The following is a 57,671-nucleotide window of genomic DNA, read 5'->3' as shown; positions in this document are numbered from 1 at the left end:
CTCGCTGTCACGCACATCGCCGCGCAGCTGGCCCACCGCCACCGACAGCTCGGCCAGGCGCTGGTGGTTATGGGCGGTGCCGCTGTTGATCTGCTCGACCTGCTCGGCCACCTCTTCCGCCAGGCCGGCGATGCCCTGCAGCTGCTCGCCGGTATGCGCCACCTGCTCGGCAGCCTGATCCAGCTGGCTGGCCTGCTGCTGGATATGGGCGACCACGGCCAGGCTCTGCTGGCGGATATCGGCGACCATCTGGCCGACCTCTTCGGTGGCGCTGCTGGTGCGCGCGGCCAGGTTGCGCACCTCGTCGGCGACCACCGCAAAACCGCGCCCCAGATCGCCGGCTCGGGCGGCTTCGATGGCGGCGTTCAGGGCCAGCAGGTTGGTCTGGCTGGCGATGGACTGGATCACCTGGGTCACCGATTCGATCTGTTCGGTGCGGCTGCCGAGGCCGTCGATCAGCTCGCGGCTGGCGGCGGTCTGGGCGCTGAGCTGCTGCATGGCGGCAATCGCCTGCTGCAGCTCCTGCTGGCCGCTGGCGCTGCTCTGGCGCACGTTCCGGGCTGCGCTCAGGGTCTGTTCGGCGCGGGCGGCGTTGTCCTGCTCGGTGTGGGTAATGGCTTCGGCGGCCTGGTTGATCTGCTCCACCGCATCCAGTTGCGACTGCAGGCGCAGTCCCAGTTGCTGCACGGTATGGGCCACCTGGGCGGCGGACAGGGCGTTGTGGCAGGTGTGGCGCGACAGCTCGCGCGTCAGTTCGCTGAAGGCATCCGCCGGCTGCTCGGCACCCTGTACCGGGTGGCCATCATGCTGGCGCTGCCAGGGGCCCAGCCAGGGCCACAGAGCCAGCAGCAGAAAGGACGGGATGCTGACAAACCAGGGCATCTCGCTCTGCTGGTACGCCAGCATCAGGCCGGCCAGGCCCAGGGCATGCAGCAGGCAGGCCTTGGGGTAATTGATAAACGCGGAGCGCATAAGCAACCTCGTTATTTTTATACTCAGTGCGCTGTTGCCGGGGGCAGCGGCTAGCCCGTGGGGCTGGCCCAAGGCATGGCGGGATAACCGCTGTGCGTGTGTAGGCAATCGGCCGGTGGCGTCGATTCTATAGACCATAGCGCTTGGTACTCCTGGCGACCAGCTTGAGTCAGCCCCGATTCGAGCACTCAAGCAGCCATCAGGCCATGACACTTTGGTCGCAAGCCACTGCGCGCAAGGGCGCTGGTCAATAGTTGGGAAAGGCCATGGGGGTTCAGCCTACAGGCTGTGGCGGCGGATAAAGCCCTTGTCCAGCCAATCCTTCCAGCGTCCATAGAGCTGGCCGCCGGCGCTATGGCCATACCAGTCCAGCAGTGCGCCGCCATCACCGGTGGCCAGCAGGGCCAGGCTGTGGCGCTGTGGCCGGTAGCGTTTGAGGGGCAGGCCGCGCAGGGCCGCGCCCAGGTTGGCGGCCAGCACCGGGCCCTGGCGCACCGCATACACCCCGCTCTTGCGCGCGCCGGCCAGGCTGGCGCAGTCGCCTGCGGCGAAAATCGTCGGATGGGTGTAGCTCTGCAACGTCGGCGCAACCAGCACGAAACCCTGCTCGTCGCAGCCCAGGCCACTGTGCGCCGGCCAGGCAAAGGCCTTGGCGCCGCTGGCCAGCAACAGGCGCCGGCCGCGCCAGACCGGTTCGTCGCCGCTGAGCAGGCAGTCGTTTTCGATGCGGCTGATCGGGCAGTCCTCACGCACCCAGACCCCGCGCTGGCGCAGGTGCCCGAGTGCGCGCAGGCGCAGGCCGGAGGACAAGCCATCGAGCAGGTGGCCGGCGCAGAACAGCGCCAGCTGCGGCACCTGGCCGGCCAGGGCGAGGGCCAGTTCGACCCCCGCCGCGCCGCCGCCGAGAATGGCCAGGGGCTGGGGGACGGCCTGCCACTGTTGCCAGCCTGCAAGGAAGTCGGCAAAGGGTTTGACCGCCAGCAGCTGCATGGCGTCGCCCTGTTGCGGTGGTGTGGCGATCTGCGCGCCGACATTCAGCGACAGCCAGCGCGCCTTGAGGCTGCGGCCATCGGCCAGTTGCACCTGCTGCTGGGCGGCAGACAGGCTCTGCACCGGGCTGATGATCAGCTCGACCTTGGCCGCGCGGCACAGCGCCAGTAGCTCGACCTGGCAGTCCGCTGCTGCGTGGCGCCCGGCCAGCAGCCCGGGCAGCATGCCGGAATACCAGGCCTGCGGCCCGGGGCTGAGCAGGGCGATGCGCCCCGGCGGGCGCTCGACCAGGGCCCAGCGGCGCAGTACCCCCAGGTGGGCGTGGCCGGCGCCGAGCAACAGCAGGTCGTAGTCGGAAATCACTTGGGCAGGTCCTGGGTTATCGATTAGGCGAGTGATCCGCGGGTGCATAACCCAGGCGGTACGGCGCAGGAGCCTGTCGCGCCGGCCGCCCTGCAAAGATCGCAAAAATAGCCCGGCTTGACCATGCCCGAGCGCGCCAGGATCGGCATTGCATGATGCAGTCCTGGCCGATTGCGGCGATGATCAGTGGCCCACACCCTGACGGAGTGCCGTAATGAACTGGCTGCACAATCGGATTCCCCCACCGCTGGTTGCCGCCCTGTGCGGTCTGTTGATGTGGCTCGGCGCCTGGCAATGGCCCAGCGGCCTGCAACTGCCCCTGGCCTGGCGTCTGGCGCTGGCCCTGCCGGTACTGCTGCTGGGCCTTGTCGTGTGTCTGGCCGGGGTGCTGTCGTTTCGCCGGGCCCGCACCACGGTCAATCCGTTAAAACCCGAAAGCGCGTCGGCCCTGGTCAATTCCGGGATCTACCGGTACACACGCAACCCCATGTACCTGGGTTTCGCCATGATGCTGCTGGCCTGGGCGCTGTTTCTCGCCTTGCCTGCGGCAGGGCTCGGGGTGGTGGCGTTTGTGCTGTATCTCAACCGCTTCCAGATCGGCCCGGAGGAACGAGCCCTGGACCGGCTGTTCGGTGAGGACTTTGCCCGCTACTGCGCCCAGGTGCGGCGCTGGATTTAGGGTGCCGCGCGCTGCAATTGCGGCGCGGCGAAATAGCTTTCTACGGACTCCCCGGTATTGTCGCTGTCTGCGGCGAATACCACGCCAAGGATTCGGCGTGGGGCGCTGCCAAAGGCGGCGATGGCGTCCGCGCGCAGATCGCGGCGCTCGCTTAGCCATTGCCCCAGTGGCGCCTCCGGGCCGCGCAGCACGCGCATCTCCACCGTCTCGGTATAGGCGCTGCGCGCATGGGTGCCGGGGGCGGCGCGGTTGTCCCAGACGTAGCTCAGGGTCGCCGCCGGCAGATCGGGGTCGAAGAAGGTGCGCGCCAGGCGCAGCTTCTGCCGGGTGACAAACGAGAGTGAATCCAGCGGGTAATCCAGCAGCACATAGACCCTTGCCGCGTAGTCATCGCCCTCGCGGGTGGCAAAGCGCGCCTTGTCCAGTTTCTGCTCGGTGCGCCACTGCCAGCTTAGTTGCCAAGCTTCTGCACCATCCAGATCCAGGGGATGCAGCAGACCGCCAGCGGCGGCATCGGCCTGGATACGCAGTACCGGCCGACCGTCCTGCTCGACCAGCGTGCGGACGGATGGCTTGAGCTTGGGGATATCCGCCAGCTTCCAGGGTGCCGACCATTCGCCAGTGGGCGGGCCGGCTGTCCAGGGCGTTAACGGGTTATCGGCCTGAGCCAGTGGCGCCAGTACCAGCAGCGCGAGCAATAACCTGCGCATCAGCTGCGGCGCCAGGTGTGAAAGCGCTCAACCAGGCGCAGCAGGCCTTGGGGGGCATGGGCCCGCTTCCACTCACCGGCCGCATACTTGTTGGCCTCGGCCATGGTCGGGTAGCTGTGGATGGTGCCGAGAATCTTGTTCAGGCCGAGGTTATGTTTCATCGCCAGCACATATTCGGCGAGCAACTCGCCGGCGTGTTCGCCGACGATGCTCACGCCGAGAATCTGGTCCTTGCCCGGCACAGTGAGCACTTTGACAAAGCCATGGGCGGCTTCGTCGGCAATCGCCCGGTCCAGATCGTCGATGCCGTAGCGGGTCACTTCATAGGCGATGCCCTGGGCCTGCGCCTCGCTTTCATTCAGCCCCACGCGGGCCACCTCCGGGTCGGTAAAGGTGCAGGCGGGAATCACCCGGTAATCCACCTTGAAGCGCTTGAAGCCGCTGAACAGGGCATTGACCGCCGCATACCAGGCCTGGTGCGCGGCCACATGGGTGAACTGGTAGGGCCCGGTGACATCGCCCACCGCGTAGATATTGGGGAAGCGCGTGGCCAGGTATTCGTCGACTTCCAGGGTGCCGTTGGGCCGCAGCGCCAGGCCCAGTTCCTCGGCGCCATAGCCGCTGACATTGGCTACCCGGCCCAGGGCCAGCAGCAGGCCGTCGAAGGCGATGCACACCTCTTCGCCGGTATCCAGACGGCGGGCGATCATGCGTTGTTCGCCGTCCACCACTTCGAAGCGTTCGGCGCGGTGTTGCAGGCGCACATCGACGCCGTCGGCGCGCAGGCTGCTGAGCACCAGTTCGCTGGCATCGGCGTCTTCGCGGGGCAGCAGGCGCTCGGCCAGTTCCACCTGGATCACCTGGCTGCCGAGGCGCTGGAAGGCCTGGGCCAGCTCGCAGCCAATCGGCCCGCCACCGAGCACCAGCAGCCAGCGCGGCTGCTGGCGTAGGCTCCAGATGCTGTCCGAGGTGTACGCCTGCACCTGCTCCAGGCCGGGAATCTTCGGCACCAGCGGCCGCGCCCCGGCGGCGATGATCAGGTTGCGGCTGGTCAGGGTCTGGCCATTCACTTCCACGCTCCAGGGCGAGAGGATCTTGGCTTCGCCCTGGATCACCTCGACGCCCAGGCCGGTGTAGCGCTCCACCGAATCATGGGGTTCGATGTCGGCGATCACCCGCTGGATGCGCTGCATCACCGCAGGAAAATCCACCGTACCCTGCACGCCACTAAAGCCCAGGGCCGGTGCCTTTTTCAGCTCATGGGCCAGCTTGGCCGAACGCAGCAGCGCCTTGGATGGTACGCAGCCGGTATTCAGGCAGTCGCCGCCCATCTGGTGCTTTTCGATCAGGCTGACCTTGGCCTTTACCGCCGCCGCGATATAGGCGCTGACCAGGCCGCCGGCACCGGCGCCGATCACCAGCAGGTTACGGTCGAATGTCCTGGGTTTGTGCCAGCCGGCATACACCCGCCGCGCCTGGATCAAGCCCAGCAGCTTGCGCGCGATCAGCGGAAACACCCCCAGCAGCACGAAGGCACCGAGCAGCCCCGGCGAGAGGATACCGGCCAGGGACTCCAGCTGGCCCAGCTCACGCCCGGCGTTCACATACACCAGGGTGCCCGGCAGCATGCCCAGCTGGCTGACCCACCAGTAGGTGCGTGCCGGCAGGCGGGTCAGGCCCATGGCCAGGTTGATCAGAAAGAACGGGAACACCGGCACCAGGCGCAGGGCGAACAGGTAGAAGGCCCCTTCGCGCTCCACGCCCTTGTCGATGCCAGCCAGGCGCTGACCAAAGCGCGCTTGCACCCAGTCGCGCAGCAGAAAGCGGCTGCTGAGCATGGCCAGGGTCGCGCCCAGGGTGGAGGCGAAGGACACCAGGATGAAACCCTGCAACAGGCCAAATAGCGCGCCGGCCAGCAGGGTCATCAGGGCCGCGCCGGGCAGCGACAGGGCGGTAACCGCCACATAGGCGAGAAAGAACAGCCCCGCCGATTGCCAGGGCTGCGCGGCCACCTGGGCATTCAGCGCCGTTTGCTGCGCCTTGAGTGTTTCCAGATTGAGGTACTGGCCGAGGTCGAAGACAAAGAAGCTGCCGAGCAGGGCGAGAATCAGGCCCATCAGGGCCAGTTTGCGGCTATTCATCAGTCAGCGCCTCCAGGGCGCACAGGCTTTGGCACAGGCTGAAACCAGCCAGCAGGGCGTGTTCGGGGCGATCGCTCAGTTGGCCGAGCACCCGTGCACGGTAGGACAACGCCGCCGGGCTATGGGCGGGCCACTGGCGGTCGAAGTCGGCGAGAAAGGCATCGTGGTGGTAGTTGAGCGGCAGGGCTTCGATAAACAGGCCATTACGCTCACAGCGGTACAACGCCGCTGGATGTGGCGTGGTGGCGATGCGGCTAAGCAGGCCGTAGCGGCCTCCGGCAAAGTTGGGCAGCCCGGCCGCGCCGTTATTGATCAGCGCGCCGTGCTCAAGGTTCAAGGCCACCGCCGAGCAGGTATGGCTGGTGGCCAAAACCTGGACGTTGTGTGCGGCAAACCAGTTATCCAGGTGCTGCTGGCGTGTCGGCTCGCTGAGGGATTCCCGCGAACAGCTCCAGCCAGCCAGGGACTGCTCGTCGCCATGGCTGATCGCCACGCGCTGCCCGGCCACGCTGACCTGCGCGGTACTCGGTCGCGCCGCCAGGCGTTCGGCCGTACCGGGCAAACCCTGCACGGTTTTATTCAATTCCTGCTGGATGGCATTGGAGCGCTCGACCACCGCCTCATCCACGCTCATCGGGTAGGCGCAGCCGCAGCCGGCGCCGCTGTCGTCGGCACGGCCCAGCTCGGTTTCGACATTGCCGCGCAGGGCCAGATGGGCACTGAGGCCCTGTTCGATCTGCTGGAAAATCTCGGGGTTGCGGTCAAACCAGTGCGCGTCGCCGTTAAATACCAGCCGCGCATTGGGCTCGGCGGCCAGGCGTCGTTGCAGCGCGGCCAGGGCCTGGCGATTGCCATAGAGGCCGCCGACCACATACAGGGTTTCACACTCAAACGCGGGCTTACCGCTAAAGGCATCCTTGGCCAGGCGGTAATCCAGCGGGCAATCGCGGCCGGCGCGCATCAGGCTCCAGCCCCCAGCCAAACAGAGGTAGGGTGCGCCGTGCGCACCAATTCCGCAGGCAGATGCCTGGTGCGCACAGCGCACCCTACGAGGCCAAGTCGCATCAGGCAGTCCTCCGCAACCAGCCGGGCAGCAGATAGCCGAGCACGCAGAGCCCCAGGCCATACAGGTTGGTGCCGAGCAGCAGGGCATACTTGCCATCGCCAATGGCCCAGCTTTGCGGAATCCAGCCCAGGGTCAGGGCCACGCCCAGGCCCAGGCCAGTCCAGAAACTCAGGTGAAAGCCCAGCCGGGTTGGCGTGGTCAGGCCGTGCAGGACAAACACCGGGGCCAGGCCGATCACCATGGTGCCGCTGATGGTGGTGGCCTTGAGGATATCGGTGCCGGCGATCATCGGCAGGTTGCCGAGCAGGGCGAACAGCACCATCACCGCCATGCCCACGCCAATGGCCTTCTGCCCGAGGTCGCGGCCGGCCAGTTTCGGCAATTCGCGCCCGGCCAGCTTGGCCAGGCTGGAGAAGGTCGAGTCCAGGGTCGAGCCGGCAGCGGAAACCATCACCACGGTCATCACCAGCAGTGCGCCGATGCCCAGGCTCTTGGCCAGGGCCGCCGGCACGTTGTCCGAGGCGGCGACGCCCACCAGCTGGGCATGCACGCCGATCAGGCTAAAGGCCAGGATGGCGATAAAGCCCAGCACCCCGGCGATCAGAAAGGAGCGGCGCATGGCCTTCTCCTCGCTGATAAAGCCGCGGTCGGTCAGCACCGGGTCATGGAAGCCATAGCTGAAGGCCTGCAGGCCGGCGACCAGGAGCAGATCGACGCCGGCATTCAGCGCCCAATTGCTGGTGCTGGCCAGCTCACGGGGTGAGTGCTGCGGCAGCACCAGGCCGAGCACCCAGACCAGGGCAATCACGAAGATCGCCGCCTGCGCCGCGTCGGTGAGGATCGAGCTGCGCAGGCCGCCGCGCAGGCTGTAGGCCAGGGTCACGGCGGTAAACAGCAGGGCGGCGGCGATAAACTCGACGCTGCCCGAGTCGCCGTAATAGCCGCCGACCACCGCGGTGTTGCTCCATACCTCGTTGAACAGGCGAATCAGAATTGCGGCGGAAAACGCCAGCGCCGCGCCCCGGCCGTAATGGCTGCTGAGAAAGCTCACCAGGCCGGTGGCCGCAAAGCGCCGGCGCAGGCGGTAGATGACGAAGCCGGTGAGCGGAATCGACAGCCAGTACATGGCATAGGCCAGGCCACCGACCAGGCCGTAGGTCGCCCCCAGATTGGCGGCGTTGGTCACCGATTTGGCGAAGATCCAGCTGATAAAGATGCTGGAGGTGATCAGCCAGGGGCTGGCGCTGCGGCCGCGGCTGTCCTCGCCATTGAAGAAACCGCCGAGGGTCACGGCGCGCGGTGCCAGGGCCAGCATCAGGGCGCCGTAGACCACGAGAAAGCCCCAGAAGAACAGCCCGGTGAGACTGGTGGGTTGCATGGATCGATCCTTAGTTAATGTTCAGGGCACTTGGGTGTGATTCAGCCGTAGGGTGCGCTGTGCGCACCAGCGCAAACTGCGGTGTATTGGTGCGCATGGCGCACCCTACTCATTCAGCGCGCCGCCACAGCTGGAGCCCTGGCCGGCGGTGCAGGCATAGCAATGGTCACGGGTGACAATGGGGTTGCCGGCAAGGCTGGCGTTCAGCAGGTCGCGCAGGTGCGGTCGGTCGCGGCCGATCACCTCGGGCAGTTGCAGTGGCAAGTCGAGCATCTGGTTGAAGTCGCAGTCGTACAGATAGCCCTGCCAGTCGACGCTGACCAGGCTGCGGCACATCAGCGGTTCGAGGTTTTCCGGCCGGTAGCTGTCGCGTAGCAGCTGCATATAGCCGTTGAACTGGCCCTTGCTGACCAGGGTGCTGCCAAAGCGCGCGATCGGCTGGTTGGTGATGCACAGCAGGTGGTTGAAGACGATACCGAAGTCCTCGGCCAGGTGGCGTTTGTAGTCGGCCTCCAGCGCCGCTTGCGGCGGCGGCAGGCTAGGCCCTTGCGGGTTGTACACCAGGTTGAGGATCAGGCCGCTGCCCGGTTGGCCGTAACCCAGGGCATTGAGCTGTTGCAGGCCCTTGATGCTGGCATCGAATACGCCGTCGCCACGCTGCTTGTCGACGTTGTCGCGCGAGTAGCAGGGCAGGGAGGCGGTGATTTCCACGCCCTGCTCGGCAAGAAACTGCGCCAGGTCCTCATAACCCGGCTCGCTGAGGATGGTCAGGTTGCAGCGATCGATCACCCGCAGGCCCTCGCGCCGTGCGTGGCTGACGATCTCGCGAAAGCGCGGGTGCATCTCCGGCGCGCCGCCGGTGAGGTCGAGGGTATGCACCGGGTGGGCGTCGATCACCTGGTGCAGCAGCGCCAGGCTCTCGTCGGTCATCGCCTCGGTGCGGGTCGGCCCGGCATTGACATGGCAATGCAGACAGCGCTGGTTGCAGCGGTAGGTCAGGTTGATCTGCAGCGCTTCCAGTTGGCCGCGGCGGATCGCCGGGAAGGCCAGTTGGTCGAGCAAGGGCAGCATGGCGTGCACGGTGGACTCCTGGACAAGGGCGGCCGGTGGCAACGTCCGGCTCTGGGTAGTGACTATAGAGACTGGTCGGGGATTTTTGTTACGCAGTCATTGAAAGGAATCATGAATACAATGCTGTACAGATCCTATACATTTAATGGATCTTGTAACAATCAAAGGTGCTTCCATGCTCGTACGCCTGACCTATGCCAGCCGCGCCAGTCACTCGGTCTCCGCCGAACTGATTCGTTCGATCCTCGAGAGTTCCCAGCGTAACAACCCGCCTCAGGGCCTGACCGGGATTCTCTGCTGCAACGCCGACTGCTTTCTGCAGGCCCTGGAAGGCCCCCGCGTCGCCGTCAATGCCCTGTACAACCGCCTGGCCGAAGACACCCGACACAAGGATCTGACCATCCTTGATTACGCCGAGATCGACCAGCGCCTCTACAGTAACTGGAGCATGGGCTGGGCCAGCGCCAAGCAGGCCAATCGCGAGCTGTTCCTCAAGTACTCGGGCAGCGATCGCTTCGACCCCTTTGCCATGAGTGCGGCGCAGATCGCCGGCCTGCTCGGCGAATTGCGCGACACGTTAGGCACCATCAAGGCACCTGTTCTCGACTAGAATTGCTGGGCGTCAATTCGCCAGCCCGCACCAGCAAGACGGGAAGCCTTGGCGCCTCGTGGTGGATTGAGGCTTCAGGATGATCCCGCTGTTCAGGTATGTACTGCTGATTCTGTTTACCGGCCTGTTTAGCGGCCAGGCGCTGGCTGCCTGGCCGCTGATGACCCTGAGCGCCGAGCAGTTGGCCTCGCCTGTCGAGGTGCCCGCCAGCCTGCTGCTGGAAGATCCCGGCGCCCAGCTCACCGCCAGTGAAGTGCTGGAGCGGATCGGCGAGCAGGGCCTGCGGGTCGAGGGCACCCCGCGCCTGGGCTACTCGGCCAGCGCCTGGTGGCTGGCCTTTGAGCTGCAGGCGCCGGCTGCCAGCAAGCTCAACCTGATTATTGCCCACCCCTTTCTCGATGATCTGGAAGTCTGGCTGTATGAGCGCGACCAGTTGGTGGCGCCTTTCTTCAGTGGCGATCACCGCCCTTTTCTGCAGCGTGGCGAACCCTATCCGCACTTTATGCTGAGCCTGCCGCGCCTGGGCGGCGGGCCCCATACCCTGCTGTTGCGGGTGCAGAGCGGCTCGGCCATCAGCCTGCCGCTGCAGCTGGTGAGTGCCGAGAGTAGCAGCCTGCTGTTGGCCCATGACTGGCTGCAGAGCGGGTTGCTGGTGGGCGCGCTGTTCAGCCTGGTGCTGCTCTATCTGATTCGTTTCAGCACCCTGCGCGAGCGGCAGCTGGTGTGGTTCTGCCTGACCCTGTTTGGCGTGGCCCTGTACAACGCCGCGGTGCACGGTCTGGTGACCTTGCTGGCGCCGCAGTGGCCCTGGCTGCCGATGCAGCTGGCCAATCTGGCCAACCCGCTGATGCTGCTGGGCAGCACCCTGTATATCGGTCATGCCCTCAAGCTGCAGCTGGGCTGGCTGGCGCCTGTGCGCAACCTGCTGTTTGTCCTGGTGCTGCTGGTCAGCGCCTGGACCATGCTCAGCCAGGGCCACTACCGTTCCTACCAGAGCCTCAATCTGCTGATCCTGCTGACCGGTGCCCTGCAGCTGGCCATGCTGTTGTTGGCGGTCAAGCAGCGCCGGCCCTATGCCCCGGGCTATCTGCTGGCCTGGAGCGCGGCGCTGCTGCTGTTGCTCTGGGTGCCCCTGGGGCGGATTGGGCTGATCCCGCCCTTGCCGGCCATCAACTATGTGCATGTCTACCTGCCGGTGATCACCCTGCTGCTGTTCAGCGGCATGCTCGACAAACAGCTGGAGCGCATTCGCCAGGCCCTGCTGGATAGCCAGGCCGAGGCGATCGGCAACCTGCAGCAGTATCAGGCGCTGTTCAATAGCAGCAGCGAGGGGATTTTCCGCTGCGACCCGAGCGGCCGGCTCTTGGAAGCCAACCCCAGTTTCTGCCGCCTGCTGGGCGTTTCGGCGCTGCCCGAGGGGCTGTTTATCGAGCATTTGCTGGGTGACGCGCAGTGGACGCGGCAGCGCAGCGCATTACAGCGTGAGCAGTCGGCCATCAGCCAGGAATGCCAGTTGCGCGGCTGTGATGGGCGCTTGCGCTGGGTGTATCTGTCATTGCATCCCCAGGGTGATTGCATCGAGGGGATTGTGGTGGACCTCAGCGAGCGCCATGCCCTGGAGGAACGTCTGCACTACCTGGCCGCCCACGATTCGCTGACCGGCCTGCTGAGCCGTCGCGAGCTGGAGCGCTTGCTGCAGGCCAGCTTGGAGCCGTCCGCCGAGGCGCGCTTCAGCCATCTGCTGTGCCTGGATCTGGATCAGTTCAAGCAGGTCAACGACCTCTGCGGGCATGCCGCCGGCGACCAGTTGCTGCGCCAGCTGTCCAGCCACCTGCAGCATCAGCTGCCGGCCGATGCCGCGCTGGCGCGGCTGGGCGGTGACGAGTTCGCCGTACTGTTGCGTGACGCCGATGATATGGCGGCGCAGGCCCAGGCCGAGCAGTTGCGCCAGTGCGTCGAGCAGTTTGTCTTTACCTGGGCCGGGCGGCCCTTCCGCCTGCAGGTGAGCATCGGCCTGCTGCAGCTGAATGCGGACATCAGCGACTGGCAGACCGCCCTGAGCTGGGCCGATAGCGCCAGCCAGCAGGCCAAGCACCAGGGGCGCAACCGAGTGCAGCAGTTCAATCCGGCCGATGGCGCACTGCTGGAGCATCAGCGCCAGCTGCAGTGGCTGACCCGTCTGCGCGAGGCGATCGACCAGGGCCATTTCGAGCTGTTCTACCAGCCGGTGGTGGCCCTGCAGGAAGCCGCTGCTGGATTGCGCTATGAGGTGCTGCTGCGCTATCGCGATCCGCGCAGCGGCGAGTGGATCAGCCCCGCGCAGTTCCTCGGTGCCGCCGAGCGCTATGGCCTGCTAGGGGCCATCGACCGCTGGGTGTTGCTGCACCTGCTGCAGTGGCTGGCGGACAACCCGCGGCACCTGTCACAACTGGCCCAGGTCAATATCAACCTGACCGCCAGTGCCCTGCTCAGTGGCGACTTCCATCAGTTGCTGAGCAGCGAGCTGCAGCGCCTGGGCATCCCGGCGCACAAGCTGTGCATCGAGGTCACCGAGATGGTGGCGCTGGGCGAGCTGGGGGTGTCGGCACAGTGGATCGAGCAGCTGCGCAGCCAGGGTTTGAAGGTGGCCCTGGACGACTTTGGCAGCGGTTTCGCCTCCTACGCCTACCTGCGCCATCTGCCCCTGGATATCCTCAAGATCGACGGCAGCTTTATCCAGGGTATTGAGCATGACCCGATCAATCAGGCCATGGTCGGCTCCATGCAGCAGATTGCCCGGCAGTTGGGCCTGCGCACCGTGGCCGAGTTTGTCGAGAGTGAGGCGGATCTGGCCTGTGTGCGTCGCCTGGGCATCGACTATGCCCAGGGCTATTGCATCGAGCGGCCGCAACCGCTCAGCCAGCTGGCGGATCCGGTACTGACGGCGGAGCAATTAAGCCTGGCTCTGGACCCCACGGCGGGGCGCTGAACCTGAAGGCGCTCAGGCCGCTGCCAGGGGCAGGCGCGCCAGCAGCTTCGGATCCAGCCTGAGCAGGCGCGCGCAGCGGGCTTCCAGCAATTCGCCGGGCAGCTGATGGCTGCCCAAGGTCAGGGCCTGGCTGACCAGGTTAAGCACCAGGGCTTCACGGCTGAATACCCCGCTGCCCAGGTTGTAGAACGCCGCGATCAGTTCACGCAGGCCGATGGGCAGGCGCCAGCGGATGCGCAGGGCCGAGCCGAAGCCGGCGGCGCGGCGCTGCAGCTGCTGCTCGATCTCGTCCTCGCCCAATGGCTCACCCGCATCCAGCCAGTCCTGCAGGCTGCGCAGCAGGGCCAGCTCGCCGATGTTGTGCAGCAGGCCGGCGGTAAAGCACAGCTCGGCATCCAGTTGCAGCTCGCTGGCCAGCCAGTGGGCCAGGTCGGCACACTGCTGAGCCCGGGCATAGGTGCTGGCGGCGCGCTCGGCCAGGTGCGGGTCGCGCAGCTGGGCGTTGCGCTGAATGGCCATGCCCAGTACCAGATTCAGGGTATGGGCCACACCCAGGCGCGGCAGGGCCTGGCGCAGGGTCTGGCAGGGCGCGCCCTGCTGCAGGGCGGCACTGTTGGCGGCGGCGATCAGGCGGGCGGTGATCTGTGGCTCGCGGCTGAACATCTGCTCCAGCTGGCGCAGGTCATAGTCCTCGCCGTTCAAACAGCGGCTGACCGCCTCGCGCACCTCGCCCAGCAGCGGCGCGCCCTGACCCTCTTCGCGCACGGCATCGAGATACTGCTCCAGGTTGGCGGCCAGAGGCGCCTGGGTCACGGGCTGGGCCGCAGGGTCGTGCGAGCCGAGCAGGGCATGCAGGCGCTGGCGCAGCTTTTCCGCATTGAAGGGTTTGGCCAGATAGGCGCTGGGCGCCAGCGGCCGCGCGGCGCGTACGCTGGCAGCATCCAGGCGCCCGCTGATCAGAATAAACGGCAGCTGCGTCGTCCCATCCAGCTGGCGCAACTGGCGCAGTAGCTGCAGGCCGTCCAGCCCGGGTAGCTCGCCATCGGCGATCACCAGCTGGGGCCGGCGCTTGCGGTAATGGCTCAGGGCCGCCTGGCCATCCTCGACTCGGGTGATCTGGGCGTCGGGGCGTATATCGCGCACCAGTTGAATCAGGAGATCGACCGTCCAGGCCTCTGCTTCTGCAATCAGCACATCCGGTGCCTTGACCAGGGAAACCATGTAAACCTCGGGGTAGGTGATGGCGAAATAATGGCGACGCCATGTTGACGCTGCGCAGTCTACCCATCGATATGGGTTAAACCAGCGCTGCCCGACGAAATGCTGAACACTTTGTCAGCTTTCTCGCCACGCAGTTTGAACTGTCCGACAATCCCCGTCCTTGACGTGGAGCAAGGGCACAAGAGCACTGCAATTGTCGGACAGAAAAGCGCAGTAAATGGGTTTCGCCAGGCAAAAAAAGACCCGCCAACGCGGGTCTCAAGCAAAACGCCCCGCCTGGTGAGCCGCGGGCATTTCGTTCGGCGCATAGGCGCCAATCATATGCAGAGTGGATGGCGCTTTATCCATCCACCGTTACAGCCATCTGGTGGATGAAAAGAGCGTCATCCACCCTACGGGTCGGGGCTTAGGCCAGTTCGTCGAAACACTCGGCAATGATGGCCAGGCCCTGGTCCAACTGGGCGTCCGGCGCGGTCAGCGGCACCAGGATGCGCAGCACGTTGCCGTAGGTACCGCAGGACAGCAGGATCAGGCCCTTGTCGCGGGCCTTGGCGACGATCTGGCCGGTCAGGGCGGCGTTGGGCTTGTGCAGGTCGCCGTTCTCGAACAGCTCCACCGCGATCATGGCGCCCAGGGCGCGCACATCACCGATGGCCTTGTGCTTGGCCTGGATGGCTTTCAGGCCAGTGACCAAGCGCTCGCCGACCGCCTTGCAGCGGTCCAGCAGTTTCTCTTCCTCGAACACTTCCATCACCGCCAGAGCCGCGGCGCAGGCGATCGGGCTGCCGGCATAGGTGCCGCCCAGGCCACCCGGGGCGATGGCGTCCATATACTCGGCCTTGCCGCATACGCCAGCCACCGGGAAGCCGCCGGCGATGGACTTGGCGAAGGTGGTCAGGTCGGCGGCCACACCCATCTGCTCCATGGCGAAGAAGGTGCCGGTACGGCCGGCGCCGGTCTGTACTTCGTCGGCGATCAGCAGGATGCCGTGCTGGTCGCACAGGGCGCGCAGGCGCTGCATGAAGGCTTTAGGCGCGACATAGAAGCCACCCTCGCCCTGTACCGGCTCGATGATGATCGCGGCGATATCGCGGGGCTCGGCGTCGTTCTTGAACACGCGCTCGATGCTGGCCATGGCGTCATCGACGCTGACGCCGTGCAGTTCACAGGGGTACTGGGCGCGGTACACGCCGCCGGGCATCAGGCCCATACCGGCGGAATAGGGATTGACCTTGCCGGTCAGGCTCAGGGTCATCATGGTGCGGCCGTGGTAGCCGCCGGTGAAGGCGATCACCCCGGCGCGGCCGGTGGCGGCGCGGGCGATCTTCACCGCGTTTTCCACCGCTTCCGAGCCGGTGGTAACCAGCAGGGTCTTCTTGGCAAAGTCACCCGGTACGCGTGCCGCCACCTTCTCGGCCAGTTCCACATAGGGCTCGTAGGCCAGCACCTGGAAGCAGGTGTGGGTCAGCTTGCCCAGCTGCTCCTGCACGGCAGCGATGATCTTCGGGTGCAGGTGGCCTGTGTTGAGCACGGCGATGCCGCCGGCAAAGTCGATAAATTCGCGGCCTTCGACGTCGGTGACGGTGGCATTCTCAGCCTTGTCGGCAAAGATCGGGTGGATCTGGCCGACGCCGCGGGGTACGGCGGCGTTGCGGCGTTGCATCAGGGATTCGTTGGTCTTGCTCATGCTGTCCTCGTCGGGAGTGCAGGTTGTTCAGGTGGTGGAAGACGCTGCGCGTTCTTCCACCCTACGGATTTAGGCCAGGCTTAGATTCCGAGGCACAGGTACTTAATTTCCAGGTAATCCTCGATGCCGTACTTGGAGCCTTCGCGGCCCAGGCCCGAGGCCTTCACACCGCCAAACGGCGCGACTTCATTGGAGATCAGCCCGGTGTTGACCCCGACCATGCCGTATTCCAGGGCCTCGGCCACGCGGAATACACGGCCCAGGTCGCGGGCGTAGAAGTAGGAGGCCAGGCCGAACTCGGTGTCGTTGGACATGGCGATCACGTCGGCCTCGTCCTTGAAGCGGAACAGCGGCGCCAGCGGGCCGAAGGTTTCTTCCTTGGCCACGGCGGCGCTGTTCGGCACGTCCACCAGAATGGTCGGCTCGAAGAAGCTGCCGCCCAGGGCGTGCGGCTTGCCGCCGGCCATGACGCGGGCGCCCTTGCTCACGGCGTCCTCGATATGCTCCTGGACCTTGGCCATGGCCTTCTCGTCGATCAGCGGGCCGGTGGTGGTGCCTTCGTCCAGACCGTTGCCGATCTTCAGCTTGGCCACGGCAGCAGCGAGCTTCTCGGCGAAGGCGTCATAGATGCCGTCCTGCACATACAGGCGGTTGGCGCAGACGCAGGTCTGGCCGTTGTTGCGGTACTTGGAGATCAGCGCGCCTTCCACTGCCTTGTCCAGGTCGGCGTCGTCGAAGACGATAAAGGGCGCGTTGCCGCCCAGCTCCAGGGACACCTTCTTGATGTCCTTGGCGCACTCGGCCATCAGCTGGCGACCGATTTCGGTGGAGCCGGTGAAGGAGAGCTTGCGCACGATGGGGTTGCTGGTCAGCTCGCCGCCGACTTCGCCGGCGCTACCGGTGACCACGCTGAGCACGCCATTGGGGATGCCGGCACGCTCGGCCAGGACCATCAGGGCCAGGGCGGAGAAGGGGGTCTGCGAGGCGGGCTTGATCACCATGGTGCAACCGGCGGCCAGGGCCGGGCCGGCCTTGCGGGTGATCATGGCGCTGGGGAAGTTCCACGGGGTGATGGCCGCGGTCACGCCAATGGGCTGCTTGATCACGATCAGGCGCTTGTCCGGCTGGTGGCCGGGGATCACATCGCCATAGACACGCTTGGCTTCTTCGGCGAACCACTCGATAAAGGAGGCGGCGTAGGCGATCTCGCCCTTGGCTTCGGCCAGCGGCTTGCCCTGCTCCATGGTCATCAGGCGACCCAGATCGTCCTGGTGCTCCATCATCAGCTCATACCAGCGACGCAGCTTGGCCGCGCGCTCCTTGGCAGTCAGCGCACGCCAGGCCGGCAGGGCGCGCTCGGCGGCCTCGATGGCACGGCGGGTTTCCGCGCTGCCCATCTTGGGCACGGTACCGATGATCTCGCCGGTGGCCGGGTTGTTGACCTTGATGGTCTGGCCGTTGTCGGCATCGAGCCAGACGCCGTCGATATAGGCCTGCTGACGCAGCAGCTGGGTGTCTTTCAGTTGCATGATGGTCTCCTCGAATCCGACACCCAGGCGTCGGGGGGTTAACAGTCACGGCGCTGGCAAGCAGTGGCCTGACTCTGCTATTAATGCAGTCCTGCGCATACTCTCGGGTCGGTCAGTGGCAGATCCTGGGAGTGGCGCAAGAGCGTTTGAAATCTCAAACGAATCCTAGGGTCAACCCGGGCAAAGGGCAATAGCCTGTTCGAAAAAATTAACGCATTTGCCTGCCATGTATCGCTTCCCGGCCCATTTCAGCGGCTTTTAACCTTCGTGCAGAATTGCGAACAAGGCGCCGCCATGGACGCCTGCCGGTGACATGGGTATGATGCGCACCGCAACGCACTCGTAGCTCAGCTGGATAGAGTACTGCCCTCCGAAGGCAGGGGTCGTGGGTTCGAATCCCGCCGAGTGCGCCAGTTTCAAGACAAAAGCCCTGGGCAGTGATGCCCGGGGCTTTTGCGTATTGGGGCTATTCGGCGTCAGGCTGGCGGCGGAAGAACAGGGTGACCTGACCCAGCTCGACGCCCAGTTTGCTCATGCTGGCGCGGTTGATCAGGGTGTCGCGATCCATCAGGAACATCCAGTCGTCGAAGCTGACCACATAGGTGCTGCCATCGACCGGCAGCCTGAGCTGGTAGCGCCAGTGCAGGGCATTACCCGCCACCTCGCCGCGGGCCTCACCCACCACGTCGTCTGCCGTGCCCGTCCAACGCTTTTCGCCATCGGGGGTCAGGGTCCAGACCCGGCGTTCGGTGCTGCCATCACTGTAGGCAAAGCGCTCGTCGAGGATCAGCTGCTCGCCCTGGCGATGGCTGCGGATGTCGACGTGAAAGCGTTTGATCACCTCGCCGGAGCGGTTCTGGAACATGCCCCAGGCCTCTACCGGGACGGCAAAGAACTCATACAGATCAAGGGTTGGCTGCTCTCGGGCGTAATCTTCGATCGACACACTGCTGCAGCTGCTGAGCAATACGCAGCAGAGAATCAGAAGCCAGTTTTTCATTGCGCACCTTCGGATATACCGGGTTGAAAGACAGTCCGCTGCTGCACGTGCACTGCAAGAGCAGACCCTTCGGTAATCCTATACAAGATTGTCGCTTTGTATATGATTTGTACATTGTTCTGCTCGGCTTATGTTTCTGCCGAGGTTCGACCCTGCTGTTTTCCTGCGCCCTGGCTATAGCACTCCGGCTGCGCGCAGTGCCGCGATCTGCTCCGCGTCCAGCCCGAGATGCCGGCTCAGCACCTGCTCGGTATGTTCACCCAGCAGCGGCGGGGCGTTACGGTACTCCACCGGGGTTTCTGACAGGCGCAGCGGGCTGGCCACCTGGGGGGTGCTGCTGCCCAGGCCGTTGGGCAGGTCGATGCGCAGGCCGCGGGCCTGGACCTGGGGGTCATTGAACACCTGGGCCAGGTCGTTGATCGGTCCGCAGGGTACGCCGGCCGCCTCCAGCTGGGCGATCCATTCGGCGGTGGTCTTGAACACCGTGGCCTGGCGCAGCAGGGGGATCAGCTCGGCGCGGTGTTCGACCCGCGCCTTGTTGCTGGTAAAACGCGGGTCATCGGCCAAGGCCGCACAGCCTGCAACCTCGCACAGCTTGCGGAACTGTCCGTCGTTGCCCACGGCGATGATGAAGTCGCCATCGGCCGAGGGGAAATCCTGGTAGGGTACGATATTGGGGTGGGCATTGCCCAGGCGCTTGGGCGCGACTCCTGTGGTCAGGTAGTTCATGGCCTGGTTGGCCAGGCAGGCGATCTGCACGTCGAGCAGGGCCACGTCGATATATTGGCCAATACCGGACTGCTCGCGCTGGTTCAGCGCGGCCAGCACGCCGACCGTGGCATACAGGCCGGTGAGGATATCGGTGAGGGCGACGCCGACCTTCATGGGGCCGGCGCCCTCCTCGCCTTCCGGGCGCCCGGTGAGGCTCATCAGCCCGCCCAGGCCCTGGATCATAAAGTCATAGCCTGCCCGCTTGGCGTAGGGCCCGTTCTGCCCGAAGCCGGTGATGGAGCAGTAGATCAGCCGTGGGTTGATGGCTTTCAGCGATTCGTAGTCGAGGCCGTAGGCAGCCAGGCCGCCGACCTTGAAGTTCTCCAGCAGCACGTCGCAGTTCTTCACCAGCTCGCGCACCAGGCGCTGGCCTTCGGCCTGGGTGAAGTCCAGGGTCACGGACTGCTTGTTGCGGTTGGCGCTCTGGAAGTAGGCCGCTTCGCGCGAATCCTGGCCGTCGGCGTCCTTCACATAGGGCGGGCCCCAGTGACGGGTGTCGTCGCCCGTGCCCGGGCGCTCCACCTTGATCACCTCGGCACCGAGGTCGCCAAGAATCTGCCCGGCCCAGGGCCCAGCGAGTACGCGGGACAGGTCGAGTACGCGGATATGCGAGAGGGCGCCGGGCATAAGAACCTCACGAACAGGTTCCCTCTTCCGCTTGCGGGAGAGGGTTAGGGAGAGGGTGCGTGATCGCATTCAGCCGCAGCCCTCTCCCCCGGCCCCTCTCCCATAAATGGGCGAGGGGAGAAAGCGTGCGGCGCAGGGCAGGCGTTAGAAGAACGCCTGCAGGCCGGTCTGCGCGCGGCCGAGGATCAGCGCGTGGACGTCGTGGGTGCCTTCATAGGTGTTGACCACTTCCAGGTTGACCAGGTGACGGGCCACGCCGAATTCGTCGCTGATGCCATTGCCGCCGAGCATGTCGCGGGCCAGGCGGGCGATGTCCAGGGCCTTGCCACAGCTGTTGCGCTTCATGATCGAGGTGATTTCCACCGCGGCGGTGCCTTCGTCCTTCATCCGACCCAGGCGCAGGCAGCCCTGCAGGGCCAGGGTGATTTCGGTCTGCATGTCGGCCAGTTTCTTCTGTACCAGCTGGGTCTGCGCCAGGGGGCGACCGAACTGCTTGCGGTCCAGGGTGTACTGGCGGGCGGTGTGCCAGCAGAACTCGGCGGCGCCGATGGCGCCCCAGCTGATGCCGTAGCGGGCGGAGTTCAGGCAGGTGAAGGGGCCGCGCAGGCCGCGCACCTCGGGGAAGGCGTTCTCTTCGGGGCAGAACACGTTGTCCATGACGATTTCCCCGGTGATCGAGGCGCGCAGGCCGACCTTGCCGTGGATGGCCGGGGCGCTCAGACCTTCCCAGCCCTTCTCCAGGACGAAGCCGCGGATCTCGCCGGCATCATCCTTGGCCCAGACCACGAACACATCGGCGATCGGGCTGTTGGTGATCCACATCTTGGCGCCGGTCAGGCGGTAGCCGCCGTCGACCTTCTTGGCCCGGGTGATCATGCTGCCCGGGTCGGAGCCGTGGTTCGGCTCGGTCAGGCCGAAGCAGCCGATATATTCGCCGCTGGCAAGCTTGGGCAGGTACTTCTGCTTGGTGGCTTCATTGCCGAATTCGAAGATCGGCACCATCACCAGCGACGACTGCACGCTCATCATCGAGCGGTAGCCGGAGTCGACACGCTCCACCTCACGGGCGATCAGGCCGTAGCACACGTTGTTCAGGCCGCTGCCGCCGTAGGCTTCGGGGATGGTGGCGCCGAGCAGGCCGGTTTCGCCCATTTCACGGAAGATCGCCGGGTCGGTCTGTTCATGGCGGAAGGCTTCCAGCACGCGCGGGGCCAGCTTGTCGGCGGCGAACTGGGCGGCGCTGTCGCGCACCATGCGCTCTTCTTCGGTCAGTTGCTGGTCGAGCAGCAGCGGGTCGATCCAGTTGAAGCTTGCCTTGGCCATGGTGAAAACCTCGAATGCAGTCAGTTAGGGGCTGTGCGGGGCGGCAAAGGGCCGCGGGCACGGTGCAGTGAGATTGAGCCTAGGCCCTGGATGGCGCCCAGGCAAACGAGGATTTTGCATGCTATTGTGCGTTTTGATCACTCCGAAACCGGTCATTTGCCCTTTTTCTGCACTCTATAGTGAGGCACCTGCATAGATGCGTCGCAAGATCCCCAGCACCGCGGCCCTGGTCGCCTTCGAGTCGGCGGCCCGGCACCAGAGCTTTACCAAGGCCGCCGAGGAGCTGAGCCTGACCCAGAGTGCCATCTGCAGGCAGATCGCCGGGCTGGAGGAGTTCCTCAATGTCGAGCTGTTCCGCCGCTCACGACGCGGGGTCAAGCTGACCGAGGCCGGGCTGTCCTATGCCCGGCGGGTGGCGGCGCAGCTGGATGCGGTGGAGCGCGACACCCTGGCGGTGATGGGGCAGCAGGGCGTGCAGAACCTGGAGCTGGCGGTGGTGCCGACCTTCGGTACCCAGTGGTTGCTGCCGCGGCTGAAGGACTTCCAGCGCCTGCACCCGGAGGTCACGGTCAACCTGACCAACCGCACCCGGCCCTTTCTGTTCGCCGACACCGAGTTCGATGCCGCGGTGTACTTCGGCGATGGCGACTGGTCCGGTACCCGCTCCCATCTGTTGATGCGCGAGAATCCCGTGCCCGTCTGCAGCCCGGCGCTGCTCGGGGGTGCCAGCGAGCTCAGCGCCGAGCAGATCGCCGCCCTGCCGTTGCTGCAGCAGAGCACCCGGCCCTATGCCTGGCGCCAGTGGTTCAACGCCCAGGGCTTGAGCATCGCCCGGGATATGAGTGGGCCGCGTTACGAGTTGTTCTCCATGCTGGCCCAGGCGGCCATGCATGAAATGGGCATTGCCCTGATTCCCCCCTTTCTGATCCGCCGCGAGCTGGAGGAAGGCCGCCTGGTTCTGGCCTCGCGCTACAACCAGCCCAGTGACAAGGCCTATTACCTGATCATTCCCGAGCGCAAGCTGGAATCGGCCGCCCTGCTGGCCCTGCGTGACTGGCTGGTGGCCGAGGCGGGCGCCTATGCACGGGATCAGGGTTTGAAATAGCCAACAGCGGCGCTGCCCTGGGCGGCAGGGGGGCGATTGGCTCTGCATCCGGTGGCGCGGCTCTGAAATGCGCCTCCCGGCGCTATTTTTGACCCCGTAGTCAGCATTGTGCCAAGCTACTTTCCCGGTACGGTTCTGAAACCCCTGGCTGTTGAATTTATTGCACGCTCACGCGGGTCAAGCGGCCGAATTCAGAGGCTTGGCTATGCTTGTCAGACAAGCCCGATCCTTCTAATGGCGCTGCATTTGCGCTGGCAATGGAAAACCCCGGTCAAGATGGACTGATTTGCCCTGAAAGGCTTGCGCTATATGGCCTGGACGCTTTTAGGTGAATGGTCAGTCGAAAAGTGTCTTGTAGTTGCTGCCAGGTTTTACTCCATAACGCCTTGAAGGCTTGGAACTTCCTCTGCAAAATGCCGCGCCCCGGTGTCTTGCGCCGGATTTGTGCTGATCCTCCCTATGCCCGCGTGCCATCCGCAGTGCGCCGGTTCACCAAAAAGATCACGCAGGAGAATTGAAGTGCACATCGGTGTTCCTCTCGAAACTCATGCCGGCGAAACGCGGGTGGCCGCGACGCCGGAAACCGTCAAGAAACTGATCGGCCAAGGCCATCAGGTCACGGTGCAAAGTGGTGCCGGCGTCAGCGCCAGCATCCCGGACAGTGCCTATGCAGCCGTGGGGGCGGTCATTGGCAATGATGCAGCGGCCTTTGGCGCCGATCTGGTGTTGAAAGTGCTGGCGCCTTCCGAGGTCGAGCTGGCCCACATGCGTGCAGGCAGCGTGCTGGTGGGGATGCTCAACCCCTTCTGCAACGACACCATCGCCCGTCTCAATGCCCGTGGTATCACCGCCTTCGCCCTGGAGGCCGCGCCGCGCACCTCCCGCGCGCAGAGCCTGGACGTGCTGAGCTCCCAGGCCAATATCGCCGGCTACAAGGCGGTGATGCTGGCGGCCAACCACTACCCGCGCTTTATGCCCATGCTGATGACCGCCGCCGGTACCGTGAAGGCTGCCCGCGTGCTGATCCTCGGCGCCGGTGTCGCCGGCCTGCAGGCCATCGCCACGGCCAAGCGCCTGGGTGCGGTGATCGAAGCCTCCGACGTGCGCCCGGCGGTGAAGGAGCAGATCGAGTCCCTCGGCGCCAAGTTCGTCGACGTACCCTTCGAGACCGATGAGGAACGCGAATGCGCCCAGGGCGTGGGTGGCTATGCCCGGCCGATGCCGGCGTCGTGGATGGAGCGCCAGGCCAAGGCGGTGCATGAGCGCGCCAAGCAGGCCGATATTGTCATTACGACTGCCCTCATTCCGGGTCGTAAGGCACCGACACTTCTCCATGAGAGCACAGTGGCTGAAATGAAGCCCGGTTCGGTGGTCATCGACCTGGCCGCGGCCCAGGGCGGCAACTGCCCGCTGACGGTCGCCGAGCAGGTGGTGGTCAAGCACGGCGTGACCATCGTCGGCCACAGCAACCTGGCGGCTTTGGTGCCGGCGGACGCTTCGGCCCTGTATGCGCGCAACCTGCTGGACTTCCTCAAGCTGGTCATCGACGGCGAAGGCAAGTTCCACCTCAATCTCGAAGACGACATCGTCGCGGCCTGCCTGATGTGCAATGCCGGCGAAGTCGTGCGCAAGAACGGCTAAGGGGAGCACTACCGATGGATATGATTTCCGACGGCATCTACAACCTGATCATCTTCGTGCTGGCCATCTATGTGGGTTACCACGTTGTGTGGAACGTCACCCCGGCCCTGCACACCCCGCTGATGGCGGTGACCAACGCCATCTCCGCCATTGTTATCGTCGGCGCCATGCTGGCCGCCGCCCTGACCGTGACCCCCCTGGGCAAGGCCATGGGCACCCTGGCCGTGGCATTGGCCGCGGTCAACGTGTTCGGTGGCTTCCTGGTCACCCGGCGCATGCTGGAAATGTTCAAGAAGAAAGCGCCGAAAGCGGCTGTGGAGAAGCACTGACCATGAGCATGAATCTGATCACTGTTCTCTACCTCGTCGCCTCGGTGTGCTTTATCCAGGCGCTCAAGGGCCTGTCGCACCCGACTACTTCGCGTCGCGGCAACCTGTTCGGCATGATCGGCATGGGCATTGCCGTGCTGACCACCGTTGGCCTGGTCTACAAGCTGGGTGCCGAGATTGCCACCACGGGCATCGGCTATGTGCTGGTGGGTCTGCTGGTGGGCGGCACTGTTGGCACCATCATGGCCAAGCGCGTGGAAATGACCAAGATGCCCGAGCTGGTGGCTTTCATGCACAGCATGATCGGCCTGGCGGCGGTGTTTATTGCCATTGCCGCTGTGGTTGAGCCGCAATCGCTCGGTATCGTGGCCAGCATGGCCGACCCGATCCCGGCCGGTAACCGTCTGGAGCTGTTCCTCGGCGCGGCCATCGGCGCCATCACCTTCTCCGGTTCGGTGATCGCCTTCGGCAAGCTGTCGGGCAAGTACAAGTTCCGCCTGTTCCAGGGCGCACCGGTACAGTTCAAGGGCCAGCACTGGGTCAACCTGGCCATCGGCCTGGCGATTCTCGGCCTGGGCCTGGCCTACACCTTTACCGGTGACGTGACCGCCTTCGCCATTCTGCTGGCCCTGGCCTTCGTGATTGGCGTGCTGATCATCATTCCGATCGGCGGCGCCGATATGCCGGTGGTGGTGTCGATGCTCAACAGCTACTCGGGCTGGGCGGCGGCCGGTATCGGCTTCTCGCTGAACAACTCGATGCTGATCATTGCCGGTTCCCTGGTGGGTTCCTCGGGCGCGATCCTCTCCTACATCATGTGCAAGGCGATGAACCGCTCGTTCTTCAACGTGATCCTCGGTGGCTTTGGCGGCGATGCTGAAGCGGCTGGCCCGGCCGGTGCTCAGGAAGCCCGCCCGGTGAAGTCCGGCTCCAGCGACGACGCCGCCTTCCTGCTGACCAACGCCGACACCGTGATCATCGTCCCGGGTTACGGCCTGGCGGTGGCCCGTGCCCAGCACGCGCTGATGGAGCTGGCCGAGAAGCTGACCCACCGTGGCGTGACCGTGAAGTATGCGATCCACCCGGTTGCCGGCCGCATGCCGGGCCATATGAACGTGCTGCTGGCCGAGGCTGAAGTGCCTTACGAGCAGGTGTTCGAGATGGAAGACATCAACTCCGAGTTCGGCCAGGCCGACGTGGTGCTGGTGCTCGGCGCCAACGACGTGGTCAACCCGGCGGCGAAGAACGATCCGAAGTCGCCGATCGCCGGTATGCCGATCCTGGAGGCCTACAAGGCCAAGACCGTGATCGTCAACAAGCGCTCCATGGCCAGCGGCTATGCCGGTCTAGACAACGAGCTGTTCTATATGGACAAGACCATGATGGTCTTCGGCGACGCGAAGAAGGTCATCGAGGATATGGTCAAGGCGGTGGAATAACGCCTGCCTGTCCAGTCTGACCCCAGAATGCCGCTCACCTGCCCGGTGAGCGGCATTTTTTATGGGCGCTCATCAGGCGGCGCTTCTGTCCGCCACTTGCTGTCCATTTGGTCAGGAAAAGTACTTGTTCCAGGGCTTAAGCTGAAAAACAGGTCAGCTGTCACATAAGTGCAATCTGCAACTGTACCTATATAAAGTCACTGCATTTAGTGCTAGTAGCCAGTGAATTTATCTGCTCATTCAATATGGTCAGGTCAAAGCACTTATGGCCAATACAGCTGAGGTAAAAACCGGCAAAACAGTTACAAAGCAAACTATCTATTTGTGCTGCAATTTCATTCAGCTGTGGCTACAGCGCAATGGGGGCAACGGCAATAATTTACCCATCGCAACACACCACTGACCCGCCACAAGCGGAAGGATGACCACCATGGAACGTACCCTCAGTTCCGACCTGTTTTTCGATCACAGCCACGCCTCTGCCGGCGCCCTGCCGCTGCGTATTCTCGCGACCCTCAGCCTGTGGCAGCGCCGCATCGTCAGCCGCCGCCAACTGGCGCGCCTGGACGCCCGCCTGCTGGCCGATGCCGGTATCAGCGAAGTGCAGCGCCAGGCCGAACTGCGCAAGCCCTTCTGGCGCTGATCAGCCCCGGACACCGATTTCTGCTCCTCCCAAGTTGGGACTTTTGAAAGCTCCACGTGCCAGTCGCGTCGGGGCTTTCTTTTTATCTGCGGTCAGCCGTTCTTCGACCTGTCACCCCTGCAGGGCCGCAACAGTCCGGGGATTCATAAGCAGTACAGTTTCCGGTTGATCCTGACTGAGCCATAACAATTGTGCCGCGCTGTCTCTGCCCAGTTGCCGACCTAGCCTGCACCATAAGCTGCCACCTCCCTTTCAGGTCAGGAGAGCAGCATGGAACGTACGCTCAAGCAGGCAGAGTGCCCACCCTTCCCCGCCCGTGCTTCGCTATGGCTGCGCGGTATTGCCCGTTTACTCGACTGGCGCCGCAACTGGCGTACGCGCCGGCAACTGGCCAGCCTGGACGCCCGCCTGTTAGCCGATGCCGGAATCACCGAGGCGCAGCGCCAAGCCGAGCTGGCCAAGCCGTTCTGGCGCTGACGGCAACCATGGGACACCTGGGCTGTCTACACTGACAGGCGTATGCCATTGCCCTTGTGTGGAGTACAACATGAAAAGATTAGTGTTCTGCGTCCCTTTGACCCTACTGCTGGCCACATCCGCCTCCGCCACCAGCTTTGTCGTCACCACCGACTCCCTGGTGGCGGGGATGATGTCCAGCAGCGAAAGCACTTCGGATATTTCCTCGTCCTTTGGCGATGACAAGATCGTCCTCGCCGCCCGCGATGATGCCGCCAGTTTTGTCGCCAGTGCCGGTGCCATTCGCGGGGTGCATCTGCAGGCGGCCCTGCAGCATATCCGCCAGCAACTGCCGCGCCTGCAGGCAGATGATCTGCAGCTGGCCGAGGCCATTCTCAGTCTCTGAATATGCCGCTGTTGAGGCGTGCGGAACTGTAGCCAAGGGTTATCATCCAAGGCTGCAGTTTGCATGCACACGAGGAGTAGCCCATGCGTAATTCCCTGATCGGCCTGACCTTGGCCGTAAGCCTGTTCAGCGGCGTCAGCCAGGCGCAAAGCGTGGTGGCTACCAGCAATATTCTGGTGCGCGCCCTGGATCGCAGCCTTAATTTCACCTCCGATACCACCACCTCGATTCGCGATATGAAGGTCGTGATCCAGGCCCGAGATGATGCCGCCAGCTTTGTCGCCAGCGCCGGGCAGATTCGCGGCGCGCAGCTGGAAGCGGCCCTGCACCTGCTGCGCAGTGAACTGACAGAAGCCCGTGAGGCTTCAGACCTGCAACTGGCCGAAGCCATTCTGGCGCTGTGAGGCCTGCAGCCGCCTGGCTGTATTTCGCGCTCTGGGTATGCAGCTGTAGTCAGGCGTCTCTGCGCCTTGAGCTGGAGCATGCCGGGTTAACCGCCACCGAGCGCCAGGCCAGCCAGCAATTGCTGGACGAGGCCCTGGCCAGCCTGCCGCCCAGCTTTATCCAGCGCCTGGATCGCCAGGTGCGGGTCAGTTGGCAGGCCGGCATGCGCCACGATGCTTATGGACGCACCGCCGGTCTTGACCGCATCGAGCTCAATGCCGGCTTGCTGGCGAGCCTGGAGCAGGGCGCGGCGCAACCCAGCGGTCGGCCCCACGGCAGTGTGCGCCGCGAGCTCTTGGCCACTGTGGTGCATGAACTGACTCACCTGTATGACCGCGCACGACTCTGGCCCAAGACCGAGCGCCAACTGCTGCAACACTGCCGCCAGCGGATGCACAACCTCGGGCCCGTCGGTTTGCCGGACAAGTGCCGCGGCCAGCATGCCCGACGTTTTACCCTCAGCGATGACCCCCGCCTGCTGGACCTGGCCGGCTGGCCGCAGCAGGTCGGCCGCCGCGGCCAGCGTGAGCGGGACAACGCCCAGGTGGCGCGCAGTCCGGATCGTTACGAGCTGAGCAGCCCGCTGGAGTTTGTCGCGGTGAATATGGAGTACTTTCTCCTCGACCCCAGCTATGCCTGCCGCCGCCCGTCCCTGGCCCGCTATTTTCGTGAGCACTTCGCCTGGGCGCCGGCGCAGCAGGAGCCCTGTGACGAAGGCCTGGCCTACCTGAATGCCGGTCGCGACTTTGCCCGTCAGCCCCTGGGGCGGCTCGACCCCGAGCGGGTCTATGCCATCGACTACCTGCTGGCCGAAGCCAACGAGGCCTGGGCCAGCCGCTGGGGCCACAGCATGTTGCGCCTGGTGATCTGCAAACCGGGACGGCCACGGGGGCCGGATTGTCGCCTGGATCTCGACCAGCATCTGGTCTTGTCCTACCGCGCCTTTGTCGGCGATGTGCAGCTGTCCAGCTGGGACGGCCTGACCGGCGCCTACCCGTCGCGGCTGTTCGTCCTGCCGCTGGAACAGGTGATCGAGGAATACACCAAGGTCGAGCTGCGCAGCCTGACTTCCGTCCCCTTGCAGCTGCCCCGCACGCAGCTGGAACACCTGGTCACCCGCGCTATGGAGCAGCACTGGAGTTACGACGGCGACTACTACTTTATCTCCAACAATTGCGCGGTGGAGACCCTCAAGTTGTTGCGCAGCGGCAGCGCCCACCCGCGCCTGCAGGCGCTGGACAGCATCCTGCCCAATGGTCTGCTGCAGCTGCTGGCCACGCGCGAACTGGCCGACCTGTCCGTGCTGGATGACGACGCGGAGGCCCTGCGCCTGGGCTATCGCTTTGACTCCTTCCGCGAGCGTTACCAGGCCATGTTCAGCGTGCTGCGCGAACGCCTGCCCATTGCCCAGCACAACGTCGAGGACTGGCTGGATCAGGCCGCCGCCGTCCGCCGCCCGTGGATCGCCCAGGCCGATCTGCGCAGCAGCGCCGCCCTGTTGCTGCTGGAACAGGCCGCCCTGCGCCGCCAGCTGCTGCTGGCCCAGGACGAACTTAAGCGCCGTTACCTGAGCGCACGCACGGCGGGTGATCCGAGCCTGAGCCGGGCCGGCGTGGCCCTGGAGCAGATCCTGGCCAACAGCGGCTTTCTCAGCCGCCCTGGGGAGTTACTCGATGGGGGTTACGGTCTGCCCCAGCCCGGTGAATGGCGCAGCCTGGAACGTGCCAGTGGAGAGCGGCAACAGCAGCTGCGCCGGCTTAGCGACGAACTCGATCAGGAAGTGCGCGAACTGCTGCAACCGGCGCGCCTGGTCGAACTGGATGCCGTCGAAGCCAATCTGCAGCAGCTGGGCGCGCATCTACGGACGTTGCACAAGGCCGCAGGCGGCGTGCAGTTACCCTAGGTTCTATAGGAAAAGTGCCTGCGCTCGACGACTTCTCGTACAAAGCCTAGGGCATGCCCATTACAGAATCTGCTCCTGCGCCTCCTCGGGCAGCTGCGGGTCCACCTGCAGCCAGGACAGGCGTCTCTGCACCCAGATATGCCGATCGGCCGGGGCCTGCTCGGGATGGTCGAGCGTCGCCACGCTGATATCCAGGCTGTGCGGACTGAGCTGGCTGAACAGGGTCAGCTGGGCGCCGCAGTTGGGGCAGAAGCTGCGCAGGCAGGTGGCGGTCGAGGCATAGCTGTGCGGCGTGCCGCTCAGCCACTGAAAGCTGGCCAGGGGCACGGTGAGCCAGGTGGTGAGAATGCCACCGGTAGTGCGCCGGCAGTCGCTGCAGTGGCAGTGGGCAATATCGCTCAGTGGTGCGCCGAACTGGTAGCGCAGCTGGCCACAGTGACAGCCACCACTATGAACTGGATGCATAACCGGTCCTCCTGAGATTTCCCCAGCCTAGGGTCTGTTGCCATTTCATTCACGGCCGCGCCGGAGCCAGTTTTTGCGCGAGGCAAGGCACGAGACACGAAGTTTGGTTGTTCCAAATGAGTGTCGAGAAACGCAGTATCGCGCAAAAACTAGCCCGGCCCCTCGGGTTGCGCGGGAAATGGCCCCCGCTGTTGTTGCATGACTTGGCAAGGGAATAACCATTACCCGCGTCCTGCGCCTAACCGGGGGCCATTTCTCGCGGCAACGCGGCTCGCGATGAAACGGCAACAGACCCTAACCGGTTGCCAGCCTTGCGTCGTCAACCTGTGCTGCCCAAGATAGGCGCTGATCTCTGGGCGGAAATTGCCATGCTGGAGTTGTTACTGGCCCTGTGGCCACTGTTTGCCTTGATCGTGGCCGGCTATCTGTTGCGCCGCGCCGATTTTCCCAGCGAGGCTTTCTGGCCGGGGGCCGAGCGGCTCAACTACTTTGTCCTGTTCCCCGCGCTGCTGTTCAGCAGCCTGGCCATGGCGCCGCTGGACAACCCGGCCCTGCCGCGCCTGGCCCTGGCGGTTGGCCTGGGTCTGGGGCTGGCCTGGCTGGCCCTGCTGCTGGTGCGCCGTATGTGCGGTTGGCCGGCGGGGCGTTTTGGCGCCTTTACCCAGGGCACCCTGCGTTTCAATACCTACCTGGGCCTGGCGGCGGTGGGCAGTCTGTATGGGGCGCCGGGCCTGGGGCTGGCCGCGCTGTTGCTGGCGCTGATGGTGCCGGCGGTCAACCTGCTGTCGGTCTGGTCCCTGACCGCCGAGCGTGGGGTCAGCGCGCGCAGCCTGCTGCTGCCGATCATCAAGAATCCCTTGATTCTGGCCTGCCTGGCAGGCGCGCTGGTCAACCTCTGCGGCCTGGGCTTGCCGGGTGGCACGGATCGCCTGCTCGCTCTGCTGGCCGCTGCCAGCCTGCCCCTGGGGCTGCTGTGCGTGGGTGCTGCACTCAAACCAGAACAGTTGCGCGGCGAGGTATCGGCCCTGGGTATCAGCAGTGCCATACGCCTGCTGGGCATGCCGCTGCTGGCCGGGTTGGTCGCCCACGCTCTGCAATTGCCGGCTCTGGAAAGCAGCGTGCTGGTGCTGTTCTTTGCCTTGCCCACGGCCCCCACTGCCTATGTGCTGACTCGTCAGTTAGGCGGCGACAGTCAGCTGATGGCCGGCATCATCACCCTGCAGACACTATTGGCGGCCGTCAGCCTGCCCCTGCTACTGAGGTGGCTCGGCTGAAGCGGTGTCCATGCTCTGCAGGTACTCATCAATCAGCCGCTGGTAGCGCCCACTGTCCTGCAGGGCGCGCAGCCCGTGGTCAAAGGTTTCGATCAGCTGCGGCCCGTACGGGTGGCTGCGCGGTACGATCAGGTGCAGGGTGCTGTTGCTGATGGCACGCTCGGAGCGCCGCAAACGGCTCGTGTCCACCGCGGCCAGGCGCAGCGCGGCATCTCCCAGGCGTCGATCGGAAATAAAGAAATCATCGCGCCCCAGCAACAGCAGGCGCACACACTCCTTGAGTCCTGTCGGTGAGTGGCGGGTCAACAGGCCCTGGTCGAGCATGTCCTGCAGCACCTTGGGTGGCGCCCAGCCCAGGGGATAACAGAGGCGCCGTCCCTGCAGGCTGGCTGGATCGTCAATTTCTATGGGGTCATCGGCGCGGCTGAAGATATGTTGCTCGGCAATAAACAGGGGCGCGGAATAAAGGTAAACCTGCTCGCGCTGTGGGGTCTTGATATAGGGAAAGGTGGCGTCGAACTCACCCTGCAGAGTTTTCAGATAGCCACGATTCCAGGGGCGCCAATGCATGTTGTAGGGCCGACTCTGCGCCTGCAGAGCGGCCTCAACCACCTGGGTCAGCATGCCGCCACCGGGCAGGTCTTGCCCGGTAAAAGGTGCGTAATCATCGCCGGTAACCAGGCGCAGGCTGGCCGCCTGGAGCGGCAGGCACAGCAGGGTAAGCAAGAGGATCGATGGAAGACGCACGGGCCAATCTCCATGGCGCCTGAGTCACTGGGGCTGTGCTGCAGTGTAGATGCTGGCACCTGGGTGCTGTGCAGTTTTAATCGAACAGCCCCAATTGCGTTAGGTCCGCGTGTGCTGCCCGGCTCAGGGGCGCGGTCGCCTGGGCCAGGCGCTCAGCCAAACCCGCCGCCCGCTCGGCACGGGTGGCCACGGCTTCGCTTAAGCGTGGCGGCAATGCCCAGATTTCCACCTTGTGTTTGGCCCGGGTGATGCCTGTGTAGAACAGGCTGCGCGTCAGCAATGGGCTGGGTTGTTCGGGCAGCACCAGCAGCACTTCGGCAAATTCCGAGCCCTGGCTCTTATGCACGGTCATGGCGAAGGCGCTGTCGTGGCTGGGCAGGCGCGCCGGGGCGAAGGGGCGGTAACCGTCCTCGCCTTCAAAGAACACGCGCAGGCCGTACTCGGTGTGCAGACAGATGCCGATATCGCCATTGAACAGACCGAGTGCGTAGTCGTTCTGCCGCACCATCACCGGCCGGCCGATATACCAGCGCTCGCGCACAGGCACCTGGCTGCGGCGCTTGATCCGCGCCTCCAGGGCTTCGTTGATGCCGGCCACGCCCCAGGCACCTTCGCGCTGGGCGCAGAGGGCGCGGAAGGTATTGAACGCGGCGAAGGCTGCCGCCGGATCGGCGCTTTTGGCGGCTGTCACATAAGGCGCATAGCCCTGATCCAGGCGCTCCAGCAGCTCGTTGGGCGTCGGCGCGGCATTCCAGGCCAGGTCGTGGCGATCTTCCTTGAGCAGGCCCAAGGTTCCAGCGACATCGCCGCCATTGATCCGCCGCGCCAGTTCACCAATGCCGCTGTCGCCGGCAAAACGGTGGCTGTGGGTCAGCAGCACCACGGCATCGCCCAGTTGCGAAGTCGGCTGGCTGACCGGCACTTGCTGGCCGGTGATGCGTTGCAGCTCACCAGCAGCCTGAGCGTCGAAGCCACGGCCCTCGCAGAGTTCGGCGAATACCGCCCCGGCTTCCACGGCGCACAGCTGGTCCTTGTCACCGAGCAGAATCAGCCGCGCCGTCGGCGGCAGGGCGTCGAGCAGCTTGGCCATCAGCGCCAGATCGACCATCGACGCTTCGTCCACCACCAGCACATCCAGTGCCAGCGGGTTGGCCGCGTGATGACGCACCTGCGGGCTGTCGCCGCGGTTGCCGAGCAGACGGTGCAGGGTGCGTGCCTCATCGGGCAGCGCCGCCTTGATCGTCTCGCTGACCGGCAATTCGGCCTTGGCATTACGGATCGCTTCAGCCATTCGCGCTGCGGCCTTGCCCGTAGGCGCGGCCAGGCCGATGGCCAGATGCTCGCAGCCGGGCTGCTCAAGCAATGCAGCCAGCAGGCGCACCACGGTGGTGGTCTTGCCCGTACCGGGCCCGCCGGAGATCACCGCCAACTTGCGCCGCACCGCTTGCGCGGCGGCCAGGCGCTGCCAGTCGGGTTGCTGTTGGTTAAAGGCAAATAGTCGGGTCAGGCTTTCACTAAGCTGGGCTTCATCCACCTCGGGGCGGTCGGCGGCGCGCTGCAGCAACTGTTCGGCCAGCTGACGCTCGTAGGCCTGGTAGCGCGCGAGATAGAGGCGGCCGTGCGCGAGGATCAGCGGTTTGAAAGCCCCCTCAGCACCGACCAACGGCGACACCTGCAACTGCGCCTGCCAGTCCGCTAGTTTCGGCAGATTGAAGGCATGTTCCGGCCAGGGCCGCTGCCCGGCCAGGCGCGCCAACGGCAGGCACACATCGCCCTTGTCCAGCGCCATGCACAGCAGCGCCGCCGAGGCCAAGACCACAGGCGACGCCTGCGGGTCGAGACGCTGCAGGCTGGCGACCAGGGCACGTTCCAATGGGCCGAGGGGTAGATCGGCAAGCGTCATAGTCCACTCCCGTAGGGTGGATGACGCTTCACCCATCCACCGTTAGCCGTGGTGGATGAAAACAGCGTCATCCACCCAACGCAACATATCCCCGCCGGATCACCCAACAACATCAGCGCCCCTCCGCAAACAGGTTATCCAGCGCATCCAGCAGGCCATCGCCGGGCCGCGAGAAGTACACACCGGCCTCCGGCATGCCGCGCAGAAACAGGTAGTAGGCGCCGCCCAGCTGCTCATTCTGGAAGTCGTCCAGGCGCTGACGCAGAAAGCGCCGCAGCGCCACCAGGTAGATCAGGTATTGCAGGTAGTAGTGCTCGGCGGCCAGGGCCTGTAGCAGGCGTTCACCGCCGTAGTAGCTGGCGTCCGGGCCAAGCCAGTTGGACTTGTAGTCGGCGATATACCAGCGGCCGTCGTGTTCGAAGGTCAGGTCGATAAAGCCCTTGAGAAAACCCTTGAGGCTGTCGAACTCCAGTCGCGCCGCCGCCTCGCGCATCGGTGCCGCCAGGCCATGGGCCGGGTCGCAGAGAATGGCGCGCAGGCGCTGCACATCCAGCCCGGCCAGGGGGAAGGTAAAGCCCAGCTCCGGCAGGCGCCGCGCCGGATTGAGCGCAGCCAATGTCAGGCCCTGGCCATCCAGATCGGTATCCAGCACCTGTTGCAGCTGCTGCTGGGCGATCGCTTGCCAGTCGCTGCTAATGCCGTGGCCGCTCAGCCCCGGTTCGATCAGCTCATTTAGCGGCGCCTTGCCCCGTGCCCAGTCTTCCAGGATGGCGTGCAGGCAGGTGCCGGCCCGGGCGCCACGGGGGAAGGCGAAAAAGCCCGTGCCCGGCTCGCTGGCATCCGGCAGCACCAGGCCGTCGCGGTCCGGGGCCTCCATATGCATGCCGGCCGCAAGGCCCGAAAAGCTGCCGATACGCCAGGCGCTGTGCAGGCTGCGCTGCAATGTGGCGAGTTGCTGCGGCGCCGGGGCGCGTTGCTCGCCGGCGGCGCTGGCCTCGGTTGCACGCAGGGGCTGGAGGGTCATCTGACCCTGGCTGCTGGCGACCAGCTGCTCGATTTCGGCCCGCAGCCCCTGCGGACTCAGGTTTTGCAGGTGGCCGGCCAGTTCGGCCATGGCATCCTCACCGGGCAATGCGCGGCCGTGCAGCAGCCAGGCCAGGGCGCTGCTATGCAGGCCCTCGGGTTTGAGCGATCCATCGGTCTTTGGTTTGCAGTCCACCGGGCCCCAGTGCAGCCACAGGCGGTCGCGGGCGCGGGTCAGGGCGACGTAGGTCAGGCGCAGTTTCTCGGCGAAACGCTCATGACGAGCGCGTTCGCGGTGTGTGTCGAGCTGCTCGCTGCCTAGGTCCAGCAGCGGCGTGCCATCGTCGGAGTGACAAGAGATGTCCTCGTGCTGACGCAGCAGCGCGCCGTCCCACAGATAGGGGCAGAACACCAGGGGGTATTCCAGGCCCTTGGAGGTGTGGATGGTGACGATCTGCACCCGCTCGGCATCGCTTTCCAAACGCAGCAAGGCGTCTTCGCCATGGGCCTCGGCGCTGCGCTGGGCGTTGAACCAGGCGAGTAGCTGCTCCAGGCCGGGGCGTTGCAGGCTTTCGGTTTGCAGCAGTTCGGCCAGGTGCAGCAGGTTGGTCAGACGGCGCTCGCCATCGACCAGCGCCAGCAGCCGCTGGGCCACCTGTTGCTCATCCAGCCAGGCGCGGAAGGCGCGCATAAAACCTTGTTGTTGCCAGAGTTGGTGGTAGCGCTCGGCGGCTTCGCGCTCGCGGTCCCAGGCTTGGGCATCCTCGCTGCAGGCGGCCAGATCGGCAGCGCTGCGACCCAGCAGGCGGCTGGCCAGGGCATAACGCAACGCACCCTCGCGGCCCGGCTCGGCGTAAGCGGCCAGCACAGCGGACAGCTCATTGGCCTCTTCGCTGTGCCAGACGTTCTCCTTGCCGCGGCGCACGCTGGGCACGCCACGGGCGGCCAGCTCGGCAGCCACTTCGCCAGCCTGACGGTGACTGGCGACCAGCACGGCGATATCCCCGCCTTTAAGCGGGGTGCGCGTGCCGTCTTGCTCAAAATACGCCTCGCCACGGCTGCTGGCGCTTAGCACCGCCGCGATGCGCCGCGCCGTATCCTGTGCCACCAGCACGCCGGCCTCGCCCTTGCCCAGGTAATCGTTATCCAGCCAGACCAGCGCCAGCGGCGCGTCGGTTTCATCCTCAACACGCGGCAACACCAACTGCGCCCGCGCCTTGCTGCTGGCCCCGACCTGCTGATAGGCCAGGCCCGGCTCGGCAAAGGGCATGGGCCGGTCGAACAGCTGATTCAGTGCGGCGATCAGCTCGGGGGTGGAGCGGTGGTTGGTGGCCAGGCTGTATTGCCGCGCGGCTTCGCTGCGGGCTTTTAAATACGTGGCCAGATCCGCGCCACGGAAGGCGTAGATGGCCTGCTTGGGGTCGCCGACAAAACACAGATCGCCAGCGTCTTGATAGATACGATGAAACACCCGGTACTGCACCGGGTCGGTGTCCTGAAACTCGTCGATCAGCGCCACCGGATACTGTGTGCGCAGGGTGCTTGCCAGGTGCTCGCCGCCCTCACCCTGCAAGGCCTGCTGCAGTTTGTTGAGCAGGTCATCGAAGGCCAGCAAGCGTTGCGCCGCCTTGCACGCGGGCAGTTGCTCGTTGAGCTGATGGATCAAACGCACCTGCAGATCGATCAGGCGTTGCTCGGCTTCGGGTTGCGCCGCATCGAGGGCATCGCAAAGTTCCTGTAGCGAAGCGGCCAGCGGATTGGCCGGGGCTTCGCAGCCCTTTTTGCTGGCCTTGTTCAGCCCTTCGCGGGCCAACCGGCGGTGTGCTTCGGTTTTGCTGAACAACGCGGCGGCATCGCTGAAATAACCGTCCAGCTCGGCCTGCCAGACGCCCAGCTTGGCCGGGTTGCACATATTGCTCTTAAAGCCGTCGAAGGCTTTGAGCTGCGCCAGCCAGGCACCACTTTCACTCAGCCAGAGCCGCTGCGCCTGTTGCCAGGCGGCGCGCAGGGCGCCCATCTCGCTGCTGGCACCGGGCTGTGGCTCGATACGCAGATAGGGCTTGCCCAAGTGATTGCGCAAACGCTGGCGCAGAACCTGCGGGGTGATCTTCTGCTGCACCAGAAAGGCCGCCCATTCCGGCTCGGCGCTGGCCAGCTCGTGGCGCCACAGGTCGGCGAGCAGGGCGTCGATAATCTCGCGGTCGTCCTGGGTCAGCTCGTTATCGAAATCGCCCCCCGCTTCGAACGCGGCGTCCTGCAGGGCGCGCTGGCAGAAGCCGTGGATGGTGAAGATCGCCGCCTCATCGAAGCCATGCACCGCCAGCAGCAAGCGCCGATGGCTGGCGGCATCCGGGTACTGGGCGTGCAGGTCGTTGAGCAAGGCGTCGTCGCCCGGCCCCTGTTCATACACCACCAGCAACTCGGCCAGGCGCTTGCGGATACGCTCGCGCAGCTCGGCAGTGGCGGCAGTGGTAAAGGTCACCACCAGAATCTGGCTGACGCTGAGCTGCTTCTCCAGCAACAGACGCGCGTACAACGCGGTCAGGGTCCAGGTCTTGCCGGTGCCGGCGCTGGCCTCGATCAGCGAGCGGCCGGTGAAGCTGTCTTGCAGCAGGTTCAGGCTGGCGCTGCTCATGCTTCGTCCTCGTCACTGCCTTGCAGGGCATCCAGCGCTGGGCCGTAAAGCTGTTCGGCCAGCGCTTCAAAGCGTTCATCCAGCGGCTCACGGTCACGGAAGGCCAGGGCATTCCAGGGGTCCTGGCCTTCGCCGGTCATATAGTCATTGCCTTGCCACATCACCCGCGCTTCGCTGCGGGCGGCGTCAAGCGGCTCCTTGCGCCCAGGGTTGCGCCACTTGCGGGCAAAACCGTGGCTGCACTTGGCGAACAACGGCAGCGGCTCGCACAGGGCGCTTTTGTACGCCTCCAGCCAGGGCAACAGCAGCCCTCGGGCATCGGCCAGCGGTCCCAGCCGCCACTCGCTTTTCGGCGAGAGCAGTCGGCTGTCGCGATTGATACCAGGCGTGGCGGCGCAGTTAAGCAGCAGATGACGCAGCCAGAACGGCGCGAGCTCCCAGGCCCCCAGGTCGCGCAGGCGGTAGTCGAACAGGCCGGCGCTGGTCACCCCATCCAACCAGCCATGGATGCGTACGCCGGCCAGTTCCAGGTCCACCAGCAGCGGCTGCGGCGCATCCTCCGGGCGTTCGTCGAACAGGGTCGGGGCGAAGGCGCGGATCGGCCCGCGTATCTGCCCCCAATGCGCCTGACCCAGCTCGCCCACAGGCAGCCAGCCGGAGGCGGCGGCCACGGCGCGCTCCTGGCGCTCGCTCCAGCCGTTTTCGATGGCCTGCAAGGCCAGCTGGCGCAGGCCGTGCTGGCTGGTCCACTCGACGCTAAAGGGCTCGTCGCCAGCCAGGGTTTCTTCTGTCTGCGCCAGGCGCAGGCCGAGGCGCTGTTCCAGCAGGTAGCGCGCCGGGTGTTTAAAACAGTGGATCAGCTGACTGGGTTCGATGGTCAACCAGTCCGCATCCGGCTCTTCAAGGCGGCTGGCAAAGGGCTGCGGCGGCTCCACCGCCTGGCTTAGGCGCTGCGCCGCGCGGAACCAGGGCGCGGCAAAGCCGGCCTGCCGGTTGCCTGCGAAGTTGCCGGGGGCGAAGGGCTGCAGTGGATGATGGTGGGTGATGTAAGCGCTGGCTTTGTGCTCTGCGTAAGGCGCGATAGCCGTCAGGTCGACCACATCCAGCAATTCGCTGACCAACACCGAAGGCGGCAGCTCGGCATTGCTGCGCGGATCGCGGCCGACGTAGCTGAGGTATAGGCCGCCACGGGCCGAGAGCAGGGTTTCCAGCAGCAGGTAACGGTCATCCAGACGCCGCGCGCGGTCGCCACGCCGGGGCTTCTGGCTGATCAGGTCGAAACCGGCGGCTGGGGTACGCCGTGGCAACGCGCCGTCGTCCAGGCCGAGCAGGCAGACCAGGCGAAACGGCAGGCTGCGCATCGGCACCATGGTGCAGAAGGTCACCGCGCCGGTGAGAAAACCCGAGGCCGCACTGCCCTGCTCCAATGCGCTGGTCAGTTGCTGACGGATCAGCGCCAGCTCGATTGGTCGCTCGATCCCGGACGCCTGCGCCTGTTCCTTAAGCGCCGCACAGGCCTTGGACAGCAGCAACAGGGTGTCGCCGGCCTCGCGCTCATCGAACAGCAGGTCGATCAGCCCTTGCAGGCTGTCCGCCCACTCGGCCAATGATCGCGGCTTTTGCAGGCTCTGGGCCAGGGCGGCCAGGCGCTCGACAAAACCGGCCAGGCGCCCGAGTAGCTGGGCGCGGCCCCCTTCCAGCGCATCCAGCGGCCAGCTATCGCCCAGCAGTGGCGCGGCCTGGCCAGCCAGTTGCGGCGGTGCGGCAAAGCCCAGCAGCAGGCGATCCAGGCCCTGACGCCAGGTAAAGGCGGCGTCTGCCGGCAGGCCCAGCTGCGCGCGGTGGCTTTCATCGCGGCCCCAGCGCACCCCGGCGTCGCGCAGCCAGTCGCGCAGCAGGGGTAGGTCTTCTGCTTCGATACCGGCGCGAGTGGCGATGGCCGGCTGCTCCAGCCAGGTGAGTATTTCCTCGGCGGCAAAGCGGCTGTCCGGCAGCGCCAGCAGGTTGAGAAAGGCTTCGATCAGGGGGATTTCTGCACGCAGGCTGCGGTCGGCCAGGCTAAAGGGAATCCGTGGTACGCCTTCGCGCGGCGCAAACACCGCTTCGATATAGGGCGCGTAACGCTCGATATCCGGGGTCAGCACCACCACCTGGTCCGGGGTCAGCGCGGGTTCGGCGGCAAAGCGGGCGAGCAGCTGGTCATGCAGGATTTCCACCTCGCGCAGCGGCGAGTGAGCAACGTGCAGCTCCAGCGAGCGGTCGTCCTCGCGCAGCAGCAAACGCTCGTCGGCGCTGCGGGTACGCAGGCGCAGGATGTCGTTCTGCAGCGCCTGCAGCAGACTGGCGTCATGCAGGTCTTCATCTTCGGAATACAGGCCGATTTCCTGGCTGCCCTCGCTGGACGCCAGGCTGAACAGACTGTCGAAAAAGTCGCGGCCCTGCTTACCCAGGCTCGCCAATAACGGGTGGCCGACATCCAGATACCAATCGTCCGGACTGAGTTCAGGCTGCCTGGCTAACTCACGAATATCGCGAATCTCGCCCCAGGCCTCGCGGCAGGGGTTGAGGGCGAAGATGATCACCTGGGTGTGCCGCGCCAGGCCTTCCAGCACGCGCATATGGTGCGGCGGCAGCGAGCTGATGCCGAACACCAGCAAGCGCTCGGGCAGCCCGGCGATGGGCGTGGCGTCATACAGGCGGGTGAGCAGTTCTTCCAGCAGGCGCGCGCGGTGCGGGTGGCCGTCTTTGGTCAGTTCACGCCAGAGCAGCGCCTGCCAGGCCTCGTCCGGGCCGAGGTCGAGCAGCTGGTTGCGTTCCCAGGCGGCCAGCCAGTCGTCGCGATACAGCAGGTATTGGTCGAATACGTCGGCGATCTTCACGGCCAGTGACAGCCTTCGGCGTTCATCACCACCGTCCAGGTAATGCGCCAGGCGCGGTGCCTCACTCAGGTGAGCGGGCTCGCACAGCCAGTCATACAGGCGCCAGCTCAAACTGCTGGGACTGAACGCCGACTGCTCCGGCAGTTGCCCCAGGCACAGGCGCGAGAGATCCCAGACAAACCTGGCCGGCAGCTGCACCTCCAGCTGCATGGCGATGCCCTGCTTGCGCGCCAGCTCCAGGGTCAGCCAGCGCCCCATGCCCTGGCTCGGCACCACTACCAGGGCCGGGGCGAAGGGGTCATGCATGGGGGTGGCGAGCAGGCGGGTGGCCAGCTCACCGAGGGTTTCCAGGTCGGGGGCGTGATAAAGATTGAGCATGGTCAGTAGAGCGTCCTGTGCGAGGTGCTAGGTTAGCATGCGGCTTTAGTACGACAGCCTGTGTCGTACAGCAGCTGCTAGGCTCAATCGGCAGACAGAACACGCGAGCGAAATCATGGCGGACAGCAATCAACTGGATGTTTTTCCCTATCTGCAGGCGCTGTATGAAAAAGGCGGCTCGGATCTGTTTTTCAGCGTCGGCGCGCCGGTGCATATCAAGCTGGAAGGCATCAGCCAGGCCCTGGATGGGCGGGTGCTCAAGCAGGGCGAGGTGCAACGCCTGGCCTACCAGCTGATGAACCAGAAGCAGATCATGGATTTCGAGCGCGATCTGGAGATGAACCTGGCGGTGAGCATGCAGGCCGCCGGGCGGTTTCGCGTGAATATCTATTACCAGCGTGGCGAGGTGGCCATGGTGGTGCGCCTGATCACCACGCGCATCCCCGACTTTGCCACCCTGGGCCTGCCCAAGTTGCTGGAGAAACTCAGCATGCAGGATCGTGGCCTGGTGCTGGTGGTGGGCGCCGCGGGCTCCGGCAAGTCCACCACCCTGGCGGCCATGCTGGATTTTCGTAACCGCCACAAGGGCGGGCATATCGTCTGCATCGAAGACCCCATCGAGTTCCTGCACAGCCACCAGAAGTCGATCATCGACCAGCGTGAGGTGGGCCTGGACACCCACAGTTTCAACGATGCCCTGCGCAACGTGCTGCGTGAGGCGCCGGACGTGATCATGCTCGGCGAGATCCGTGATGCCGAGACCATGCAGCACGCCCTGCACTATGCCGAAACCGGCCACCTGTGCCTGGCCACCCTGCATGCCACCAGCAGCAGCCATGCCATCGAGCGTATCGTGCGCTTCTTTCCCGACGAGGCCCGCAAGCAGGTGCTGGCTGATCTGGCGCAGAACCTGTTGGCGGTGATCGGTCAGCGCCTGGTGCCGGGGGTGAGCCAGAAGCGCGTGGCCGCCATCGAACTGATGCTGGGTACGCCCTATATCCGCGACCTGATCCAGCGTGACCAGCTCAGCGATCTGCGCGAGGCCACGGCGCGGGCGCTGGAGCAGGGTTTGCAGACTTTCGACCAGCACCTCTATCAGCTGCTGGAGGCTGGGCGTATCTCGATGACTGAGGCGTTGAAGTTCGCCGATTCGCGCACCGACCTGAGCCTCAAGGTGCGTCTGGAACGGGGCTTTTCCGCCGAGGACAGCGAGCAGAAGGTGTTGCGCGATTTCTGATTGGCACTGGCGGCCTGCCGATTCGCGGCCTATAGCTCATACAGAGGCGGAAAAATTTCTGATAACCACCGCCTGCCGCCAGGGAGGCTGTGGATATGCTCACCCTGCTCAATCTGCTCTCGGCCATCGCCCTGCTGATCTGGGGCACCCATATCGTCCGCACCGGCATCCTGCGGGTCTACGGTTCGCACCTGCGCAAGGTGCTTAGCCACAACGTCAGCAAGCGCCCGCTGGCCTTTGCCGCCGGAATCGGTGTCACCGCACTGGTGCAGAGCAGCAATGCCACCGCATTGCTGGTGACCTCCTTTGTCGCCCAGGGGCTGATGGCCCTGACCCCGGGGCTGGCGATCATGCTCGGCGCCGATGTCGGCACCGCCCTGATGGCCCGGGTGTTGACCCTCGACCTGCACTGGTTGAGCCCATTGCTGATCTTTCTCGGGGTGATCTTCTTTCTCTCCCGGCGGCAGACCCGGGCCGGTCAGCTGGGGCGGGTGGCCATCGGCCTGGGCCTGATGCTGCTGGCCCTGGAGCTGATCGTCGCCGCCGCCACGCCGATCACCGAAGCCCGCGGCATCCGCGTACTGTTCGCCTCGCTGACCGGCGACCTGCTGCTCGATGCCCTGGTCGGCGCCCTCTTCGCCCTGATTTCCTACTCCAGCCTGGCCGCCGTGCTGCTTACCGCGACCCTCACCGGCGCCGGCCTGCTCAGCCTGCCGGTGGCCATCGGCCTGGTGATCGGCGCCAATATCGGCAGCGGCGTGCTGGCCTTTCTCACCAGCAGCCTGCAAACCCCGGCCGGGCGCCGCGTGGCGTTGGGCAGCCTGCTGTACAAGGTGATCGGCCTGTTGCTGGTGATGCCCGTGCTGAACCCGCTGGTGAACTGGCTGGATGAGCTGAACTGGCGCCCGGCCGAACTGGTGATCTTCTTTCACCTGCTCTACAACACCCTGCGTTGTGTGCTGATGCTGCCGACGGTGGGACTGATGGCGCGCTTCTGCAACTGGTTGCTGCCGGATCGTCCGGATGTCAGCGGTGTGGCCCGTCCGCGCCATCTGGACCGCACGGCACTGGACACGCCGAGCCTGGCCCTGGCCAATGCGGTGCGCGAGACCCTGCGCATTGGCGATCTGGTGGAAACCATGTTGCACCATCTGCTGGAGGTGCTGCGTAGCAATCAGCCGGCCCTGAGCAAGGAACTGCGTCGCCTGGATGATGATGTCGATGCCCTCTATAGCGCGGTCAAACTGTACCTGGCCCAGGTCTCGCGTGACGCCCTGAGCGAACGGGACAGTCGGCGCTGGGCCGAGGTGCTTGAGTGGGCGGTGAACCTGGAGCGGGCCGGCGGCATTATCGAGCGCATGCTTGGCAAGGTGCAGGATCAGAAGACCGCGCAGCGCCACGGGTTTTCCGACAGCGGCCTGGAGGAACTGGCCGGTCTGCATGCCCAGCTGATGGCCAATCTGCGCCTGGGGCTCAACGTCCTGCTCTCCGGTGATGCCGAGAGCGCGCGTCAGTTGCTGCGCGAGAAGCGCCGCTTCCGCGCCCAGGAGCGGCGCCTGGCCCACGCCCACGTCGGCCGCTTGCATCGTCAGGTGGTGCAGAGCATCGAAACCAGCGCCCTGCATATGGAACTGATCGGTGATATGCAGAGGCTCAACTCGCTGTTCTGTTCCAGTGCCTATGTGGTGCTGGAAAGCGGTGAGACCGGGGCGTTGCACCCTGAGCAGGGAGGGGATGAATAGGCAGGCATCGACTTGGTCTATACCACCAAACCTTGGTTGGGTGGTGGGCTGGATGGGCAGTGCGCTTTAGTTGATGGGCGAAGTTGCAACAGTTTTGCCATCAACTCTCGCTAGTAATGCTCAACTCCAACAACAAAAGAGCGCCTGCCCCTATGAAAACCCTTAGCACTCTGGCCATTGGTCTAGGCCTGTCCTTTGCCGCCAGCCAGGCCAGCGCCTGGTCGCAACCCACCCACAAGAATATCGTCAAGGACGCCCTGGGCTTTATGAACTCGGCCCACGCCACGGCCGAGATGAAGCGTGCCTACCAGTTCTACGTCGGCGCGGCCGGCAGCGAGGCCCGCGCCGGGGAAATCCTCGGCCAGGCCGCCTATGACGTCGACGACTTCAAGGACACCCGCCTGGGTGGCTGGTGGGTCGGTTACGAACACGCGCCGGTGTATGGCGCGGCGGCCTCCATCGTCAACTACACCTCCTACTGGCACTTTATCAACATGGGTCGCCAGGGCGACGCCCATGGCAACGACCACGGCGGCTACGACTACCGCTACCGCAAGGTGGACGGCAGCTGGAGCGGCGACGTGGACTGGTACGCCATGGTCTACCTGTACAACCGCGAGCTGAAGAAGAGCGATTTCGACACCACCGAGGCGCACTACCGCCAGGGCACTTACTCCAACTGGCAGACCCATTACGGTGATTTCCAGACCGCCGCCTTCCAGCCCATCGACAACCTGGCCAAGTACTGGTTCGATCAGTTCAAGAACGCCCCGTCGCTGCAGACCATCGGCTATGCCCTGCACGCCACCGGCGATGTGGCCCAGCCGCACCATGCCTGGGTCACCTCCGGCAACGGCCATTCCGGTTGGGAAGGCTGGGTGGACGACCACTACTTCCGCGAAGGCCTCAACGACCTGAGCAAGGTCGCCAGCCGGGTCGGCAGCTACGACCCGCAGCGGCCGATCCGCGATCTGATCACCCAGACCGCCCAGATCGCCTACCAGCGCCCCGAACCGCTGTACGACACCAGCTACAGCACCCGCCTGCGGGTGGCCCAGGAGCTGATCCCCGAGTCCATCGCCCTGACCGTGGCGGTGCTGACCAAGGGCGCCAACAACTTCCACGGCCAGGGTGGCCTGTAAGTGCGGCGCCTGAACAGCGCCCTGCTGGCACTGGGGCTGACCGGCATCTGCCTGTCGGCCCTGGCCGCCCAGGACTTGCGCATCAACGAGCAACGCCTGCCCGGCAAGAGCGTGGCCCTGCTGGAGCAGGCCATGACCCGGGTCAAGTTCAATACCGACCTGCGCCGCCTGCGTCTGGGTCTGGCGGAGAACCACCTGCTGGCCCGTGAGGTGGAAAGCGAGTTGCAGGACAGGTATCGCCGCGAGCTGGACGCCCTAGTGGAGGTGGAGGCGGCCAACCTGATCGAACAGGTTTACGGCCGCCAGTTCGCCCAGGATGTGCGCCCCTATCTGCGCCAGCCTCAGCCCCTGAGCAGCCAGCAGCTGCGCGCGATTCTCGCCGCGCCGCAGCAGGGGGTGGTGCTCGACAGCCTGCAGCTCAGCCCCCAGCAACAGGCGCAGGCCAAGGCCCTGGTGCTGATCCACTGGCAGTTCCCCGGCGGCCCCGAGCGCCAGCTCGACCTGCTGCAGCTGTACCAGGGCGACAACGTGCAGGGCCAGGTGGAGCTGCAACAGGGCAACCTGCAGTACCTGGCCGAAGCGGTGCGCCAGCGCGCCTGGCGCGATTTTCTCTGGCATCAGCTGCAGCATCAGCAGGGCTTTAGCGAGGCCGAGATGGCCGGCCTGCGTCAGCTGGTGCGGGACAAGCTGGTGCGTCATCAGTACCTGCACCAGCTGGGCCTGCACAGCGACTTCCACCACGAAACCCCGAGCCTGCGCGCCCTGGCCCGCCAGGTCAGCGACGCCGACGCCGAGGCCTATTACCAGCGTCATCGCCAGCAATTCCAGAACGTCACCCGCGTCGAGGCGGCGCATATTCGCCTGGCGGATCAGGCCACGGCGGATCGCGTGCACGCCGAACTGCAGCAGGGCCTGGATTTCAGCGAAGCGGTGCAGCGCCACTCCACCGCAGCCAGCAAGAATCTGACCCCGCCGGGGGATCTGGGCGAGATCCGCGCCGACACCGAGGGCCTGGACTTTCTGCGCAAGACCGCCTTGCTGCAGAAGACCGGCACCACCTCGCTGCCGATGTGGATCGACGGGGCCTTCGAGATCGTTCAGGTGCGCGCCCGCGAGGACCGTCAGCTGCCCCTGAGCGACCCCAGTGTGCGTTATGAAGTGAACCAGGCCGTGGCCAAGGAACAGCTGACCCGGCAATTCCAGGCCCGGGTCGATGCCCTGTTGGCCGGGGCCCGGGTGGAGGGGTTATGAGCAACGCATGTAGGGTGCGCCGTGCGCACCGACAGCACGGCGCTATTGGTGCGCACGGCGCACCCTACGGTCAGGCGTTTGTCGACTGCGGGAGGACGCCATGAAGGCCTGGATACTGGGCGCCCTGCTCTGCCTGAGCGCCTCGGTCAGCCTGGCGGCCTGGTGGGGCCTGAATATGCAGGCACTGCAGACACCCCAGGCACTCAGGCCCGCGATAACGTCCGACAGCGCATCGCGCCCGGCACCCCCGGCGCCAACCATGGTGCCCATCGCACCCGTCACAGCCCCCTCAGGCCCGATGGCCAGCGAGCTGGTTGTCGAACCTGAGGAAGAACCCAGCCTGAATATCGAAGAAGCCCAGATGCTGATGCAGCTGATGGCCGAGCAGGGCGACCCGCGCAGCCCGGTTCTGGGCGAGCGCCGGCCGCGTCAGGCGGCGAGTGCCGAGCAGCTGGCCGACCCCGAGCAATACCGCGCTTTCGAGGAGCAGCACAGCCGCGCCCTGATCATGGCCTATGCCGGTGGGGTCAAGCAGATCCCGGCGATCCGCCAGCGGATCGAGCAGGAAGCCCAGGCCGGCACCCGCAACGCCGAGGAAATCGACGAAGCCCGCGCCGCCCTGCAGCAGCTGGAGATGCTGCAGAGCAAGCTGCAACGCGAGGCGCCCGAGCTGTTGCCCTGATCAATCCCCTGCCGGCGCGTTGCTCGGCCCAGCCTGCGCCGGCTCGGCACCACACCAGGCATACCAGGCAAAGAACAGCGCCATCAGCAGGTAGCCGTGAACGAAGTCCGGGGCGGCGTACCAGGCCAGCTTGGGGGCGTGCATCAGGCCGACAAAGGCCATGGCCGCGGCGATCAGGGCGAACGCCGTGGCCTGGCGGAACTGGCGGTCGATCACCGCCACCGTCATGGCGCCGAGCAGAATGGCGCTGAACATGGCGCCCTGACCCAATGCGCCGATAGCCGTGGAAATGCCCTCCACCACCTCCGGCGCGCCGCGGTTGAAGCGGGTCATCAGGTAGTTGGCGAAATACGGCAGCATGGCCAGGGCCACCGCCGGGTAGTAGCGGGCGTGGTTGCTGTTGAACGCGGTGGCGATCATCGACATGCCGACGAACACCAGAATCGGCGCCACCACCGCCACCGGGATCAGCGCGGCGATAAAGGCGATCAGACCGAACATGGTGGCGATGCCGTACACCGCGCCATTAAGGATGCTGTAGCCGCGCCCGGCACCCATCCACTTCGAGCCCACGGTGGCGATATACACGGTGGTGGGGAACACGCCGCCGAACAGCGCGCCGAGCATGGTGCCGACACCGTCCACCGCCTGGCATTCGCGCACGCTGTAGCTGTCGCCGGCGGCGCTCATGGCCTCGACGTTGTTCATGGTCTCGATGGCGTTGTACAGGGTGATCGGCAGGATCACCGTCATCAGTGCCAGCATCGTGGTGAACAGCAGGCCGAGGCCTTCGTACCAGGCCAGGTTGGGCAGCAGCGGGTAGAAGCCCAGGTGGGTGAAGGCGTCGCTGAACTTGCTGCTGTCGGCGGCGCCGACCAGGTAGGCCAGGGCGGTGCCGACGACGATGGCAAACAGCGAGGCGGGCAGGCGAAACGGCATGCTGATGCGCGCCACCAGCCCGACTATGGTGATGGCCAGCACCAGCAGGCCGATCATGGGAATTTCCAGGGTCTTGAACAGCATCTCGCCGGCGATAAAGGTCAGCGCCACCCCGGCTACTGCGCCGAGCATGGCCGGGCGCGGCAGACGTTTTTGCACCCAGCCGCCGATCAGGCTGATGGCCGCCTCGATGGCGCCGCTGATCAGGCAGGCGGCCACCGCCACCTTCCAGGCCAGTTCGGCGTCGCCGGTGAGGTTTTTCGCCGGCAGCAACACGCCGAACAGGAAGACGAACATCACCGGGGTGCTGATGCCGTAGGACAGCGCCGTGACGTCGGCGCGGTTTTCCTTGCGCGCCAGGCGCGCGGCGCTCCAGGCGTAGTAGAAGTTGCCGGCCATCACCGCCACTGCGGCGCCGGGCAGCACCTGGCCAAACACGATCTCGGCGGGAAAACCCATGCCGAGCATGCTGATGGCGATGATCACGAAGTTGGCGATGTTGTTCTGGAACAGGGCGAAGAAGGCGTCGGTGTCTTCCTTCTTGTACCAGGGATAGTGAACCTGGGGTGTCGACATGGCATGCCTCTAGTTGTTGTGTTTTGTACACAGTCTTGTGTACAGGCGCTTGGAGTCTAGCAACGCTGCAATATCCTGACCACAAGCTCAGAAACATCCGCCTGAGGCGCCCTGGGCCAAGGTTATCCTGCTTTGTGGCGTCAGTCATACAAGGTGCGAAAGCCTGGCATCGGCCTGTGTGTGGTGATTGTCGAATTAGAAGATTGGCCACACGGGCGAGCAAATCGAAGCCTGAATCCCTACAATCGCCGGAATTCGGGATCATCTAGATGGTCGCTGAGGTGTGCGCAACGCTGCCCATCTCGCCAGGGCCATGGAAAGGAAAGGCATGATTAGAAGCATCACCCGCCTGCTCAACAGGCAGCGACTGATTCGGCGCATTCGTGGCGCCGGCAAGGATCTTGAGGCCACCGGGTTTCGCGTGCGCAATCTTGGGGCTTTTCTGGCTGACCTGGCACGTAGTGACATTGAGCATGTTGTCCTGCATTGGCCTGACAGTTTGGATCTGCAGGCCACACCTTCAGTGGGTGACGATGCCGAAGAAGTGCTGTTATTGCTGGATATCTGCGCCCGTGGCCCCCAGGGCTTTGCCCGCGTGGCCGCTCGACATATGGCCAACGATGGGGTGCCCTGCCGGTTCTACTGCAGCATCGGCTCCCGCGGGTTTGCCTTTATGCGCTACCCCTACTATCCACCATTGATGGCAAGGCGCCTGCTGGCCACCCGGGTGCGTGACCCTCGGGGGTTTTATCGCCTTGTCGGGCTGGCGCATATCCAGTCGTTGGTCTATCACCTGCTCTATGCCAAGGCCGCGGGGCTGTGCCGAACGGACGAGGCCAGCGAGCGGGAAAGTCTGCAGCCGCTGTTGCAGCGTTTGCAGGAAGAGGCTGAAAAGGCGACCGTCAGCTTGCCGCAGCCGCTGACATTGGGCGCTCTGCATGGCTGGCTGGTGCAGCACAACAGCGACATGCCCTATGACCTGAAAGTACGCTGGCCGCTGAATGCGGGTTGGCTGGGTGGCCTGATCGAGGCCGAACAGCAGGGGTTGTTGGCCCCCGTGCCGGGCTACCATTACTTCTGCGTGCTGGCTCTGCGTGCCGATGTGCTGGATGCAGGTTTGCAGGCTGCGGCGCTGCAGCGTATTGGCGAGAAGTTTGCGGTGCGTGAGGTGATCGAAGTCGAGCCCGATATGGCGCGTAACGTGGCGGCTCAATTGCGTGGTGGCAACTGGATGGAGGGGCGTTATGGGGAAGAGCTGTTGCCCCGGATTTTCCTGCTGTGCGATGACCTTGAGCCAGTTGCACCGGCCGAGCGCATTACCGATTACCCTCATCTGGACAACCTGAACATGCTGTGGAAGCACCAGCTACGCGGCGAGTTGTCCGAGCAGGCGGGCAAGAAGATGCACGGCGTGCATTGCAGCGACAATCATGCTGAGGCGCTCTACATGTTGCGTGTTCTGCAGCGCTTTGGTTTGACTGCCTAAGCGCTGGCATTGCAAACGCTGCGGGCCGCTTTAGCGGCCACATAGCCAAATGAAAAGCCCGGCACCTGGGGGCCGGGCTTTTGCTCAACCTGGGCTAGGTCGTACGCCGACGCCGTTGCAGCCAGACGATCAGGCCGAACAGCAGCAGGGCCGGCAGCCACATCAGCTCCTTGGCCCAGCGGTCCGTGGGGGCCTTGACGCTGAGGATCTGCTGGTCGAACTCCAGGCCCGCCTCGGCGGCGGGGCTGGCGAAGGTCACGCTGTCCACCAGCAGCTTGTCGCCGTCCTGGTAGGTCAGCAGGCCGAGCTTCTCCAGGCGCTGCTCACCGGTTTCGCCACTGGGCACCGGCAGCAGCAGGCTGAACTCGCGGGGGTCGCCCACCTCGTTCTCGCCCAGCACACGCAGGCGCAGCTGGCTGCCGTCTTCCACCGAACCCAGGGCCTGGGCCAGTTCGCTCGGTGCAATCTCCACATAGGGATCGTGCAGCTGGTCCATCCAGAAGCCCGGGCGGAACAGGGTAAAGGCCACCAGCAACAGCAGCAGGCTTTCGTACCAGCGGCTTTTGACCAGGAAGAAACCCTGGGTCGAGGCGGCGAAGATCAGCATGGCCAGGGTGGCCACGGCGAAGATCAGCAGCCCGTGCCAGAAGTCCACGTCGATCAGCAGCAGGTCGGTATTGAAGATAAACAGGAACGGCAGCACCGCCGTGCGCAGGCTGTAGTAGAAGGCCTGGATACCGGTCTTGATCGGGTCGCCCTTGGATACCGCTGCCGCGGCGAACGAGGCCAGCCCCACGGGCGGGGTGACGTCGGCCATGATGCCGAAGTAGAAGACGAACAGATGCACGGCGATCAGCGGCACGATCAGCCCGTTCTGCTGGCCCAGGGTGACGATCACCGGCACCAGCAGGCTGGACACCACGATGTAGTTGGCGGTGGTCGGCAGGCCCATGCCCAGGATCAGGCTGAAGATCGCCGTGAGCACCAGCATCAGCAGCAGGTTGCCCATGGACAGCAGCTCGACCAGATCGGCCAGCACCAGGCCGACCCCGGTCTGCGACACCGCGCCGACGATCATGCCGGCCGCCGCGGTGGCGATGCCGATGCCGATCATATTGCGCGCCCCGGCGATCAGGCCTTCGCGCAGGTCGACCACGCCATCGATAAAGGTGCCGTGGTCGTGGCTGCCGTCGTGGCGCATCCAGCTCAGCAGCGGGCGCTGGGTGAGCAGGATGATGATCAGCATCACGCTGCCCCAGAAGGCCGACAGCCCCGGCGACAGGCGCTCGATCATCAGGCACCAGACCAGCACCACCACCGGCAGCAGAAAGTGCAGGCCGGAAAGCAGCACGGCGCGGGTCTGGGGCAGCTCTTCCAGCGGCGCGTCCGGGTCTTCCGGCGGCAGCACCGGTACGCTGGCGGCGATCTTCAGCAGGCCCAGGTAGACCAGCGCCAGCAGCGCGCCGATCACCGGCAGGGCGTAATCGCCCAGGGCCGGCTTGAGCCAGCCGAGGCCGTAATACACCGCCAGGGACAGGCCGCTGATCAGCGCCGCACCGAAGGCGAAGCCGGTCAGGCGGCGCAGCCAGGGCTTGGGCTGGGCGGTGCCGATGGGTTGCAGGCCGAGCTTGAGCGATTCCAGGTGGACGATATAGAGCAGGGCGATATAGGAGATGGCCGCCGGCAGGAAGGCGTGCTTGATGATCTCCACATAGGGCATGCCGATGTACTCGACCATCAGAAAGGCGGCGGCGCCCATCACCGGCGGCATGATCTGGCCGTTGACCGAGGAGGCCACTTCCACCGCGCCGGCCTTCTCCGCGGAGAAGCCGGTGCGCTTCATCATCGGGATGGTAAAGGTGCCGGTGGTGACCACGTTGGCGATCGACGAGCCGGAAATCATCCCGGTCATGCCCGAGGCCATCACCGCCGCCTTGGCCGGGCCGCCACGGAAGTGGCCGAGCAGGCTGAAGGCCAGCTGGATAAAGTAATGCCCGGCACCGGCCCGCTCCAGCAGCGCGCCGAACAGCACGAAGAGAAAGACGAAGCTGGTGGACACGCCCAGGGCGATGCCGAACACCCCCTCGGTGGTGATCCACTGGTGGTTGGCCAGGGCGTTAAAGCTGACCCCGCGGTGCGCCAGCATGCCCGGCATATAGGGCCCGGCCAGGCTGTAGAGGAGAAACACCAGGGCAATGATCGCCAGCGGCGGGCCCAGGGCGCGGCGGGTGGCCTCCAGCAGCAGCGGGATACCGATGCAGGCGGTGACCAGATCAGCGCTGGTCAGGCTGCCGGGGCGCAGGGCCAGCTGCTGATAGAAGATAAACAGGTAGGCGGCGCTGGCCGCGGCCACCAGGCCCAGGGCGATATCCAGCAGCGGCACACGGTCGCGCGGCGAGGACTTGAACGCCGGGTAGGCGAGAAAGGCCAGCAGCAGGGCAAAGGCCAGGTGGATGGAGCGGGTTTCGGTGTCGTTGAGCACGCCGAAACCGAAGACGAAGGGCAGCGGCGAAGCGATCCACAGCTGGAACAGCGACCAGAGCAGGGCCAGGCCGGCGATCACCTGGGCCATGGCGCCCACGGGCAGGCGCGCGCCGACATCCTGGGCGATCAGTTCTTCGGTGGACAGTTGCTTGTCATGCATGGGGGCGAACCTGCATTCGGAAAGACGGAAAATGGCAAAACCCGCGGCCTTGCGGCGCGCGGGCTGCTCAAATCAAGCGTAGTGCAAGGTGGCCGCAGCGGACTGCGACCACAGCGGCTTACATCCAGCCGCGTTCCTTGTAGTAACGCACCGCACCTTCATGCAGCGGCGCGCTCAGGCCCACCTTGATCATGTCTTCTTCCTTCAGGTCGGCAAATGCAGGGTGCAGACGCTTGAAGCGATCGATGTTGTCGAACACCGACTTGACCAGCTGGTAGACCACTTCCGGGCTGGCCTTGGCCGAGGTGGAGAGCACCGCCTTGCCGCCGATGGACGGGGTCGGCGCATCGTTGCCCTTGTACAGGCCGCCGGGAATATCGGCCTTGGTGTAGTAGCTCTTGGCCGCCAGCAACTGGTCGATCTCGGCGCCGGTGACCGGTACCAGCACCGCGTCGGTGGTGGTGGTAGCTTCCTGGATCGCGCCATTGGGATGACCGACGAAGTAGGTCATGGCGTCGATATTGTTGTCACCCAGGGCGCTGGCCTGTTCGGCCGGCTTGAGTTCGGCGGCGAGGGCGAAGGCGGAACGATCCCAGCCCTTGACGGCCATGATCTCTTCCAGGGTGTCGCGCTGGCCGGAGCCGGGGTTGCCGATATTCACCCGCTTGCCCTTGAGGTCATCGAAGCTGGCGATATTGGCGTCGCGGCGGGCGAGGATGGTGAACACCTCACTCTGCAGGGAGAACACCGCGCGGATGTCTTCCATGGCACCTTCGGCCTCGAAGGGGGCGACGCCGCTCATGGCCTTGTACTGGTGATCCGACTGCATGATGCCGAAGTTGAATTCGCCGCTGCGGATGCCGTTGACGTTGGCCACGCCACCGCCACTGGCCGGGGCGTTGCACTTGATGCCGTGCTCGGCGGCGCCGCGGTTGAGGAAGCGGCAGATGGACTGGCCGGCTACGTAGTACACGCCGGTCTGGCCGCCGGTACCGATGGTGACGAACTGCTCTTCAGCCTGTACCGCGCCGCTCAGGCTGGTGGCGGCGAGTGCGGCGGACAGGGCCCATGCCAGGGATTGGCCTTTCATGGTGAGGTCTCCTTTGGGTTTTATTGTGAGCCTGGCCCGCCTTGTGGGCGGCGGCCAGGGTGCAAGAGTCTAACCATTTGGTCAGGCTTGGGGCAGCCCGGGGGGGCTGACCGGGTAACCGGATGTGTAAGCATAGACCCTGCTGCCCAGGCTGAAAGACGCTGCGGGCTATCCCCGGGGCACGGCTTTGGGCAGAATCGCCGACATGAACAGAGCCCGATCCGATCTAACCCAGGCCTCGGTCAGTGCCAGCCTCAGTCAGGCGGTACTGCATGCCGCCAGTCGCCTGGGCCTGGGGCGCGAGGCGCTGATGGAGCAATGCGGCTTCGATCCGGCGCAGTTGAGCGATCCCGACGCGCGCATTCCCTTCGCCACCCAGGAGCGGCTGTGGCAGGCCCTGAGTCGTCTGCCCCTGAGTGAACCGGGGTTGGCCGTTGGCAGCAACCTGGCGCCGGGGCCGTTCAGCGTGCTGGGTTACCTGTTGCAAAGCAGCGCGACCCTGGGCGAAGCCCTGGCGGCGGCGCTGCGCTACCAGCGCCTGGTGGGTGAAGGTGGCGAAGTGCAGTTGCTGGAGCGCGAGCAGGAGTTGCAGCTGCTGTACCGCCCGCTGCACCCGGACCTGCCGGCGACCCGCACCCGGGTGCTGGCCCTGATGGCCTGCTGGGTGCAGATGTTCCAGCCGCTGCTGGCGGAGTTTCGTCCGTTGCGCGCGCAGTTCGTGCATGACGAACCGGCGGATCTGGCGCCCTACCAGGCGATCTTTCCCTGCCCGTTACAGTTTGCTGCCGACGATTACGGCATTGTGCTGCCCAGGGCCCTGGCCGATGCGCCGCTGATCCAGGCCAACCCGCCGTTGCAGAGCCTGTTGCGCCAGCATGCCGAGGCCCTGCTGGCGCGGCTTCCCAGCGAGGGGTTAAGTGCTCGGGTGGTGGTGCTGCTGGGTGAGCAGCTGGCCCGGGGCGAGCCGGATCGCCAGCAGCTGGCGCGCAGCCTGGCCCTGAGCGAGCGCAGCCTGCAGCGTCATCTGGCCGAGGAGGGCAGCAGCTATCAGCAACTGCTCAACGACACCCGCCGCCAGCTGGCCGAACGCTACCTGCAGGACGGCCAGCTGCCCGCCACCGAGATCGCCCTGCTGCTGGGCTATTCCGAACCCAGCGTGTTCTTCCGCGCCTTCCGCCAGTGGAGCGGCATGACCCCCGGAGAATATCGCCAACGTCATGCCCGCCAGGACAGCTAGCCGGCTGTTTCAGCAGAGTTCGGGGTTTTTCGCACAGCTGCCATAGCCTTCGGCGTGCATCTGCTCCAGGGCCTGCTGCAGGCGCTGCACCACCTCGTCCGGGGTGTCCTTGTTGAGCGCCAGATAGAGCTGCGAGGTCTCGAAGCTGAGCCGGGTTTCCAGCCCGTCGACACCCTGCTCGCGGGCATAAAAGCGCCAGACCGGGTCGGAGGTGGCCCACAGGTCGATCTGCCCGCGCAGCAGCTTGCGGATATTCTCCTGATCGCGCAGGGCGTTCAGCGGGGTGAAGCCCAGGCGCTCCAGATGCTGGCTGACCGCCGCGCTCTGGTAGGCACCAATGCGGTAGGCCTTGGCCTCTTCCAGATCGGCTGGGCGCGGGCCGCCGTCCCTGAGGCCGACCAGCACGCTCTGGTACTGGGCAATCGGCCCGACCCACTTGAACAGCGGTTTGCGCGCCTCGCTCAGGGAGGTGGAGAACAGCCCGTGGTTGGCCTGGGTCATCGCCTGCTTGTAGATGCGATCCCAGGGGAAGCGCAGAGTCAGGCTGTAGTCGATGCCGGCGCGCTTGAACATTTCGCGCACAATCTCGGCACTGATGCCCTGGATCTTGTCGCCGCGGGCGAAATTCTTGCCGTTCACGGCCATATTGAAGGGCGGAAAATTCTCCGTCAGCAGGGTCAGCTTGTAGTCGGGCGGCAGGGCGGCCTGGCTCAGCGGGCTGCACAGCAGGCCCAGGGTCAGGGCGGCCAGATGACGGCGGCGCGAACGCCAGAAGGTTTTAAGCGGCTGCAACATGCGTTTGTCCCTTTTTATTGTTGTAGGGCATCACGAAATGACGCCGTCGCCCGGCCCGGATAGGGCAGGGCGACGAACGCCAGGGGTGCTCCGGTGCGAGAAAGCCCGCCCAGTCAGGCGGTAACGAAGGGGTGTGCCGACACGAATACCCGCCACGGCCAGGGCCGTGGCAGGGAAAATCGCAACCGCCCGACTGGAGGGGCTGTTCGGGCACTAGGACGTCGGGGGTGGCCCGCTGTCCTGAGGAGAGAGACGACCGAGGTCGAATAGATTCATGAGGTCACCCTGTGTGGTTGCTTTATAGGTATGCCCTGGATGCCTGTGGCATCTCGTTGGCTGCCGGTTTCCTTCCGGCTATGCCGATGCGCCGGGTAGGCGCATAAGCCCCACACATCCCTGTGCGGGTGTTGCTCTGCTCTTTCGCGCGTAGGGTGCGCCGTGCGCACCAGAGGCGGCTCCGGTGCGTACGGCGCACCCTACAAGCCTTTTCAGCCTGCGACCGTGACTTATGCCTTTAAGGGCACCAGACGCGGCGCGATCATGTTCTCGGGACGCAGGATATCGGCCAGTTCGGCGTCGCCCAGCAGCTTCTCCTCGCGCACCAGTTCCAGCACGCCGCGGCCGCTGTCCAGCGCCACCTTGGCGATACGGGTGGCGTTTTCGTAGCCGATATAGGGGTTCAGCGCGGTGATCAGGCCGATGGAGTTTTCCATCAGCTGGCGGCAGTGGGCTTCGTTGGCGCTGATGCCGTCGATGCACAGCTCGCGCAGCATATCCATGGCGCGGGTCAGCAGGCGGATCGAATCGAAGATCTTGTAGGCGATCAGCGGTTCCATCACGTTCAGCTGCAGCTGGCCGCCTTCGGCCGCCATGGTTAGGGCCAGGTCATTGCCGATCACCTCGAAGGCCACCTGGTTGACCGCTTCCGGGATCACCGGGTTGACCTTGCCGGGCATGATCGAGCTGCCTGGCTGGCGCGGCGGCAGGTTGATCTCGTTGATCCCGGTGCGCGGGCCGCTGGAGAGCAGGCGCAGGTCGTTGCACATCTTCGACAGCTTGACTGCGGTGCGCTTGAGCATGCCGGAGAACAGCACGAAGGCGCCCATGTCGCTGGTGGCTTCGATCAGGTCGGCGGCCGGGGTCAGCGGGTGGCCACTGATAATCGCCAGGCGCTTGACCGCCATCAGCTGGTACTGCGGGTCGGCGTTGATCCCGGTGCCGATGGCGGTGCCGCCCAGGTTGACCTCGGTGAGCAGGGTCGGGGCCAGCAGTTTCAGGTGCTGCAGGTCTTCGCCCAGGGTGGTGGCGAAGGCGCGGAATTCCTGGCCCAGGGTCATGGGCACGGCGTCCTGCAGCTGGGTGCGGCCCATCTTCAGCACATGGCCGAACTCCAGGCCCTTGGCGGCCAGGGACTGGATCAGCTTGTCCAGGGCGGTGAGCAGGCTGTCGTGGCCCAGCAGCAGGCCCAGGCGGATGGCGGTCGGATAGGCGTCATTCGTGGACTGCGCCATGTTCACGTCATTGTTCGGGTGCAGGTACTGGTACTCGCCCTTCTCATGGCCCATGGCTTCCAGGGCGATATTGGCGATCACCTCGTTGGCATTCATATTGGTCGAGGTGCCGGCGCCGCCCTGGATCATGTCGACCACGAACTGATCGTGAAACTCGCCCTGGATGATGCGCGCACAGGCGGTGCTGATCGCGGTGTGCTTGGCGGCGGACAGATGACCCAGCTCGCGGTTGGCATCGGCTGCTGCCTGCTTGACCATGGCCAGGGCGACCACCAGCTTCGGGTAATGCGACAGGGTGACACCGGACAGGCGGAAGTTCTGCACGGCGCGCAGGGTCTGGATGCCGTAATAGGCATCGGCAGGTACGTTAAGGGTGCCGAGCAGGTCTTTTTCGAGGCGAGTTGATGCAGCAGCGGACATGATAAGTGCTATCTCTAGGGAATACGGCATAAGCCGCGATGGCCCGTAGATTAGGGGCTGTGGCCTGGTCGTGGCCAATGCTGTTAAACGCTGGGTCATGCATAATCGGCATAATGTCGGTGTGACCGCGCTGTGCTGGCAGA

General features: G+C 65.1%; 43 protein-coding genes and 1 tRNA gene (1 of these 44 running past the window's edge). 21 read left to right on the top strand and 23 right to left on the bottom strand.

Going from position 1 to position 57,671, the window contains the following annotated elements; translation table 11 throughout:
• Together GJV18_RS01770 and GJV18_RS01765 are read right to left on the bottom strand one after the other, a co-directional pair.
• Nucleotides 1–882, bottom strand: partial view of a methyl-accepting chemotaxis protein gene (locus tag GJV18_RS01770; protein ID WP_407692343.1) — the 5' portion only. 603 nt of this gene lie to the left of the window's left edge; only the first 882 of its 1,485 coding nucleotides appear in the window; the start codon lies at nucleotides 880–882; its stop codon lies off the left edge, out of view.
• Between the two features lie 369 nt (nucleotides 883–1,251).
• On the bottom strand, nucleotides 1,252–2,322 hold the full coding sequence (locus GJV18_RS01765; RefSeq protein WP_160345925.1) for an FAD-dependent oxidoreductase: 1,071 nt from the start codon (nucleotides 2,320–2,322) through the stop codon (nucleotides 1,252–1,254).
• A 217-nt stretch (nucleotides 2,323–2,539) separates the two neighbouring features.
• Here GJV18_RS01765 and GJV18_RS01760 point away from each other — a divergent pair, with 217 nt between their 5' ends.
• A complete protein-coding gene (locus tag GJV18_RS01760; protein WP_160343007.1) occupies nucleotides 2,540–3,004 on the top strand; it encodes a methyltransferase family protein in 465 nt (154 codons plus the stop codon).
• On the opposite strand, the gene GJV18_RS01755 is transcribed toward GJV18_RS01760, so the two are convergent.
• The 5 genes from GJV18_RS01755 to arsS form a co-directional block, all read right to left on the bottom strand.
• The gene (locus GJV18_RS01755) at nucleotides 3,001–3,714 is read right to left on the bottom strand and encodes a DUF3047 domain-containing protein (RefSeq protein WP_160343006.1); all 714 of its coding nucleotides are present in this window, start codon (nucleotides 3,712–3,714) and stop codon (nucleotides 3,001–3,003) included. The genes GJV18_RS01760 and GJV18_RS01755 overlap by 4 nt on opposite strands.
• Nucleotides 3,714–5,855 carry an FAD-dependent oxidoreductase gene (locus GJV18_RS01750; protein ID WP_160343005.1) on the bottom strand — a complete coding sequence of 714 codons (2,142 nt, stop codon included), beginning with the start codon at nucleotides 5,853–5,855 and terminating at the stop codon, nucleotides 3,714–3,716. Before GJV18_RS01750 ends, GJV18_RS01755 begins: the two co-directional genes overlap by 1 nt.
• Nucleotides 5,848–6,816, bottom strand: coding sequence for a hypothetical protein (locus tag GJV18_RS01745; RefSeq protein WP_160343004.1), 969 nt, complete (start codon nucleotides 6,814–6,816; stop codon nucleotides 5,848–5,850). The genes GJV18_RS01750 and GJV18_RS01745 overlap by 8 nt, the downstream gene beginning before the upstream one ends.
• Before the next feature lie 103 nt (nucleotides 6,817–6,919).
• Nucleotides 6,920–8,299, bottom strand: coding sequence for an SLC5/6 family protein (locus GJV18_RS01740; RefSeq protein WP_160343003.1), 1,380 nt, complete (start codon nucleotides 8,297–8,299; stop codon nucleotides 6,920–6,922).
• A 105-nt stretch (nucleotides 8,300–8,404) separates the two neighbouring features.
• Nucleotides 8,405–9,370, bottom strand: coding sequence for an arsenosugar biosynthesis radical SAM (seleno)protein ArsS (gene arsS / locus GJV18_RS01735; RefSeq protein ID WP_218572010.1), 966 nt, complete (start codon nucleotides 9,368–9,370; stop codon nucleotides 8,405–8,407).
• Between the two features lie 175 nt (nucleotides 9,371–9,545).
• Here arsS and GJV18_RS01730 point away from each other — a divergent pair, with 175 nt between their 5' ends.
• Together GJV18_RS01730 and GJV18_RS01725 are read left to right on the top strand one after the other, a co-directional pair.
• A complete protein-coding gene (locus GJV18_RS01730) occupies nucleotides 9,546–9,980 on the top strand; it encodes a BLUF domain-containing protein (RefSeq protein ID WP_160343001.1) in 435 nt (144 codons plus the stop codon).
• Nucleotides 9,981–10,059: 79 nt separating this feature from the next.
• Nucleotides 10,060–12,948 carry an EAL domain-containing protein gene (locus tag GJV18_RS01725; RefSeq protein ID WP_160343000.1) on the top strand — a complete coding sequence of 963 codons (2,889 nt, stop codon included), beginning with the start codon at nucleotides 10,060–10,062 and terminating at the stop codon, nucleotides 12,946–12,948.
• Nucleotides 12,949–12,960: 12 nt separating this feature from the next.
• On the opposite strand, the gene GJV18_RS01720 is transcribed toward GJV18_RS01725, so the two are convergent.
• From GJV18_RS01720 to gabD, 3 genes are all read right to left on the bottom strand, one after another.
• Nucleotides 12,961–14,169 carry an HDOD domain-containing protein gene (locus tag GJV18_RS01720; protein WP_160342999.1) on the bottom strand — a complete coding sequence of 403 codons (1,209 nt, stop codon included), beginning with the start codon at nucleotides 14,167–14,169 and terminating at the stop codon, nucleotides 12,961–12,963.
• 406 nt (nucleotides 14,170–14,575) lie between these two features.
• Nucleotides 14,576–15,856, bottom strand: coding sequence for a 4-aminobutyrate--2-oxoglutarate transaminase (gabT, locus tag GJV18_RS01715; RefSeq protein ID WP_160342998.1), 1,281 nt, complete (start codon nucleotides 15,854–15,856; stop codon nucleotides 14,576–14,578).
• 80 nt (nucleotides 15,857–15,936) lie between these two features.
• Nucleotides 15,937–17,385 carry an NADP-dependent succinate-semialdehyde dehydrogenase gene (gabD, locus tag GJV18_RS01710; RefSeq protein WP_160342997.1) on the bottom strand — a complete coding sequence of 483 codons (1,449 nt, stop codon included), beginning with the start codon at nucleotides 17,383–17,385 and terminating at the stop codon, nucleotides 15,937–15,939.
• Nucleotides 17,386–17,721: 336 nt separating this feature from the next.
• Between gabD and GJV18_RS01705 the strand changes: the two genes are divergently transcribed.
• Nucleotides 17,722–17,798 (top strand) — tRNA-Arg (locus tag GJV18_RS01705).
• A 53-nt stretch (nucleotides 17,799–17,851) separates the two neighbouring features.
• Here the strand turns inward: GJV18_RS01705 and GJV18_RS01700 are convergent.
• From GJV18_RS01700 to GJV18_RS01690, 3 genes are all read right to left on the bottom strand, one after another.
• The gene (locus tag GJV18_RS01700; protein WP_160342996.1) at nucleotides 17,852–18,385 is read right to left on the bottom strand and encodes a DUF3833 domain-containing protein; all 534 of its coding nucleotides are present in this window, start codon (nucleotides 18,383–18,385) and stop codon (nucleotides 17,852–17,854) included.
• A gap of 174 nt (nucleotides 18,386–18,559) precedes the next feature.
• Nucleotides 18,560–19,783, bottom strand: a complete 1,224-nt coding sequence (locus GJV18_RS01695; protein WP_160342995.1) for a CaiB/BaiF CoA transferase family protein — start codon at nucleotides 19,781–19,783, stop codon at nucleotides 18,560–18,562.
• 144 nt (nucleotides 19,784–19,927) lie between these two features.
• Complete coding sequence (locus GJV18_RS01690; RefSeq protein ID WP_160342994.1) at nucleotides 19,928–21,106, bottom strand: acyl-CoA dehydrogenase; 1,179 nt, start codon at nucleotides 21,104–21,106, stop codon at nucleotides 19,928–19,930.
• Nucleotides 21,107–21,302: 196 nt separating this feature from the next.
• On the opposite strand from GJV18_RS01690, the gene GJV18_RS01685 reads away from it, so the two are divergent.
• The 9 genes from GJV18_RS01685 to GJV18_RS01645 all read left to right on the top strand — a co-directional run bounded on the left by GJV18_RS01685 (nucleotide 21,303) and on the right by GJV18_RS01645 (nucleotide 29,472).
• Nucleotides 21,303–22,211, top strand: a complete 909-nt coding sequence (locus tag GJV18_RS01685) for a LysR substrate-binding domain-containing protein (protein ID WP_160342993.1) — start codon at nucleotides 21,303–21,305, stop codon at nucleotides 22,209–22,211.
• Between the two features lie 519 nt (nucleotides 22,212–22,730).
• The gene (locus tag GJV18_RS01680; protein ID WP_160342992.1) at nucleotides 22,731–23,852 is read left to right on the top strand and encodes a Re/Si-specific NAD(P)(+) transhydrogenase subunit alpha; all 1,122 of its coding nucleotides are present in this window, start codon (nucleotides 22,731–22,733) and stop codon (nucleotides 23,850–23,852) included.
• Nucleotides 23,853–23,866: 14 nt separating this feature from the next.
• Nucleotides 23,867–24,181 (top strand): NAD(P) transhydrogenase subunit alpha, encoded by a 315-nt coding sequence (locus GJV18_RS01675; RefSeq protein WP_160342991.1) that lies wholly within the window; start codon nucleotides 23,867–23,869, stop codon nucleotides 24,179–24,181.
• 2 nt (nucleotides 24,182–24,183) lie between these two features.
• Complete coding sequence (locus tag GJV18_RS01670) at nucleotides 24,184–25,620, top strand: NAD(P)(+) transhydrogenase (Re/Si-specific) subunit beta (RefSeq protein ID WP_160342990.1); 1,437 nt, start codon at nucleotides 24,184–24,186, stop codon at nucleotides 25,618–25,620.
• 430 nt (nucleotides 25,621–26,050) lie between these two features.
• Nucleotides 26,051–26,263, top strand: coding sequence for a DUF1127 domain-containing protein (locus GJV18_RS01665; protein WP_160342989.1), 213 nt, complete (start codon nucleotides 26,051–26,053; stop codon nucleotides 26,261–26,263).
• Between the two features lie 270 nt (nucleotides 26,264–26,533).
• Nucleotides 26,534–26,740 (top strand): DUF1127 domain-containing protein, encoded by a 207-nt coding sequence (locus tag GJV18_RS01660; RefSeq protein WP_160342988.1) that lies wholly within the window; start codon nucleotides 26,534–26,536, stop codon nucleotides 26,738–26,740.
• A 70-nt stretch (nucleotides 26,741–26,810) separates the two neighbouring features.
• Entirely contained in the window at nucleotides 26,811–27,125 is a 315-nt protein-coding gene (locus tag GJV18_RS01655; RefSeq protein ID WP_160342987.1) for a DUF2388 domain-containing protein, read from the top strand.
• An 83-nt stretch (nucleotides 27,126–27,208) separates the two neighbouring features.
• On the top strand, nucleotides 27,209–27,529 hold the full coding sequence (locus tag GJV18_RS01650) for a DUF2388 domain-containing protein (protein WP_160342986.1): 321 nt from the start codon (nucleotides 27,209–27,211) through the stop codon (nucleotides 27,527–27,529).
• Nucleotides 27,526–29,472: a DUF7844 domain-containing protein gene (locus GJV18_RS01645; protein WP_160342985.1), complete on the top strand. Its 1,947-nt coding sequence runs from the start codon at nucleotides 27,526–27,528 to the stop codon at nucleotides 29,470–29,472. Before GJV18_RS01650 ends, GJV18_RS01645 begins: the two co-directional genes overlap by 4 nt.
• Nucleotides 29,473–29,532: 60 nt before the next feature.
• On the opposite strand, the gene GJV18_RS01640 is transcribed toward GJV18_RS01645, so the two are convergent.
• Entirely contained in the window at nucleotides 29,533–29,937 is a 405-nt protein-coding gene (locus GJV18_RS01640; RefSeq protein WP_160342984.1) for a GFA family protein, read from the bottom strand.
• 368 nt (nucleotides 29,938–30,305) lie between these two features.
• On the opposite strand from GJV18_RS01640, the gene GJV18_RS01635 reads away from it, so the two are divergent.
• Complete coding sequence (locus GJV18_RS01635) at nucleotides 30,306–31,211, top strand: AEC family transporter (RefSeq protein WP_160342983.1); 906 nt, start codon at nucleotides 30,306–30,308, stop codon at nucleotides 31,209–31,211.
• Here GJV18_RS01635 and GJV18_RS01630 read toward each other — a convergent pair.
• The 4 genes from GJV18_RS01630 to recC form a co-directional block, all read right to left on the bottom strand.
• A complete protein-coding gene (locus GJV18_RS01630) occupies nucleotides 31,191–31,958 on the bottom strand; it encodes a substrate-binding periplasmic protein (RefSeq protein ID WP_160342982.1) in 768 nt (255 codons plus the stop codon). The genes GJV18_RS01635 and GJV18_RS01630 overlap by 21 nt on opposite strands.
• A gap of 76 nt (nucleotides 31,959–32,034) precedes the next feature.
• On the bottom strand, nucleotides 32,035–33,861 hold the full coding sequence (gene recD / locus GJV18_RS01625; protein WP_160342981.1) for an exodeoxyribonuclease V subunit alpha: 1,827 nt from the start codon (nucleotides 33,859–33,861) through the stop codon (nucleotides 32,035–32,037).
• A gap of 112 nt (nucleotides 33,862–33,973) precedes the next feature.
• A complete protein-coding gene (recB, locus tag GJV18_RS01620; RefSeq protein ID WP_160342980.1) occupies nucleotides 33,974–37,519 on the bottom strand; it encodes an exodeoxyribonuclease V subunit beta in 3,546 nt (1,181 codons plus the stop codon).
• Nucleotides 37,516–40,776: an exodeoxyribonuclease V subunit gamma gene (gene recC, locus GJV18_RS01615; RefSeq protein ID WP_160342979.1), complete on the bottom strand. Its 3,261-nt coding sequence runs from the start codon at nucleotides 40,774–40,776 to the stop codon at nucleotides 37,516–37,518. Before recC ends, recB begins: the two co-directional genes overlap by 4 nt.
• Nucleotides 40,777–40,891: 115 nt before the next feature.
• Here recC and GJV18_RS01610 point away from each other — a divergent pair, with 115 nt between their 5' ends.
• The 5 genes from GJV18_RS01610 to GJV18_RS01590 all read left to right on the top strand — a co-directional run bounded on the left by GJV18_RS01610 (nucleotide 40,892) and on the right by GJV18_RS01590 (nucleotide 46,830).
• Nucleotides 40,892–42,013 (top strand): PilT/PilU family type 4a pilus ATPase, encoded by a 1,122-nt coding sequence (locus tag GJV18_RS01610; protein ID WP_160342978.1) that lies wholly within the window; start codon nucleotides 40,892–40,894, stop codon nucleotides 42,011–42,013.
• A gap of 95 nt (nucleotides 42,014–42,108) precedes the next feature.
• Entirely contained in the window at nucleotides 42,109–43,755 is a 1,647-nt protein-coding gene (locus tag GJV18_RS01605) for a Na/Pi cotransporter family protein (RefSeq protein WP_160342977.1), read from the top strand.
• A gap of 152 nt (nucleotides 43,756–43,907) precedes the next feature.
• Entirely contained in the window at nucleotides 43,908–44,897 is a 990-nt protein-coding gene (locus tag GJV18_RS01600; protein WP_160342976.1) for a phospholipase C/P1 nuclease family protein, read from the top strand.
• Entirely contained in the window at nucleotides 44,898–46,148 is a 1,251-nt protein-coding gene (locus tag GJV18_RS01595) for a peptidyl-prolyl cis-trans isomerase (RefSeq protein ID WP_178113400.1), read from the top strand.
• A 100-nt stretch (nucleotides 46,149–46,248) separates the two neighbouring features.
• A complete protein-coding gene (locus tag GJV18_RS01590; RefSeq protein WP_160342975.1) occupies nucleotides 46,249–46,830 on the top strand; it encodes a hypothetical protein in 582 nt (193 codons plus the stop codon).
• Here the strand turns inward: GJV18_RS01590 and GJV18_RS01585 are convergent, their stop codons facing one another.
• On the bottom strand, nucleotides 46,831–48,345 hold the full coding sequence (locus GJV18_RS01585) for an NCS2 family permease (protein ID WP_160342974.1): 1,515 nt from the start codon (nucleotides 48,343–48,345) through the stop codon (nucleotides 46,831–46,833). It abuts the gene before it with no gap.
• 328 nt (nucleotides 48,346–48,673) lie between these two features.
• Between GJV18_RS01585 and GJV18_RS01580 the strand changes: the two genes are divergently transcribed.
• Nucleotides 48,674–49,831, top strand: a complete 1,158-nt coding sequence (locus GJV18_RS01580) for a hypothetical protein (RefSeq protein WP_160342973.1) — start codon at nucleotides 48,674–48,676, stop codon at nucleotides 49,829–49,831.
• Between the two features lie 94 nt (nucleotides 49,832–49,925).
• Here the strand turns inward: GJV18_RS01580 and GJV18_RS01575 are convergent, their stop codons facing one another.
• Nucleotides 49,926–52,475 (bottom strand): TRAP transporter permease, encoded by a 2,550-nt coding sequence (locus GJV18_RS01575; protein ID WP_160342972.1) that lies wholly within the window; start codon nucleotides 52,473–52,475, stop codon nucleotides 49,926–49,928.
• Nucleotides 52,476–52,593: 118 nt separating this feature from the next.
• A complete protein-coding gene (locus tag GJV18_RS01570) occupies nucleotides 52,594–53,565 on the bottom strand; it encodes a TAXI family TRAP transporter solute-binding subunit (protein WP_160342971.1) in 972 nt (323 codons plus the stop codon).
• A 205-nt stretch (nucleotides 53,566–53,770) separates the two neighbouring features.
• On the opposite strand from GJV18_RS01570, the gene GJV18_RS01565 reads away from it, so the two are divergent.
• On the top strand, nucleotides 53,771–54,802 hold the full coding sequence (locus GJV18_RS01565) for an AraC family transcriptional regulator (protein WP_160342970.1): 1,032 nt from the start codon (nucleotides 53,771–53,773) through the stop codon (nucleotides 54,800–54,802).
• Nucleotides 54,803–54,811: 9 nt separating this feature from the next.
• Here GJV18_RS01565 and GJV18_RS01560 read toward each other — a convergent pair whose 3' ends face one another.
• Together GJV18_RS01560 and GJV18_RS01555 are read right to left on the bottom strand one after the other, a co-directional pair.
• Complete coding sequence (locus tag GJV18_RS01560; protein WP_160342969.1) at nucleotides 54,812–55,597, bottom strand: substrate-binding periplasmic protein; 786 nt, start codon at nucleotides 55,595–55,597, stop codon at nucleotides 54,812–54,814.
• A gap of 506 nt (nucleotides 55,598–56,103) precedes the next feature.
• Nucleotides 56,104–57,528 carry an aspartate ammonia-lyase gene (locus GJV18_RS01555; protein WP_160342968.1) on the bottom strand — a complete coding sequence of 475 codons (1,425 nt, stop codon included), beginning with the start codon at nucleotides 57,526–57,528 and terminating at the stop codon, nucleotides 56,104–56,106.
• Nucleotides 57,529–57,671: the final 143 nt, after the last annotated feature.

This window comes from Pseudomonas xionganensis (assembly GCF_009763245.1).
GTDB classification, from domain to species: domain Bacteria; phylum Pseudomonadota; class Gammaproteobacteria; order Pseudomonadales; family Pseudomonadaceae; genus Aquipseudomonas; species Aquipseudomonas xionganensis.
This window is presented reverse-complemented; position numbering and strand designations above follow the sequence as displayed.

What these genes read in the sequence shown, in the direction of transcription:
- GJV18_RS01760 (WP_160343007.1), top strand. Translation starts at nt 2,540, where the DNA reads ATGAACTGGCTGCACAATCGGATTCCCCCACCGCTGGTTGCCGCCCTG.
- GJV18_RS01755 (WP_160343006.1), bottom strand. Translation starts at nt 3,714, where the DNA reads ATGCGCAGGTTATTGCTCGCGCTGCTGGTACTGGCGCCACTGGCTCAG.
- GJV18_RS01750 (WP_160343005.1), bottom strand. Translation starts at nt 5,855, where the DNA reads ATGAATAGCCGCAAACTGGCCCTGATGGGCCTGATTCTCGCCCTGCTC.
- GJV18_RS01745 (WP_160343004.1), bottom strand. Translation starts at nt 6,816, where the DNA reads ATGCGCGCCGGCCGCGATTGCCCGCTGGATTACCGCCTGGCCAAGGAT.
- GJV18_RS01740 (WP_160343003.1), bottom strand. Translation starts at nt 8,299, where the DNA reads ATGCAACCCACCAGTCTCACCGGGCTGTTCTTCTGGGGCTTTCTCGTG.
- arsS (WP_218572010.1), bottom strand. Translation starts at nt 9,370, where the DNA reads ATGCTGCCCTTGCTCGACCAACTGGCCTTCCCGGCGATCCGCCGCGGC.
- GJV18_RS01730 (WP_160343001.1), top strand. Translation starts at nt 9,546, where the DNA reads ATGCTCGTACGCCTGACCTATGCCAGCCGCGCCAGTCACTCGGTCTCC.
- GJV18_RS01725 (WP_160343000.1), top strand. Translation starts at nt 10,060, where the DNA reads ATGATCCCGCTGTTCAGGTATGTACTGCTGATTCTGTTTACCGGCCTG.
- GJV18_RS01720 (WP_160342999.1), bottom strand. Translation starts at nt 14,169, where the DNA reads ATGGTTTCCCTGGTCAAGGCACCGGATGTGCTGATTGCAGAAGCAGAG.
- gabT (WP_160342998.1), bottom strand. Translation starts at nt 15,856, where the DNA reads ATGAGCAAGACCAACGAATCCCTGATGCAACGCCGCAACGCCGCCGTA.
- gabD (WP_160342997.1), bottom strand. Translation starts at nt 17,385, where the DNA reads ATGCAACTGAAAGACACCCAGCTGCTGCGTCAGCAGGCCTATATCGAC.
- GJV18_RS01700 (WP_160342996.1), bottom strand. Translation starts at nt 18,385, where the DNA reads ATGAAAAACTGGCTTCTGATTCTCTGCTGCGTATTGCTCAGCAGCTGC.
- GJV18_RS01695 (WP_160342995.1), bottom strand. Translation starts at nt 19,783, where the DNA reads ATGCCCGGCGCCCTCTCGCATATCCGCGTACTCGACCTGTCCCGCGTA.
- GJV18_RS01690 (WP_160342994.1), bottom strand. Translation starts at nt 21,106, where the DNA reads ATGGCCAAGGCAAGCTTCAACTGGATCGACCCGCTGCTGCTCGACCAG.
- GJV18_RS01685 (WP_160342993.1), top strand. Translation starts at nt 21,303, where the DNA reads ATGCGTCGCAAGATCCCCAGCACCGCGGCCCTGGTCGCCTTCGAGTCG.
- GJV18_RS01675 (WP_160342991.1), top strand. Translation starts at nt 23,867, where the DNA reads ATGGATATGATTTCCGACGGCATCTACAACCTGATCATCTTCGTGCTG.
- GJV18_RS01670 (WP_160342990.1), top strand. Translation starts at nt 24,184, where the DNA reads ATGAGCATGAATCTGATCACTGTTCTCTACCTCGTCGCCTCGGTGTGC.
- GJV18_RS01665 (WP_160342989.1), top strand. Translation starts at nt 26,051, where the DNA reads ATGGAACGTACCCTCAGTTCCGACCTGTTTTTCGATCACAGCCACGCC.
- GJV18_RS01660 (WP_160342988.1), top strand. Translation starts at nt 26,534, where the DNA reads ATGGAACGTACGCTCAAGCAGGCAGAGTGCCCACCCTTCCCCGCCCGT.
- GJV18_RS01655 (WP_160342987.1), top strand. Translation starts at nt 26,811, where the DNA reads ATGAAAAGATTAGTGTTCTGCGTCCCTTTGACCCTACTGCTGGCCACA.
- GJV18_RS01650 (WP_160342986.1), top strand. Translation starts at nt 27,209, where the DNA reads ATGCGTAATTCCCTGATCGGCCTGACCTTGGCCGTAAGCCTGTTCAGC.
- GJV18_RS01640 (WP_160342984.1), bottom strand. Translation starts at nt 29,937, where the DNA reads ATGCATCCAGTTCATAGTGGTGGCTGTCACTGTGGCCAGCTGCGCTAC.
- GJV18_RS01635 (WP_160342983.1), top strand. Translation starts at nt 30,306, where the DNA reads ATGCTGGAGTTGTTACTGGCCCTGTGGCCACTGTTTGCCTTGATCGTG.
- recD (WP_160342981.1), bottom strand. Translation starts at nt 33,861, where the DNA reads ATGACGCTTGCCGATCTACCCCTCGGCCCATTGGAACGTGCCCTGGTC.
- recB (WP_160342980.1), bottom strand. Translation starts at nt 37,519, where the DNA reads ATGAGCAGCGCCAGCCTGAACCTGCTGCAAGACAGCTTCACCGGCCGC.
- recC (WP_160342979.1), bottom strand. Translation starts at nt 40,776, where the DNA reads ATGCTCAATCTTTATCACGCCCCCGACCTGGAAACCCTCGGTGAGCTG.
- GJV18_RS01610 (WP_160342978.1), top strand. Translation starts at nt 40,892, where the DNA reads ATGGCGGACAGCAATCAACTGGATGTTTTTCCCTATCTGCAGGCGCTG.
- GJV18_RS01605 (WP_160342977.1), top strand. Translation starts at nt 42,109, where the DNA reads ATGCTCACCCTGCTCAATCTGCTCTCGGCCATCGCCCTGCTGATCTGG.
- GJV18_RS01600 (WP_160342976.1), top strand. Translation starts at nt 43,908, where the DNA reads ATGAAAACCCTTAGCACTCTGGCCATTGGTCTAGGCCTGTCCTTTGCC.
- GJV18_RS01590 (WP_160342975.1), top strand. Translation starts at nt 46,249, where the DNA reads ATGAAGGCCTGGATACTGGGCGCCCTGCTCTGCCTGAGCGCCTCGGTC.
- GJV18_RS01585 (WP_160342974.1), bottom strand. Translation starts at nt 48,345, where the DNA reads ATGTCGACACCCCAGGTTCACTATCCCTGGTACAAGAAGGAAGACACC.
- GJV18_RS01580 (WP_160342973.1), top strand. Translation starts at nt 48,674, where the DNA reads ATGATTAGAAGCATCACCCGCCTGCTCAACAGGCAGCGACTGATTCGG.
- GJV18_RS01575 (WP_160342972.1), bottom strand. Translation starts at nt 52,475, where the DNA reads ATGCATGACAAGCAACTGTCCACCGAAGAACTGATCGCCCAGGATGTC.
- GJV18_RS01570 (WP_160342971.1), bottom strand. Translation starts at nt 53,565, where the DNA reads ATGAAAGGCCAATCCCTGGCATGGGCCCTGTCCGCCGCACTCGCCGCC.
- GJV18_RS01565 (WP_160342970.1), top strand. Translation starts at nt 53,771, where the DNA reads ATGAACAGAGCCCGATCCGATCTAACCCAGGCCTCGGTCAGTGCCAGC.
- GJV18_RS01560 (WP_160342969.1), bottom strand. Translation starts at nt 55,597, where the DNA reads ATGTTGCAGCCGCTTAAAACCTTCTGGCGTTCGCGCCGCCGTCATCTG.
- GJV18_RS01555 (WP_160342968.1), bottom strand. Translation starts at nt 57,528, where the DNA reads ATGTCCGCTGCTGCATCAACTCGCCTCGAAAAAGACCTGCTCGGCACC.